Genomic DNA, 46,386 nt, shown 5'->3' with positions numbered 1-46,386 from the left:
TCGGGTATCCGCAACGGGGCTGACATCGTCAAGGCTCTTGCGCTGGGTGCCACCGCGGTTGGGGTGGGCCGTCCGTATGCGTACGGGCTGGCGCTGGGCGGGGCGGAGGGCATCGTGCACGTGCTGCGGTCGTTGCTCGCCGAGGCTGATCTGATCATGGGCGTCGACGGGTACCCGACGCGCGCCGATCTCACACCCGACGCGCTGCGGCGAGTCGACTGATTTCCCCAGCCTGCCTGCCGCCTGCGTTCACTGCGCGGCGCGCCAGACCTCACGCTCCAACCCGCGTCCTAATACGTCCCACGCTTGCCGGCTCGTTACGGGGCAGCGCCTGTCGACCTCGACGCCACAATTTCTCCGTGGCCCGACAGCTCATGGTCACTATCGCTGCACCGCCCGAAGATGATGAGCAGCGCCACGACCAGCAGCAACCACACCCACATCGGTGCGCGGTATTGAGCCATCAGGTGGGCCTCTCGATCTCGGGAGACCCCAGTTTGGCTTGGTGCGGTGGTACACCGAAAGGGCCACAAGACCCTAGATTCCAGCTACTCAATCTGTGCATGCAGGAACGTCTTTTCTGCCCCGAGGAATCCATGCGTCGGCGATGCGGAGCGGCGCGGTTGGCTTACTTCGGATTCCCAAATACGCAGCAACGTAGAGTCGTTCAGCGATCGGCCGCCGGTCGAAGGTCCCTGCCCGGGAGGGCTGGTTAGGTAGCGATACTGCTGAGTCCACCCAAGTAGGGTCAAGAGACCCTAGGACGGGGCAACCCATTGCGCCTAGCGTGGCTGTTGCTGCGGACGTGGCGAGTCACTTTGCTCACGTGGGCGTGCATCAAGGGCAGGCGCGCTACGTCCGCAGTTCGATCACCCAAGGCGCAGTCCAGCTGAGCGCCGCGTCGTGCTTCCCAGTCCAGCGAGGAGGGTCGCAGCAGGGTTACGGGAAGCCGGACTGGTCCTGCCGCAGAGGGACTTTCGGCAACTCGTTGTGCCCGGTGCAATCTTGCGCCGGTGGCGATCGCCCTTGCCCCGTTCTTCCTCCTCGTCAGTCCACGTAGCGCCACGTCTGTCGGCGAACAACTTTGGATACGCTGGCTTGTGTTACACCGAATCTGGCGGCCAACTCGTGCTGACTCATTCCCGATGCTGACAAGCGGCGGATTTCGCGGACCTCGTCGGGAGTGAGAACGTGGTAAGTCGGCAGCGTGCGCTGACTGCAGATGTAGTGCGACTTGTTGTAGTGCGATACACAAAGGCCCCTCGCCTTCGGCGGCCGGTCACAGTGATGGCAGCGGCCTTCGACGATGTGATGGTCGTCGCACCCGTCGACGGAACACTTCATCGGTCTCATCGCTCGACTACACGGCAGTAGCGGTTTCGGGTATGGATGGAGTCGGCAGCACCGACTTTCGCAACGAAGCACAGCATGGGGTGAACTCCTCTTTGAGTGGGCCGTGTGGTGGGCCGATTCGTTCCACCACACGGCCTCAATCGATACGACGGGCGTCTCTTGTCTGCCGGCGGCTGATTCGACTGCGGGCGGCGCCGTCGGTACGACGTCCGAGCTAAACAGCATGGGATCTGTGCAAGCTAGTGGCGAATGACCTTTGTCTGCCTGTCGGCGGCATGAAATCCCTGACCCCTATACGGGGCTTTCGGCCCTAGCGTCAGTATACGAATTGTGAACTGGCACAGACCCGGATCGGCTCCACGGCGAAATCGGGACCACCTGGACACTTGCGGCGTATTGGCCCCTTGTGGAGCTGTAATCCCGTCTCCTGAAAGCGGACTGAACGCTGCCGTGAAAACTCGATGCGCGCGAGTGTCCCACAACGATGGCAGAGCCGAGTATGGGACTTTTGCCTCTATTGCCGAGGGACCTCATCGACGTAAACACAACAGGGCTGCGCGACCGACGGTTGCCAAGCCGCGACGGTGCAGACCAGGTAGACCGGAACCCAGGGAAGGTCAGGAGATGACGAGTAGGCCAGACCCGGCAACCAACGGCAGTCGGCCAACGTCCAACTGCACAATCACAGAGCAACGCCGAGGTCATATCTGCTTGATCGCAGTAGCGGGAACTCTCGACGCGCTGACACTTCACCAGCTGGAAGCCGCGATGACCTGGCTCGCGACCAACACACCCAAAGCCGTGGTCGTGGATCTGAGCGCAGTGGATTTTCTCGCATCAGCCGCGATGGGGCTGCTTGTGTCCGCACATAACGCCCTCACCCCGGCTGCTCGGTTCGCTGTTGTCGCAAGCGGGCCGGCCACCGGTCGCCCGCTCGCACTCGTTGGCATCACCAACATTGTTGACGTGTATGCCACGCTTGGTGAGGCGTTAGCCGCCCTGGCGGAGCAAGCAAATTGACCGGGGTGAGCGGACGGATAGACACCGCGGGCGCCGTTGGGTCCGCACGGTTTCGTAGGCTCGGCGTCCCCGCGACACTGACGCACGTTGCACAACTACGCTTTGAGTTCTCGGATTGGCTGCACAGGAGTTTCACGTTGGCTCCGCACAAGTCCAGCGACATCGTGCTTGCGGTCCACGAAGCCTTGGCCAACGCTGCTGAGTTCGCATACATCACCAGAGCCCAACACGGGGTGATGCATCTACGGGCCGATTATAAGGAGCCGGAGACTCTCACCGTCACAGTCGCCGACGAAGGGCGTTGGCGTATAAGAGATCCCGCTACTGAGCAGGATCCGGCCCGCGGTCGTGGGATCCACCTCATGCGCGCGCTTGCCGACCGTGCAGCGGTTGAGTCCGCACCAGCTGGCACGCAGGTTCGGTTGCAGTGGGGCAACATCCAGCCGGCGCCCCAGGAGCGCTCCAGTACCCCGAAACCCAGTGGTAGTCCCGGGCTCATTGATCTGCCGATCCGCACGTTCGAGTAGTCGAGCGCCAAGTCGTCTCGGTGTCCGCTTGACGCGGAGGGTCAGCAGTGAGCGGTCACGCTGGGTTACTTTCGGCGGGGAAATCGTGCGATTCGACGTCGAAGATCCATTCGTGACCGTCATCAAGCTCGATGACGGGCGGCATGTGCTGGCTACCGAGTGTCTCTACTCCCTGGAGCAGCCGCGGACCTGATCCGGATGGTGGCCTGCCAGTGCAGGGCCAAGGAGCGCCAGGCCTGGTCGGTGAACAATGTCCTCACCTCGACGCCGGTACCCCTATGGCAGGCACCACATCGGTCCGAGAAGAGGACCTTTGGCCCTAATGAACATCGGCCGAGGCGACTTAGTGTCAAGGTCAGGGCTAATCAGCGAGCCGCAGCTCAATTTAGGGGCGCACGATGATCGACAGCACAGACACGGCAAGGCTTTTCGTTGCAGTTGACGCCTCAGCCGGGTCGGATGCAGCCATCAGATGGGCGGCGCGCGAAGCCGTCTTGCGTTCGGCGTCTGTGACGTTGGTTCACGTTGTCACGCCGGACGCGGTCGGCTGGCCGACGCCTCGCTTGGACGGAAACATCACCCAGTGGCAGAAGGACAACGCCGAGCAAGTCCTCAAGCAGGCCGAGGAGACACTCCGCACCGACATCGGCAACTCTGCGACTCCTACCGTGCAGTCACAGGTGCTGTTTGGCAGCGTTGTCGGCGAGATTGTCGAAGCGACCAACCAATCAGAGCTTGTTGTCGTGGGAACTCGAGGGATGAACGCGGTAGGACGAGCGATCCTCGGTTCGGTGAGCAGCGGACTGGTCCATCATGCACGTTGCCCGGTCGCGGTGATCCACGCATTGGACACTGAGGCCGCCAGCCATACGTCTCCGATCCTGCTGGGCATCGACGGATCTCCCGCCTCCGAGAAGGCAGTCGCGCTGGCGTTCGACGAGGCCTCTCGTCGCGGTGTCGATATCGTGGCCTTGTACGCATGGTCGGACGTCGGTGCGTTTCAGGGACTCGGCCTTGACTGGCGTCAGTGCGAGGCCGAGGGACTTGAAATTCTGGACAAGCAGCTGGCAGCTTGGTGTGAGCGGTACCCCGAAGTACGGGTGTATCAGCGGGTCGTACGTGACCAGCCGGCCAGATCGCTTATCGATGAATCACGCCACGCGCAACTCGTCATCGTGGGCAGTCACGGCCGGGGCGGCTTCGCCGGAATGCTTCTTGGATCGGTCAGCTCCGCAGTGGCCCAGTCGGCCCAGGCGCCGGTGATCGTCGTTCGGAGCTAGCTGTCTTGTCCCTGTCTCACCCCCGTCGCAAGCTACGCTGACGGTCAAATGACACGCGGTGTCCACTTGGCGTGGTTCCCGCAGCCGATGAGTGGTGGATCATGGTTCTGGCAGCAGCGATCCAAACTCGAAGTGGCACTGGCCGATGTTCCGGTTACGCATATCGGGTATCACTGACGATTCGGTCGATGATCTCCCTGGCGGCAGCCATGTGCCTGTAGGCCTGGTTCATGTCGGTATCGAACTCGGCCCGATAGCTGATCATGGCACCGCCAATTGTCGACAGGCAGATATGCGCAGCGTCATGTGCGTCATCCGTCGCGGCAGTCAGTTCGGCGGTCAGTTCGGCGGTCAGCCGCGCATCAGGCGTCGGCATGCGGGCGGCAAGGTCAACGGCGGCCATGTCGTGCATGTTTTCGCATGCCGGTTTCAATGCCTCAACATCCCCCTGCTGCAACGCCTCCTGCGAGTCATCCAGGGCCGTCCGAAATGCGATGAAATCGGTGCGACCGTCGATCCACCACATTCGGATCGCCGCGTCCACTGACGCACTCTGGATCGAGTTCCGCTCCCCGCGTTGGTGCACCCATGCCGGGACTGTCATCACGAGCGCAACGGCGAGAACTCCTATAAGACTTAGAATCAACATATTTCGGCCAGAAAGCTGATGCGACCGAACGCCGCCGGGTTCCTTCGTCTCAGCCATTGATGACCCACACTGGTTGCACAAGCCCAGTTGTGCCGGGCTCTCATGCCCATTCGGGCTGGTCGCCATCGTGAGCTCCTTACCACTTATGGGAGCGCCGGTGTATCCCTGCCCCTTCATCCCGCTTGCGGTTCTCATACTCGCTCGCTCCAAGCGGTGCTACTGAGTGACAATGCCAGTCTCAGCGTGTGTGCAGACGTGCGTCAAGGGTCTTTTGGCCTACTTCGCAAGGACTTTCGGCAGGTGTTCAGCAGTACTCCCAAACATCTCGGGCTGGTGAACTATTCGCGCGGGACCAAAGTCCCTCACCCCTCGCAAAACCCCAACTGCCCCGCCGGTGTGGGATAGTTGCCGACTATTGCCCTGGCCGCCAAGGCGTTACGGGCAATCCGCCACGACCGGAAGGTTGACCTGGTGTCGAGTCCAAAAGTTGTTGCGACCGCGCGAGAGCGAATGCCAGCCATGGGCACTTCGAGTGTTGTCAGGCTCGCGCTAGTCGCTGCATCAGGAGAAACCCATTCAAATCACCTCGGTAAGAAGGTGATTCGCAGACCGGTGAAACCGCTCCCACAACCTGAGCACCGTCACTGCTTTTGGGGACGTTCTGCTGTCTGCTGGTCGCATTGACGCTTTCGGCCGGCCATTGAATCCGCGTAACGCGACGGTGCCAAGACAATTCGCTCCCCACGAGCCCGATACTTGAGGACTTTTGGCCGTAGCTGCGGCACTTGGCCGAGGGTAAATTCGTCTCGGCCTGCATCAACAGGCTTCAGAAGGGTTTTGCATGCGCATCAGACCGAATCGTCCGCCGCCTTTGTGGATTTGTGGGACTGATGGATGAGCCGCGCCGACCGATCCATGAGTAAGGACACAGCTGAGGCCGAGGTGGCAGAGACCGAGGAATCCCCCGAACTACCCGTCGGCAAGGCCAGTGCGGTCTATGTGCTGATCGCCGGAATCCTCGGCCTGGCAGCGGCGACGGCACTGACCGTCGAGAAGATCGAGCTGCTGATCGACCCGTCCTACGTGCCCTCGTGCAGCATCAACCCGGTGATCTCGTGTGGTTCCGTGATGGTCACCTGGCAGGCCTCGGTGCTCGGTTTCGCCAATTCGCTGATCGGGATGGTCGCCTTCACCATCACCCTGGTCACCGGCGTGCTGGCTGTCGGCGGCATTCGGTTGCCCCGCTGGTACTGGACGGGTTTGGCAGCAGGAACGCTCCTGGGTTCGGCGTTCGTGCACTGGTTGATCTTTGAGAGCCTGTACCGCATCGGCGCACTGTGTCCGTACTGCATCGTGGTGTGGGCGGTCACCATCCCGCTGCTGGTGGTGGTTGGCTCGATCGCGCTACAACCGCCGCGCCGGAATGCGGTCGCTCGAACGATTTATCAGTGGCGCTGGTCGATCGTGGCGCTCTGGTTCACCTCAGCGGTGCTGTTGATCATGGTGCGATTCTGGGAATACTGGTCAACGCTGCTGTGAAGCCCCGGGGACCTTCGATATCTCCTGTGCAGCCCCGCGTCTCACTGCGATCAGGGCACGCCACACTAGACGTGACGTCGACTAGTCGAAGAGTTGCTGCCCCGAACGCCTCACTTCCGGACAGGAAATGAGAATGGGAATCTCGCGCACCCACTGGCCATCCATTGCCTGACTTGGGTTCGTATCCGGCGCGGTCACATGATGTTGCCGACGCCGGGCGTATAGGACGGCGATATCACGCCGCTGGACGCGACCATCGTTGTGCACGTGACGGTGCCGCTGAAATTGGCCGTCGGTGCATGAAAGTTGACCACCGGAGCGGTAATCGTCAGGCTGCCATCGGATTCGAGGACAATCTCGGTTCCGTTGGGATGCAGCAGTCGCACTTCCTGCGCGGGGTTGTCGATCACCACCTGATGTCCGCTGCGCAACGTCAGCGACCGTACGGCAGGGGTCGGTGGATCTCGCCACAACGCGCCTACCACGTACGGCCGGGTGGGGTCGCCCGCCTCGAAGGCGACGAGAACCTCTGTGCCCACGGCCGGCACCTCCTGCGCGACGCACGTGACGGGCTGTGCGACTGGCGCCCACAGCGTCTGACCGCCCGCGTCGGCGGGCAGGATCACCGCTACTCGCCCCGCCAGTTCCGGATCGACAATGTCAGTGACGAGGCCCCGGTAGACCCCGAACACATGCTGATTCGTCATGTCATCGATGATCACTGCTAGCGATGCTGACATAGTGCGTCTTGCCCAGATTGGGCTCGGGTTCGGTCCAGACACCCGCCTTCGCACACGGTTACGTTCCGACGGGCTGGGCTCCCGGTTCGAGTAACCGCTTCGGGTGCATGCCGTCCACCTGGCCGATGAACGGCGGGTGGATGCTGTAGCCGAGCATGCGACGGATGTCCTCGGACACCGCCCGCACCGTGTCGCGGGTCATCGACAAGGTGAACGCCTCCTGCGGTCGCAGCCACGGCTCGCAGTACTGCGCCGTAACGGCCAGGCGTGCGTTGGCGGTTCGGTTGGCGCCTCCGCCGTGCCACAAGGTGCCGGGAAAGAACACGCACGACCCGGCGCTCATGACCACCGGTTCGCGTTCGGCGGGCTCGGGCAGCCGATCGCCCCACAGGTGGCTGCCGGCCACGATGTCGGTGGCACCGTTGTCGGCGGTGAAATCATCGATCGCCCAGATCGTGGCTGCGCCCAACGCTTTTCGCGGCCTGGGCAGCGGGTAGAAGCCATCGTCGGTATGCAACAGCTGCGCATGCTCCCCCGGCAGGATGTTGATCACCTGCAACATCGACAGCAGATAGTTGGGCATGAACAGCCGATCCAGCAGCGCCAGCACGCGCGGATGATCGGCGATCCGGTCGCAGCTCCGGGTCTTGTTGAACACGCTGTACACCCGCTGGGTGGTGTGTCCTTCGAATCCGTTGCGGCCCCGCCGATCCAACAGCGGCCCTACCGCCGCCCGGATCGCGTCGAGCTCGGCCGCATCGAGCAGATCAGGCAGGATCACATACCCGTCGCGAAGCATCGCGGCCAAATCTGCCTCGGCTACCTCCGGGTCGACCTGTTCACCACTGCTGCAGGTCCGCCGATACGTACCCGCCAGGTCACCGGCCAATTCGGTCAACGAGGTCACTTCAGTGCTCATTGCTGCCCCTACCCGAAACATAACTGATTTCTGTTATGGTTTGGACTATGGCACGGGCCCCGGTCGGACGTCAACAACTACTCGACGCGGCCCGCGATGAACTCGTACACGGAAACGGTGCCATCGAACTGAGCGGGTTGACCCGACGCGCCGGGCTCAGCACCGGCGCGCTCTACCACCACTTCGGATCGAAGAGTGGTCTGCTGGCGGCCATCTATGACGGCTTCTACGACGGGCTCCGGCACGCCATCGCCGACGCCCACTTGCCCAGCGGCGACTGGGCTACGCGTGAACGCGATCGGACCCACCGTTTCGTCGCCTATCACCTCGCCGACCCACTGGCGCCAATCCTGCTCAACCGCACCGCGAGCGACCCGCAACTCACCGAGCTCGAGGCCGCCTACATTCATGACCTCATCGACAACGCCGCCGCCAACATCCGCCACGGCCAGCAACTCGGTGAACTTCCAATGGACCTGGATTCCGACAGCGCGGGCGCTTACGTCATCGGCGGCCTGCGCCACGGCATCGCACAACAGCTCCGAGTCACCCCGACACCAAACGCCGACGAGGCTACTCAGACGCTCTGGCGCTTCACCGCTGCCGTCCTCGGCATCACCTAGACCGACGATGCCCTACCGCAGTCAGCCTCGGTCGTTTTGACCGCGGCCGGTAATCCGGTTCAGGGTGGAGACGCCCGGGAGGTTGGTCAACATCCGGAAGACGTCGTTGCCCGTGCTGATCAACGATTCGAGTTGCGGCAAGAGGCGGTCCAGCGTGCGGAACATCGGGTCCGCCATGGCCATATACCGCTCGGTCCGATCGATCGTGGTGTTGAGCCGTTCGGTCGCGACAGCAAGATTCTCCAGCAAATCGGGCAATTGAGCGGCGAGTTGAGCCGACGCCGGCGGAATACGCATCGCGCCGCTCGCCACCGCCTGTGCGGCTCCCACTGCGGACTGGGCCGTCTCGACAGCCGCCTGAGCGGCCGATTTGAGGTCGCTGGGTTTAGGTACCTTCTGGCTACTCATACCGATAACTGTCCCGCACACAGGCCGTCCCGTCAGCCATATCCTCGAGGCTGACCCGTACGAGAGGAACCCGCATGAGCACATCCCGTACACCGATCGACCCGGACGCTCCGGTACTCGTGACAGGCGCCAGCGGCTACATCGGCAGCTGGATCGTCCGCTACCTACTCGAAGCCGGGCACACCGTGCACGGCACGGTGCGCAACCCGCAGAAGCCCTCAGGGTTGGAGCATCTACACAAGCTGTCGGCCGACCATCCCGGCCGGCTGACACTGTTCAAGGCAGACCTCCTCGAGCCCGGCAGCTTCGACGAGGCGATGGAGGGTTGCGAGCTTGTCATGCATACCGCCTCGCCATTCCTGCTTTCGGGCTTCAAGGATGCGCAGGAAGCGTTGATCCGCCCCGCGCTGGAGGGCACCCGCAACGTGCTGGACTCGGTCAACCGCACCGAGAGCGTCAAACGCGTGGTCCTCACCAGTAGCGTGGTCGCGATCTACGGGGACACCTGTGAGTCACGGGACGTGCCGAGCGGCGTCTTCACCGACGAGCACTGGAACACCACCAGCACTGTCGACCACCAGCCGTACTCTTACTCCAAGACGGTGGCGGAGCAGGAGGCCTGGCGGTATCAGAAGGCGCAGGAACGCTGGGACATGGTCACCATCCACCCGGGCCTGGTGCTCGGCCCTGCCCTGACCAGTGCCAGCGACTCGGCCAGCCTGAGCACGATGAAGCAGTTCACCGACGGCAGCCTGCTGGCCGGAGCACCCGCGCTGACCATGGGCGTGGTGGACGTGCGGGACGTCGCCGATGCCCACCTGCGGGCCGGGTACACCCCCGAGGCGCATGGCCGTTACATCGTCAATGCCGATTCTCTGACGCTTTTGGAAATAGGCAAGGTCCTGCGCCGCCGGTTCGGTCCGTTCTACCCGTTCCCCAGGATGACCGCGCCCAAGGTGCTCGTGAAGGCCATCGCCCCGGCTGCCGGGCTCACACGAGAGTTCGTCGAGCGCAACGTGGGATATCCATTGGTGTTCGACAACAGTCGCAGCCGCAACGAGCTGGGGCTGGCCTACCGGCCCGCCGCCCAGACTGTCACCGATCATTTCCAGCAGATGCTCGACGACGGGCTGGTCCGCCGGATGCCCGGCAGCTAGTCCGTCGGTTCTGGCGGAAGCCCGTATTGCACCGCTATGCCGGTGAGCAGCATCGTCATTCGCTGTTGAAATGTGGCTTCGCTGAACGGGTCGTAACCGAACTGGGCGACGGCGCGCAACGTCGGATAGTCCGAAGCGGGACGTTTGGCGATGAATTTGAAGATCCGGGCCCGCCACGGCTGTCCGTTTTCGGCATGCAGGTGTTCGCGATGTGCCTCGGTGACACTGCCGATCGCCATCGCGCTCACCGCAGCCCACACTGCCATCGCGTCATCGGGCACCAGGCCGTGCCCCGCGAGCGCCTCGACCGCATCGCCGTTGCACTCCATCTCCATTTCGTCGCGCACCCCACCCGTGACGAACTTCTCCACCAGCGCCGGCTCCGACGCCAGCACTGTCCGGATGTAGGACGCATAGCTGCGCATCCAGGTCGCCCAGTGCTCGCCGGCGTACCGCGGCGGCGGCGACATGACCAGCGCGCTCTCGGCAGCGAGACGCAGCAGATCGTCCTGGTTCTTCACGTGGTGATAGAGCCCGGGAAGGCTGATTCCGAGATGCTCGGCAAGCCGGCGCATGGTGACGTTCTCACTGCCGATCTCGAGCACCGCCGCAACGATCGCACTCTGGTCGATGCGGGGCGGCCGACCGCGACGTGGCGTTAAGTCATTGGAGGTCATGGCATCCCGGTCGTTTCTCCCGCAGGCTCATCGGTGTCCTCCCGCCTGGCGAGACACTTTCAATCTGGGGCTTGACGGTAATCGATATGAGTTCTAAGAATCAATATGAAAATTCGGATGACCATCTCGATCTGTCACAGAAATGAGCAGCCACATGACTGACGCCGCGCACCGCCAGAACCGTCAGGTCCTGTTGCGCCGCCGCCCTGATGGGCTGGTCTCCCCCGACGACACGGAGATGGTGACCACGCCGGCGCCGGTACCCGCCGAGGGCGAGGCGCTGCTGCGGACGACGTATGTCGGTATCGACGCTGCCGCACGCACGTGGCTGGACGGCGAGCCCGGCTACCTTCCGCCCCTCGAGCTGGGCGAGGTCGTCCGCGTCGCCGGCATCGGCGAGGTTGTCGAATCACGTTGTGATGCTTACAAAGTAGGCGATCTTGTGACCACCCTGACCGGATTGCAGGACTACGCGATCATCCGCGACGACCTGTTCAGCACGCCGGTGGTCGGCTACACCGATCCACTGGCCGTGATGTCGATCTACGGACCGACGGGCGCGACGGCCTACTTCGGGATGAAGGGCGTCGGCAATCCGCAAGCCGGCGAGACCGTCGTCGTATCGGCGGCCGCCGGTGCCACCGGGTCGGTGGCCGGCCAGATCGCCAAGATCGCCGGCGCTCGGGTGGTCGGTATTGCCGGTGGCCCGGACAAGTGCCATGTCGCGGTCGAGGATTTCGGTTTCGATGCCTGCGTCGACTACAAGGCCGGCGACCTGACCGCCGCGCTCAAAGAAGCGTGCCCCAACGGGATCAACGTCTATTTCGACAACGTCGGCGGCGACGTCCTCAATGCAGTGCTGGCCAACCTCGCGCACAAGGCGCGCGTGGTGATGTGCGGCATCATTTCCAGCTATCTCAACGGCGGGCACCCCGGGCCGTCCAATTACGTGAACCTGCTCGCCACAGCCTCGACGATGCAGGGCTTCATCGCACTGGAAGAGTGGGCGCGTTTCGACGAGGCGTTCGCCGCGCTGCAGGGTTGGGAGCAGCAGGGCCTGCTGGTGCATCGCGAAACCGTGTACGAGGGGCTGGAGTCCAGCATCGAAGCCCTCAACGGCCTGTTCAACGGGGCCAACATCGGCAAGATGCTGGTGAAGATCAACGAGCCCGGCGGAGCGTGACAGCCGCTAGGCAGGTGACGAGGAGCTGACGCGATGCTGACGCCGTTCGACGACTACCCCATCCACTCGTCGGGAGATCCGGTCGCGACACCGGCCAGTGCCGACCCCAACCACTACGACCGCTACTGGTTCAACGGTCACCAGCGTGACGGCGAGTTCTACTTCGGTGCGGCGATGGGCCACTACCCCGTTCGCGGGGTCATCGACGCCGCCTTCAGTCTGGTGAAAGACGGGGTGGAACATTCGATCTTCGCCTCGGGGGCCATGCCGCTGGATCGGTCAGCGACCATCGGCCCGTTCCATATCGAGGTCGTCGAACCACTGCGCACCATCCGGTACATCGTCGATTCCAACGAGCACGGCATCGCCTGCGATCTGACCTTTCGCGCGACCACCGTCGCCATCGAGGAGCCCCGCCAACAGCGGCGTACCGGTGAGGGCATCGTGCTGACCGATCACACCCGGCTCACCCAGTGGGGGTCCTGGGATGGGACGGTCTGTGTGGACGGCGAGGATCTAACGGTCGTGGCCGGTGCGGTACCCGGGACCCGGGACCGATCCTGGGGCGTTCGACCCATCGGTGAGCAGGTACCGGTCCTCCGTCAACCGATGCCGTTCCAGGTGTTCTGGCTCTGGGCACCATTGCATTTCGGAGACCGCTTCACGCACTACGCCTTCCACGAACGCGAGGACGGCCGCCGGTGGTTGGAGACGGCACAGATTCTGGATCCGATACCGACGGGCGCTTCCCCGTGCAGCCTTGTGGGTGTGCGCGAGTGCTACGATATCGGGTACGAACTCGAGTGGGAGCCGGGACGGCGGGAGATCCGACGGGCCCATCTGTGGTTCACCGATCCCGTCGAAGGTGAGACCCATATCGAGGTCGAGAAGCTCTACACCTTCCGGATGCGCGGGATCGGCTACTGGCATCCGCACTGGGGACACGGCACCAATCACGGGCAATTCGAGATCGGCCGGGAATCCATAAATCTCGATGACTTCGACCCGACCGACTTTTCCTCGATTCACCTGCAGAACGTCGTCAAGGCCACCATGGGTGAGCGCACCGGGATCGGTGTCGTCGAACAGATCGCGATCGGACCGCACGCGCCATCGGGGCTCACCGGATTCATCGACGGCTACCAATCCTGAGGCCGCTGGTCACTGCGACGTATCATGTTGCAATGGAGCTGATTTCGCAGCCGCCAACAGTTTCATGACGCGCAGGGTCTTCGGTTCGTCGGTATCGTCCAGAGCCAGCCCGCGTGCCGTCACTTCGTCAGTCAGCGCCTGTTGCCCGGCACCAGCCTGATCGACTTCCGTGACACGAATGGAGAGTTCCAGGAAATCTGCTCCGGCGACCGTCCATCGCTCTGCGGAAACATGGTCGACCGCGCCGACGGTCGCGTTCTTCCACTGGGTCGCAGCGATGGGGCCCAACGCCGTCAGCCCACCAAACGCAACGCGAATCTCGCCGCAGTCGGCCAGGAAGTCGAGTTGGGGCTTTGTGAATGCCTTGGCGAGACGGCCATCCCCGTCGAGGGCCGACTTGATGCTTCCCTCATCGAGATCAGCCTTGCATGATGCGGCCAGCACGTGCTTTGAACGCGACCAATCGCCCTCGACCGTCAAGGCGGTGTCGCTGCTGGCGACATCTCCCCACTGGCCGACCAGTTGTGACCACCGGCACGGACGCAGCTTGACCGTCGAGTCTTCGCCACCATCCTTGTTTCTGCGCAATCGCAGCACGATGCCGGCGCTCAGTAACGGCAGGGACGGCCGCGCACCCTCGGTCAGATCATCGAGGAACCAGACTTTGCGCGGCTTACCGGCGTTCAGCCCCAACACCGACAGCGCACGGTCGACGTCACCTTTGACATTCACTTTGATCTCGACCGCACTTGGCTCAGGCATCTCGGCCTCCCTGCAGTTCGCGCCCCCCGGATCGGGTGCCTTCCTGTGACCGTATTCGGGTCACACGTCGGGGAAACGAGTACCGCTCTACCCCAATTCGGCCGTAATAGCGCCGGTTAGCAGCTGTTGTGCGCGTTCGAGCGTGATAGATCCGCTCAACCAACGTTCGCTGAGGCCCTCGACGAGCGCAGTGAGACGTTCGGCTGCGTCACCCGAATTGATTCTCGGATCGGCCTTTTCAGAATCCTGCGCTGCCTTGATGAGCTTCTCCAGATCAGCCGACCAGGCCCGTGTGGCATCGCGAAGTGGCAAGCGAAGATCCTCGTTGAACACCGCACTGGCCCGCAGTTCGCCCCAGGCGATGCTGTTCTCGCGGACGGTCGGGCTGCCCTGGATCTCGAGGAGCAGCATCTGCTCGATCTGCGTTCGCGGATCCGTCGATTCCAGCGCTTGGTCCGTGTAGCGCGCGGCGCGATCGTTGACATACTCCAGAGCACGCCGGATCAGCCCGGCACGATTGCCGAAGTGGTAGTAGATCAATGCGGTCGAGATGCCCGCCTCGGCGGCGAGGGTTTCGACGCGCAGCCCGCGCACGCCGCTCTGGGCGATCACCCGGACCGCGGCCTCCAGGATCATTGTCTGGCGATCGGACACACGACCTCCGTTTGACGTCAAGCCGGTTCTTGTTGGGTGGTGCAGTGAATGCCGCCGCCTCCGGCTGCGATGGCATCGATGTTGATCTGCACCACACGGCGGCCCAGGAAGAGCCGTGTCAGCTCCTGTTTGGCGATCTGATCTGTCTCAGGGTCGCCGAATTCGGGCGCGATCACGGCGCCGTTGCAAACGTAGAAGTTGATGTACCCGGCGGCGAAATCCTCCGATTCGAACTCCGGCCGAACTCGCTCGGGCGCTTCGAGCACGACGACCTCCAGTGAGCGGCCCTTGGCGTCGGTCGCCGTTCTGAGAATGTCGAGATGCTCCGCGGTGACGTCGTAGTCGAAGGATTCGGGATCGGGATCCAGACCGGCGACAACCACGCCGGGGCGGGCGAAGCGGGCGTAGAAGTCAGTGTGGCCGTCGGTGATGTCCTTGCCGGCGATGCCCGGTAGCCAGATGATCTTCTCCAGACCCAGCAGGCGCGCCAACTCGTCCTCGACATCGGTTTTCGACCAGCCCGGATTTCGGTTGTCGTTGAGGACGCAACTCTCGGTGATGAGTGCGGTTCCGTCACCGTCCACCTCGATGCCGCCGCCCTCTAGAACCAGGTCAGTAGACAGGGATTCGACGCCCGCCTGGCCGCTGACGAAGTCAGCCACAGCCGCGTCGCGATCAAAGTCCTGCTTCTCACCCCACCCGTTGAAGTTGAAGTTGACGCCGGCTTTCGTGCCGCTCCCCGTCACGAACACCGGTCCGGTATCGCGCATCCAGAGGTCGTCGAGAGGCGCCTCGATGAGTTCGACGGACGGCCCGACGAGGTCGCGGGCCTGGTCGAGGTCTTCCGACCGGACCAGCATCGACACCGGCTCGAACCGCGCAATCGTCTGCGCGATGGTCGCCAGATTGCGACGCACTTCGGGAAGCAGCGCAGCACCCCAGATCGCCTCGCTCGCACCGAATGCCATCCAGGTCCGCTTGTGCGGGTCCCCCTCTTCGGGCATCCGCCACTCGCGCTCGTCGCCGCCGCGGTCCTCCCCCGTAGCTGACGGTGCGCGGTCTGTACACCCCGCCGTCAGCAGCGCACCGATCGTAACCACGCCCGACTCGAGGAACGTTCGCCTCATCATCACGGTTCTCTCCTTCACCGTTACGCCGCAGGCGACGACAACCGACCTTGCCCGGCGGCCTCGATCGTCATCGACCGCGGGCAAAACACAGTCTACACATGTCCCTGACTGAATTTTCAGTCAGGGCCGACGGAGTGAGAATCACCAGGTCCGCAACGTTTGCGATTCGTGCGCGACGATCCCGGGTTGATTCCGCGCCGAGTGGTGAACTACCCGATGAGTGGATCGGTCGCCTCGTCGACCAGTTCGTTCGTCGAGGGGTCGAGCCGCTGAAGACGTGACACATGTTCGGCGTCTGTCGTCACCTTCATGATCAGCTCGGCCGGGTCCAGGCCTAGCGATTTCATTGTCGCCGTGGCCGTCTCGACGGCTTCGTGCTCGCTGATGTCACGCCCTCCGGCATACACCTTGGTGGTGTGGGCGTAGGCGGTTGTCCCGTTGGAGCGGTGAAACGACACTCTCCGAACGCTGATCGGTTCCTGTGGCGGGCCGCTGAAGGTGCCCGTCGTGTCGAACTGATTGACGACCGACACCGAAGCTCCGTTGTCTGTCAGGAGTTCGAAATGCAATTCCGTGACGCCGGTCGCGACAAGCGAAGGTCCGTTCAGAGTGATGGTCGATCCATCGACAACGGCGGTACGAAAGAACCCGAAGCTGCGAAATATCGGTTTGGGCGGGAGATCTACGTTGAATTCCATGTGCAACGCCAGCGTCGATTGAGCGACGACCGCGCGCGGGGCGTGGGAGTAGTGGATGGTGGCCGAGTGGCCCCAGGTTTTCACGGTGTCCGTCAAGACGATCATCTCCAGCATCCCCTTCTGCAGCCTGACGTCTACCAACGTATGGAGCGGCAGAACGTGTGCCATGAGTAATCCGCTACCTGTTCTGGCGCGACGCGTCAGACCTGCCCGCCTACCCCCGATGCATCAGGAACGCGGCGGGTTCGAGTTCGGTCCTCATTCAGCAGTTCGATCCAGCCGAGGAAGTCCGCGTCGGTGCCCGATCGGTACAAAACAGTGCGGTAGCCAGTGACGGGATTGACCTGCCTGATGGGATATTCAGCGTCCTCGTCACTCAGCCGACGATCATCCCGCAGATCCTCGGGCAATAGTTCGGGATTCATCGCTCCCCCTGATGCTGTGGCGGCTCACCGGCAATTCTGACTGGTCAATGATGCGGTGTACCGAGTAGTCGGCTACGCCATTCGATGGCATCGGCCGCAACTTCCGCGGACCCATGTCCGATACCAAAACGCAACCTCTGCAAGGAATTACACCGCTGCAATTCCGCAACTGGTGAGACAGACGTGAATATTGTGATGTATGGTACGTACGTACGTAGTTGCTACGTAGTCACGAATCGACCGATATCGGATCGGCTACGACTGGCGCGGGGCGGAAAGGAACTGCGGGACCATGCCTTTCATTCCGCGCGCAGATCAGCCGTCCTGGGATCGTCGAACACTTTTGCGCACAGGGGTTTTGGCCGCGGCATCGCTGGTTGTGATGGGAGCACCGCTCGCACATGCAGAGCCGACCACCGGCCAGTGGGATCCCATGCTGCCCAATCTGCTGAGCGCGGGTGCGCCGGGCGATCCGGTGGCCATCGCCAATGCCTCGTTGCAGGCGAGCGCCTTTGCCGCGCAGACGACGTTCGACATGGGCCGAAAGTTCCTCGGCAGCCTGGGTCTTGCGCCGCCTGACACCGGCGCCGCGGCCCCCGTCCTCCGCGGCAACCGCGTCTATGGCAGACAGGCGGTCGAGTACGTGATCCGGCGGGCCGGCACCCAAATGGGCGTTCCCTATTCATGGGGAGGCGGCAGCCTGACCGGGCCCAGTCGCGGAGTGGATTCCGGTGCCGGCACCGTCGGTTTTGACTGCTCCGGACTCACCCGTTACGCATTCGCCGGCGTCGGCGTCCTGCTCCCCCGCTATTCGGGCGATCAGTACACGGCGGGTCGCCAACTGCCGCCGTCACAGGCCAAGCGGGGCGACCTCCTGTTCTGGGGTCCCGGTGGCGGGCAGCACGAAGCGCTCTACCTCGGCGGCGGTCAGATGATCGAGGCGCAGCAGACGGGCGTTCCGATCAAGATTTCGCCGGTCCGTACTTCCGGTATGACGCCGTATGTCACCCGCATCATCGAGTATTGACTCCGACAGCAGCCGCGATCGTTTCGATCCGACAGTGAAGGTGCGACGATGCGCAACCAAACACCGGCCAACAGGCCTCGGGTCCGGCTATGGGTGCTGGCCTGTGCGCTCATTCTGGGCGTCGTCGTTGTGGTCGCCGTGAAAACACACGGCTTTGGTCTCGTGAATGCGGCGGAACGCACAGCGGAACGTGCGGCCGAGGAGCGCTGCGCAACCGACGTCCGAGGCAAGCTGGTGTCCCCCGCGACCGCGGAGCTCTCCGACGTGAAATCGGAGCTCGGCGACCTCGAGGCCGATAGTCGGGACTTGTTCCCGCTGACCACCGACCAACCGCTCAAGGGCGTCGAGCATTCGCGGATCACCGTATGGAACGTCTCCGGAATCGTTGACGCACAGACCGAAGCCGGCAGCACGATTCATGACCCCTTCACCTGCCGGGCATATTTCGTCGACGGCAACCTCGCAGACACCCTCGTCGTGTTCGAACGCGAGCACTGACATCAGCGACAGAGCACGCCCGATGCCCCCAGCACGAACGTCGCGACCGGAACCACCGCAATCACCGTCATCGCCCCGAACAGGCCGGCTCCGGCACCGACCCGGATCCAGGGCGCGGGTGGAAGAGCAAGGCGCTCAGCACGGTTCAGCAACGCGACATCAGCGGCGCCGAGTGTCTGCGCCGGCGTGGCTCCGGCAAGTGCCATCAGCCCGGCGAGGAGCGTGTGCTGCCCATGACGGCGCACCGCAACATCGTCAGCACACATTTCCAGCAGCCGACCGACATCGGCAGCGCCCCGGGTCATCAGCCGCACCCGTGGAAAGACCATCGCCAACCCGCGCAACGCGGTCACGATCTTCGGATGGTGCCCGTCCAGATGCGCCCGTTCATGAGCCAGGACGGCCTGCAACTCGTCGCGGCCGAGCGCGGCAATCGCCCCGCTGGTGACCACGATTGCCGGCGGCTCCCCCGCCACGCAGTATGCGGTCCGCTCACCGGTGTCGACGATGAACACATCGCGCTGGCCTGCCGGACGCCCCACCAGGCGGACCGCTTGGGCGTGACTGTGAGAGTGGGCGCGCAGCCGCCGAATCGTCCGTACGGCTTTGATCCCGACACCAACCACCGCCACGATCAGCGCTACCGCTACGACCATGACGGCCGCTTGCGCCGCAACACCCGCGCGCCCCGCCGCGATGTCGCAGAGGAACTGCACACACGAAGCCAACAACGACGCGCGTCGGCCGCCGTGAAAGACCACGTCAGCGACCACCAATATCGGAATGACGATCCAGGTGGCCAATACGCTGACGACAGCGGTCAACCAGGCCGCCACACCGAATCTCGGAGCAGACCCGCCGCGGGTGAGGGCGCTGAGGAGCGTCGGCGCCAGCACCATCATCGCCACGCTGTAGATCAGCAGGCCCGCGGCGACATTCACCGCTTTTTCGCCCTCGTCGACCGTCTGGCCAACGTACGTAGCGCGGCGCGCAATCGATCGGAATCCTGCGGGTCGATCTGCTCGATGAAATAGCTGAGCACCAGATCCGAACGGCCGCCACCGTCGAGCGCCTCGCGCATCAACTGCGCGGTGTGCTGCTCGCGGTTCAACCTCGGCCAGTACCGGTAGGCCCGGCCGTCGCGGTCGCGTTCCAGCCAGCCCTTCGTGTGGAGATTGTCCATCGTCGACATGACGGTGGTGTAGGCGATCCGGCGCTCACCGGCGAGCTCATCGAACACCTCGCGCACGGTGACCGCCGCGGGACCGCGATTCCAGATGCGATCCATGATGTCGGCTTCGAGTTCGCCGAATCCTCGTACGCGCACAGCACCCCTCCAAAATCGGTGATATGAGCCTACCGCGCACCGAAGCGTCCCACGCGTCTCGACGCGGCCGCCGTATCTACTACATAGGCTAGTACGTAGTACTGGCCTATGGTCAGGCGACGTAGTCAAGACTCGTCATCATCCCGGCATCCTGGTGATATGTGTTGTGGCAGTGAAGCATCCATGCGCCAGGATTGTCAGCGGCAAATACCACCCGCACCTGCTGCATCGGCAACACGATCAGAGTGTCCTTGCGAGCGCCGGGTCGCCCGTCGTCACCCATCACCTGAAAGGTGTGGCCATGCAGGTGCATCGGGTGCCACATCATCGACGAGTTCCGGAATGTCATTGCGACGCGTTGCCCTTCGCGCACGGTCAACGGCTGTGCATCGGCGAACGTGCGGCCATTGATCGTCCACTCGTAGTTCGCCATCGAGCCGCCCAGTTCGACGGGCAGTTCCGCGTCTACGGGCTTGGAATCCAAAGTGGCCTCCGGAGCCGCGGTGAACGCGCTGACCGTGCCGAGCCGCCCCCGCAGCTCGGGAGGCACGTAGTCGGGCGGGGGCGTCGAGCCGTCTGAGGTCACCAGCAGAGCCCGTGTCGACGCATTCTTACCCTCCGCGGACGCGACGAGCGGGAACACCCCGTCCCGCACGGTGACCACCACGTCATAACGCTCGCCCATCCCGAGCAACACCGCATCCACCTCGGTGGGGACGACGGGGAACCCGTCGGTATGCGTGACGGTCATCCGGTGCTCGGCCAATGCGACCCGGAATGCCGTATCGGAACCGGCGTTGATGAACCGGATCCGCACCCGCTGGCCAGGTCGCGCCCGGAAGCTGTTGGGGTTCTGGGCGTTACGACCGTTCACGACATACATCGGGTAGTCGACGTCGCCGGCGTCGCCCCCGAGTGCCGAACTTCCGCCACCGCCCATCGACCCCATCCCGCCGTGGCCGTTCATGCCAGGCATACCGCCCATGCCGCGGCCGCCGCCCGACGACCTGCGCAGGCCGGCGTAAATCTGCGCAGGACTTTCGCCGACGCCGTCGGTCCAATCGTCGAGCATCACCACCCATTCAGCGTCATATCTGCCCGGGTCATCGGGGTCGTCGATGATCACCGGGAAGTACAAGCCGGTGTCCGCATCCAGACCGGTGTGTGGGTGGGCCCAATAGGTTCCGGGATGGGGTGCCGAGAACCGGTACGTGAAATCAGCACCGTCGGGGATGTCCGGGGTGGCAGGCGCCGCCCCGTCCATGTCATTGCGGAGCGCCAGGCCGTGCCAATGGACCGAGGTCGCATGGCCGAGCCTGTTGCGCAGCGTGACCTCCAGCTCGTCGCCGACCGACGCCCGCAACAGGGGCCCCGGCACGATGTCGTTGTAGGCGATCGTCTCGGCGACCCTGCCACCCAGATCAACTTGGCTGCGCTGTGCGGTCAGGGTGGTCGACACGGTGCGGCCGGTGTGAGGGCGGCGGGCCTCGGCCGCGGCGATGGCATCCGGGGAAGTCGCACGGGTGGAGGTGGCGCCGGACTCGCGCTGGCACGCCGCGATGGTCGTAGCGCTCAGAGCGGCCGTGGCCACGAGGAATCCTCGACGGCTGAGACGCGGCAAACGGGCGGTGTCGGGCATGGCGGGCTCTCCAGTGGTCTTACGTGAAAGATCGAGGTGCATGGCGCTTCGCCTCCACCTGACCACCGAAGAACAGTGAATCGGTATGGGTTATGTGAAGGTTTGTTGAAGAACTTTGTTGAAGAACTACGCCTCAGCGGTGACATACCAGGTCGACATAGACGGTGGGAGCCACGGTCTGCTGCGGGCGGGTTCTGACACCGATCAACGGATTCTGCGATTGCGAGGCCTTGCGCCCCGGGCGTACGGCGTTGACCGTGCACTTGTTGAGCGGTGCATCGCCCACTCTGCTGACGAGAACTCGGAATCCTTCGGCCTGAAGCATGCCGATCGTCGACTGGGCATCCGACGTTCCGGTAGGAGCCGCCCCCGCAGCGCCCGGGAACGTCATCATCGCGGCGGCGGTCGCAATCGCGAGAACCACCGATACTGAACGGGTTAGAGACATCAACGATCTCCTTCGATAGATGATCTCGTGCGCTGAGCGTAAATTCGCACCGACACCGGAAACCGAAACTCATATCGAACGCAAAGCGAGTCTGCCGTTTCTACGTATATATCCCGTATGTGACAACTACGTACGGGCGTATTCCGCAGGTCAAGTCACTCATCAGCCTCGGGCTGCCCTTTACGGATTCTTCACGAAAGTAATGGCAAATCAGTACTTTCGGCGGGTACGCCCGATGGCGAACAACCGCGCGTCACTGGCGCGATCTACTATCCCCGTACGTAGCTAGTAGACTGGTCGCACAACCATGAATCCGCCCGAGCGGGCGTGGTCATCAAGGACATCTCGTCGATGGAGGCCTCGTGCAGCACCGCACCAGACACCTATGGCTCACCGCGATCGCGGCGACCGTCATGGTCACCGCATCCAGCGTTACCGGTACTACCGCCCTGGCCGAGCCCGCAGGGCCGCCGCCGCCCGTCGAACCGGCACCAGACCTCGCCCCACCACAGATGCCGTGGCCGGCCCCGTTCGGTCAGGCCGCCGATGTCGGTATCCCGGCAGGACAGAACCCACTGCCGTTCACCGGCGAAGCGCCGTTCCTGCCACCCGCATTCAACCCGGCCAACGGCTCTATGGTCGGCGTCGCCAAGCCGGTCTACATCACGTTCCAGCGGCCGATCGCAGACCGTCAGATGGCCGAGGACGCCATTCACATCTCGTCCAACCCTCCGGTGCCCGGCAAGTTCTACTGGATGAGCGACACTCAGGTGCGCTGGCGTCCGATCGACTTCTGGCCGGCCGGTACCGTGGTCAATATCGATGCCGCCGGCACTAAATCCAGTTTCCGCGTGGGTGATTCACTCGTGGCCACCATCGACGACGACACCCATCAGATGCAGATCCACCGTAACGGCAAACTGGAGAAGACCTTCCCGGTCTCCCTGGGCAAGCCTGGCTACGAAACCCCCAACGGCACGTACTACGTGCTGGAAAAGTTCTCCGACATCATCATGGATTCGTCAACGTATGGGGTTCCGGTGAACTCGGCCGAGGGCTACAAGCTCAAGGTCCAAAATGCCGTCCGCCTCAGCAACACCGGGATTTTCGCGCACAGCGCTCCCTGGTCAGTCGGCGATCAGGGCAAACGCAACGTCAGCCACGGCTGCCCCAATCTCAGCCCTGCGAACGCACAGTGGTTCTTCGACCACTTCGGCAGCGGAGACCCCGTCGTCGTCAAGAACTCCGTCGGCCTCTACAACCAGTCCGACGGGGCGCAAGACTGGCAGATCTGATCAATGTGCCGGCGCCGAGCCCGGCACATTGATTTCATGACCACTTCGGCGTTTTCTGCCGTGATGAATTGGTGCCGCGAATTGTCTGAACTAAAGCCAAGGAATTAATTGCCAACGTGGGCTGGCGTTCAGCGATTACACATGAGATCGACGTATGCGGTGGTATAGCGCACGAGGTTGTTCACGTTGCCCGTAGGACCCCGCTGCACCCACGAATGCTTGACATCGGTGCCCTGACGCACCGCCGTCACGGTGCATTGATCCATGGGGGCATTACCTACTTTATTGAGGATCACGCGAAATCCCTGAGCTTCGAGGTCGCTGATGGTCGCCTGGGCCGATGTCTGACCACTAGGTGCAGCATGTGCCGGCGCAGCTGAGGCAAACCCGAGTGCTACTGCAAACGAGGCAACGGCGACGGTATTCACGAGCAGATCGTTCGTCATCCAATTCCCTTTCCGGCCAGTCGCTACGCCGGCCTCGTATTCCTGAGGCGTCTACATCGAGCCTAGATGCGAATACGAATACAGGGCGAAACTCATATACGACGCATAATTAGCCGCATAGGATTTTCATGGTGAATTCAGGTCGTTTTCAGACCTGCCGGCTGGCACCGGATCATCAGCGCTCGTTGTCGTGCGGTCACAGACCCCGACGCGTCAGTGTCAGAAATTCCCGTCCAGGAACTCCGCGTACGCCGGCAGATCGAGTTGGCCGTGACCTGACAGCCCGATCACGACCACCTGTTCGGCCGGATCGTCGGCGACGTGCCGGGCAGCGGCCGCGATCGCGTGGGTGGATTCCGGTGCCGGGACGATGCCCTGGGTCCGCGCGAACAGCACTCCCGCAGAGAACGCGTCGTGCTGCCCGATGGCGATGCCCTCGACCAGTCCCAGTTCGACCGTGTGGCTGAGTGCGGGCGCCATCCCGTGGTAGCGCAGTCCACCGGCATGGATCGGGTCGGGCACGAAATCCATTCCGAGCGTGTGCATCTTGAGTAGCGGGGTCAGGCCTGCCACATCTCCGTGGTCGTAGCGGTACTCCCCCTGCGTGATCGACGGGCACGCGACCGGCTCGGCGGCCACGACCTTGGGATTCGACCGTCCGTGGATCTTCTCGCGCAGGAACGGGAATGCCAGCCCGGCAAGGTTGGATCCACCACCGGCACAACCGAAGACGATGTCAGCACCGTTCGGCTCGACGGCGGCGAGCTGCGCCACGGCCTCCTGACCGATCACGCTCTGGTGCAACACCACATGGTTCAGCACACTGCCCAGCGCGTAGCGGGTGTCGGGATCACCGGCCGCAACCTCGACTGCCTCGCTGACCGCCATCCCCAGGCTGCCGGTGGTGTCGGGCGTCGATGCCAGGATCGCGCGCCCCGACGCGGTGAGATTCGATGGGCTTGAGTGCACGGTGCCGCCGTACGTCCGGATCAGATGACCGCGGTACGGCTTCGACTCGTAGGACGCGCGGACCTGCCAGACCTCGATCGCGAGGCCGAACTGGGCTCCGGCGAAAGCCAGTGCGCTCCCCCACTGCCCGGCGCCGGTCTCGGTGGTCAGCTTCCGAACCCCGTCGATGCTGTTGTAATAGGCTTGCGCCACAGCGGAATTCGTCTTGTGGCTGCCGACCGGGCTGACACCCTCGTACTTGATATAGATGTGTGCACCGGTATTGAGTGCCTGCTCGAACCGCCGGGCCCGGATCAACGGGGACGGTCGCCACATCGTGTAGATCTCGCGCACTGCATCCGGGATCGCGATGTAGGGCTCTGTGGACACTTCCTGCGCGATCAGGCCGCTCGGGAACAGCGCCGCGAGGTCGTCCGGGCCGACCGGCTCCATGGTTCCCGGGTGCAGATGCGGCGGGATCGGCTGATCGAGTTCGGCCGGCAGGTTGTACCAGTGCGTCGGCACCTCGACCGTGACCAGATCGGGATGGGCGGCGTCGGCGTGCAGCGTCATGCGGACACTGTAGTCAGGCTCGCCGTGCTGCACTTCGACCCGGCAACCCAACGCCGCCGGCCCCACGTGGCAATCATTGCGACCGCCAAACCCGCAGGCAGCGCAATCGGCGCCGCATCTGGCGATACGCCGACGAGCAGCAGGAGTCCAAACCCGATGCCGATGGCCAGCAAGGACCGCCGGGCCGGCGTCCAGTTCGACTCAGAGCGGAACCGGATCGACAACAGCATCCCGAGTATCAACGCAATGGCGTGGCCAATGGCAGTGAAATCTGTCCCCACCACCGCGACAACCAGGGCAATTGTCGCCCAACCGCCGATCCATGCCGGGCGCCACCGCGTCGGTATCGCCGCGGTCAGGGTGCCGAGGACTGCGAGGGCGCCATAGCTCAGCCCCACATCTTTGGCGTGCGCAACCGAGATGGGCAGCCATCCGAGTTTGATCGCCGCAGCCAGTCCGGCGGCCACGATCAAGGTGGCCCCGACGTGGCCGACGGCGAATGCCTGGATCAACCGGCTGCTGCGCCAGTGCAGCTCTGCCAGCGCGAGCAGGCACACCAGGCCCGGCAGGAGCAGATATGTATATCCCTCGGCGGTGATGAAGGCACTACCGAGGAGTGTGCCCAGATTGCCCCGACCAAGGTTCTCCAGATTGGTGCTCAGATGGCCGACCACACGGTCCTGCACCTGGGGCCCCAAGATCAGCAGCAGCGACGCGATCACGAACAGAGCCGTCGCGTACGTCAGGGTGACACGGACCCGGACCAGACTGGAGAAAACTCGCGAAAACATCTCGATCCAGCATACCGACGTTGCGATTACCGAAACGCGCTGGTCAATTGGGTCGGACGATGTGGAGCGAGTTCCAAAGTCAGCAACGCAGCCGCCGCTGGAACGACATCGACCAGTGGCAGTAACACGTACCGCCGCTCCGCCAACGCGTCGAACTTCCGGACGTAGCGATACAGCGACTCCAGCTTGATGAGCCGGTCGCCGACGTGTGCAAGAGTCCGCAGTGCGCGGACGGTGACCTCATCGCGGCGGCCGCCCCCGAAGAGATCGGGAAACGGCGCAAAAGCCAGCGAGACGCGCTCTCCCCCGTGCGCCTGGGCCCAGGTGATCATGTCGACGGCGAGCCGCTCGTCGATCCCGTTCGGCGCGCCCGACCGGCGCCATGGGAGGTCGAGGCTCAGCTCGGTGCCACCACCGGCGCTGGCATAACGCTGGAATGCCTGAAGCCGTCCATCACGATCACGGGCGTAGATCAGCCACACCCCCGGGTAGCGGCCGGACAAGGTGCCACCGAGCATCATCGAAAACCCTCGTTCGGAACCGACCGCCTTGCCCGACTGCCGCATCACGTCGAGAAGTTCGGCCCGCAACGCACCATCGATGTCGGATTCGGCGACCACCTCCGTCGCGACGCCGGCATTGCGGGTCCGTTGAACCGCCTGCCGCAGATTGCGCATGCGCCGGCCGACGAGGTCAAAACCATTGACTTCCACCACGACGTCACGCCCGATCGGAATGGCCCGCAATCTGCCACCGATCACGGCGCGGTCGCGCCACAAAATCAATCGACGCTCCGAGGCGGCAAGCACCACAATTCGCCAACCCCGCGCCCGGCACAGCCCTGCAAAGGTGGCGACCACCTCCGGATAGCGGGCCCGGTTCCCAATCGGATCGCCGCTGACCACCGCCAACCCGGCCAGGGCGCGGTAGGCCAGGGCGGCCGTACCGTCCGCCGAGAACACGTAGCTCTTGCCCGCAGCCATCGCAAACGGCGCCAGCGGATCGCCCGTTGTTTCGTTGACCAGCGATGACACCGCAGCTAAGGCATCCGGTTGCGCTGTCGATCCCCTCGGCCTGACCAACATCGCCGCCGCGAGAACCAGGCAGATCCACCCGTCCGCCGGGTGACCGATCACCACGGCAAACGCCCCGAGCAACACGGCTGCTGCCGCGGTGGCGCCGTGCGCCACGGTCATCGGGCGCCCAAGAAGCAGACCGTGCAGCAGAACCGTCGCGGCCAACGACACCGCGAGCAGACTCATCAGCGCCGACTCGTGACCGATCCGGCCCGTGCCGTGATCAACAACCAGTGCCGTCGTACTGCCCGCGAGGGTCAGTACCACCACGGCCCGCAGAAAGTGCAGCCGTAGCCTGCGGTGCGTGTCGACACCGACAGCGTCCGCCGTCACGCCGGTAGGTGGGCGTGAGGCCGGTGCCGGTGACGGAGTCACATCGATGGTCTCCCAGTGCTGCCCGAAGGTACGGATCATGCCGTCTATCACCAATATACGAACCGGAACTGAATTGCGCCGACAGACGTGCCCCGATCGGCCGCTGATGGGCGAACCCGATCGGAAACAGTACGTCAGACGCGCTAATGATATGACCGAGTGCCTCCACGGAATACGTTGCGCAAGGGCAGGTTTCAGCGACGCGCCGAAGTTCGCGCGGACCCGGCTCGGTGCCGCCTTACGGCGTCACGGTTCGCGCAGCCGTGACGGCAGTATTTCTGTGTGCCGGGCCGGGTGAAGTCCACGAATGCCATGGTGCAGCCATCCAGGGCGCACCGCCGGATACGTTGCATCCCGCGTTCAGTGAGAAAGTGGGCAGCCGCAGCGCTTGTGGAGCCGGCCAGGGTGGCCGCGAAGCCCGCGTCAGCGTCGCGGTAGTGCAGATGCCAACCACTGCCGTCGTGGTTGGTGATCGACGGACTGGTGGCGAACCGAGCCAGCAACCGGTTGAGGATGAAGACCCTGTGCTCTTCGGTGTCGGCATCGACGACGTCCGTCCAGACTTCGAGGAAATCGCCCACCCGCCGGAGGTCGACGTCCGTGACTCGGCAGTGGATTGGCATGCCCAGACTCGTCCAGCGCCGTTCCAGATCGCCCGGCGTCGTCGCCGGCTGATTGACCAGATCGGTCACGTTCCGCAGCAGTGGCTCGATGTAATGGTTTACATGCACAACACCATTACACCAGGGTCGGACCATGCCGTCGAACTCCCCCAACTTCATGCCCGTTCGCGATCTAGCAGGCGATCAAGATACGGATTGGCGCCCATTGGTGACCTGCTGTCTCGCGACTTTCCTACTGCTGGCGTTCACCACCGTCCTGACTGTCAGCGCCGAGCCCATCGCAGGCCGGCTCGGTGCGGGATTCGCGGTAGCCCAATGGATCATCGACGCCTACACCCTCGCGCTGGCGGCGCTGGTGGTAGTCATGGGCACACTCGGAGATCGGCTGGGACATCGGCGGCTGTTCTTGATCGGGCTGATCATCTTCGGGTTGGCATCGGCGGGATCCGCGACTGCATCCAGCGGCGGAGTTCTGGTCGCGGCGCGTGCCATCCAGGGCGTCGGCGGTGCCGCGATCTTCGGCACTGTCGTCCCGTTGTTGACCCAGCACTACCATGCCCGGACGCGTGGGGTCGCATTCGCTGTCTGGGGTGCAGTGGCCGGGATCGGCAGCACCGTGGGCACCATTGCCGGCGGAGCGGCAACCCAATTCATCACGTGGCGTTGGTTGTTTCTGGCAGCGCTGCCGATATGCGTGGTCGCGGTGATCACCGGAGTGCGGTCGTTGTCGCGTCACCGCTACGCGCCCGTACGACTTGATGTCGCGGGAGCAGCACTCGTGACCACGATGATGACCGGCACCACTTACGGCGTGATCAATGCCGGCGAGTCCGGGTGGGCCTCGCCGGGAACGATAGGTGCGGCGGTGGTGAGCCTCGCCGCGGTCTGGGTTCTCGTCCTGGCCCAACGCCGCGCCACAAACCCGTTATTGCCCCCGGACCTTTTCGCCACCCGCGGCTTCATCGCCGTTCTCATCGCCGGATTCACTTACTACTTCGCCGCTTTCGCCGCACTGCCGGTGCTGTCGCGGTGGTTACAGTCCAGCTCCGGCATGCCGCCACTGCAGGCCGCTCTGGTATTGACAGTGCAGCTTGCCGCGTTCGTCCTGGTGTCGCTGGTATTCAGCGCGCGATTGCACCATGCACCGCGCAGCTGGGTGCTCGGTGGTGGGACAGTACTCACCGGCCTGGCCTGCCTGCCCGGTGCCGCACTCCTGCTGCGGCCGGATTGGACGTCCCTGATCGCGATGCTCCTCGTCACCGGTATCGGGGCTGCGATCGTATCCCCCGTGCTCCCCGCAGTTGCGGTGATGTCGGTCCCGCCGGCACGGGCCGGAGTAGCCGCCGCGGCGGCCAATGCCGCGCGTCAACTCGGTCTGACCATCGGTGTCGCATTGTGCGGCACCATCAGCCAGGCCGGGCAGGCGCGTGGCGGTCCGTCCACAGGTGCGATAGTGGCAGTGCTCCTCACCTCTGGCGTGGTCGCGATCTGCGGCGGGGCGATAAGTGCAGCGTTGCTCCGCGGCGAATGATCGTGCACTGCCCCGATATAGCGGTGGCGCTGCGCTCACTGCCCCCGACGCACAGCAGCGACGTGGCCCACCTCGGAATCCTCAACCGCGACAACGCGATCAAGCGTGGCCACAGTGTCGTTCCAACTGTGAAACTCGGTGTCCCAACCAAGGCCGTCGAGCCACTCGCGGACATCGCCGATGGTTTCACGTGGGGCGTCACCTGCCGCGCTGGTGCCGACCAGGTCTCGCAGTCCGGAGTAGGGCCGGCTGTTGGAATCCACCGAGTACCGACTGACGCCGAATCGGCTACCAGGAGCCGATAATTCGGTCAGTGCCGCGACCACGTCACGACGCGAGCCGTCGGGCAGATAGGGCAGTGCGCCTTCATCGACCCACAGGGTCGGCGATTCCGAGTGAAATCCGCTCTCACGCAGGGGCGTCGTCCAATCCCCTCGCAAGTCGGTCGCGATGACGCGGCGATGACAGGTGGGTGCGACCCCTTCGTTGGCCAGAACGGGCTCTTTGAACCCGAAGAGTTCAGGTAGGTCGATCTCGAAGACAGTCACCTCGGCTGGCAAATCCATCCGAAAAGCCCGGGTATCCAATCCGGCTCCGAGCATGACGATCTGTGCGATACCTCCATCTACCGCATCCTGGACCCGGTCATCGACCAATCGGACGGCCACCGAGCGTCCCTCATAGAACTGGTCGGCAAGCTCCTCCAGCGACGCCCACCGCTGCGCCGAAAACCCCTCACGCGCTGCGTCGACGAACGCCTGCGCCAATGGATCGCGATACAACCGATCTGGACGTCGGCTCTCACGCACTCGGATTACAGCTACCCCGATGGCCGTCATGGCAACACCGGCGACCGGCACCGCAGAACTGGCTTCCCCCACTATTACCCCACAGACATTTGACATGGCGTCGGTCATGCACGTGTGACGTGCAGGACGCTAGGCCGCCTCCGTTCCGGTCGTCAAGCAACAGGCATCGCGGGCGCCGACCGGCAATCACGCAGGTCGTGTTCCATCGGATGGGACTGCCGACCGACAGGCCGGCCGCCACCCGTAGGTTGGTCGGCATGACCGAGCTGGAACTGAAGCAGATCGAGACATCCGCCGGAGTGCTGCGGTATTACGACACTGGCGACGGACCGACGGTGCTGTTCCTGCACGGCTCGGGCCCAGGGGTCACCGGTTGGCGCAATTTCCAGGGAATCCTGCCCACCTTCGCCCAGCAATTCCGTTGTCTAATACTGGAATTCCCGGGATTCGGCGTCACCGATGACATCGGCGGCCACCCCATGGTCGCCGCACAGGGCGTGGTCGGTCCCTTCGTGGACGCCCTCGGCATCGACCGCGTCCACATCGTCGGTAACTCGATGGGCGGCGGCGTCGGAATCAACTTCGCGATCCGGCAGCCCGACCGCATCGGCAAGCTCGTCACCATCGGTGGGATCGGAACCAACCTGTTCAGCCCGGGCCCCAGCGAGGGCATCCGGCTACTGCAGGAGTTCACCGAAGACCCGACCCGCCAACGCCTGATCGATTGGCTGAACTCGATGGTCTACGACCCGGCGCTGGTGACCGACGAACTGATCGAACAGCGCTGGGAGCTGGCGACCGATCCCAAGACACTTGCCGCCGCCAAGCGGATGTACGGCAAAGCGGCTTTCGCGGGAATGATGGCCGCCATGCGGTCTTCTGATGCCCCGATGCCCTGGGCGCAGATGCACAAGGTGGCGGCGCCGACGCTGCTGACCTGGGGCCGGGATGACCGGGTCAGCCCGCTCGATATGGCCCTGATCCCCATGCGGACGATCCCGAACGCCGAACTGCACGTGTTCCCCAACTGCGGGCACTGGGCCATGATCGAGGCCAAAGAGGCCTTCGAGCAGACCGTCCTGGGATTTTTGACCCGAAGCTAGGGTGTCTCGCGCTGGTCGTCGGATTCCACATGGGCCATGACCATTTCCAGAAACGGCCGGTACAAGTCCTCGGAATCGATGTGGCTGCCCAGCGTGATTCCCTCGTTGGCGGCGATCAGCACTTTGGCCAGCAGGTCGGAGCGCACCCGTAAGCGTCCCCCGATCTTCTCGAGGTGGGCGTCGATGTAATCGGCCAGCGAACGCACAGTCTGCTGGCGCTGCTTCGCCACACGTTCCCGCGCTTCGGGATTGCGCAGTAGGAACAAGGTGAACTCGTAGCCGAGCGCCGCACGTTCGGGTGCGCCGATGCTCAGTTCCCGCCAGCGCTCGGCCAGCTTGTCGGCGTCGAAATCACTGACGGTGTGAAACGACTCCACGATATCGGTGAACCCGTCGAGAAAGCGTTGCAGCTGGCGCTCCATGACGGCCAGGAACAGCTCTTCCTTGGTGCCGAAGTGGGAGTAGATCGCGCCGCGGGTGTAGCCGGCGGCGTCGGCAATGACCTCGAGGGCGGCCGCGCCGAAACCCTGCCGCGCCACCACCTCCTCGGCCGCGTCGAGCAGCAACGTGCGGGTGTGCTCGACCCGCCGCTGCCTGGTCCACCGCTCAGCCACCGCGCCATCCTCCCAGCACCTGCACAAAACCTGGGCTCCTCGCCCCGCCGCTGAAATTCATCGTTGAATCTACGATACAGATATGTATATTAATTGTGTGCGCCACGCCACATGAGCCCTTGGCCTGGCCCTACCGCTCCCCCAATGGATAAGGACCGCAATGGATCTGGTCGATCGAATTGCCAAGCACCGGCGCATGGCCGAGAGCTACCGCGACAAGTACGTGCTGCGGAAGGTGCAGGACGGCGAGTCCTATGACGAGTGGGAGTTCACCGACGACGCCGTGTACACCTCGCCCTATTTCGTCGCCGGCCAGGAACTCGTCCTCAAAGACGTGGCGACGTCATTCGACGTCGCGGCCACCGTCGAGGCCAAGGCCTACTCCGTCGTCTTCCCCGACTGGAAACCCGTCGACCACAAGTTCTGGCCCGCCGACAACGGCTTGGTGATGCGCTACCGCTGGGAGGGCACGACAGCCGACGGCGAGACGATGGGGTTCTACTCGATCAGTTTCATCGACACCAACGAAGACGCCCAGATCACCCACTGGTCGACCTATGTCAACGACGAGGAGTACGGGCCCTTCCTGGAGAAGGCCATCGGCGCTCGGGGGCCCTTCCACGGCGACGAGTACATGGAGGCCTTGGCCCGTCACTTCGAAAAGCACAACCTGACCTGGTGAGGGTGGGCCACCGGCCCGAATCTGAGAATCGGCTGTCAGAGATCAATCATCTTGACACCGTGCTGATTTCAATACGTTACGGATCGCACAGCCCGTCCCCACAATCAGCACAGGGCAAACACATCGCCTCGAAATAGCGTTGCTCTCCGTGCGGCACCGTCGTCGCACTGGTCAGAAACGGAGTAGAGCAATGCGTTTCAGGAAATCCGTTGGCATTTCAGCGATGGCGGCAGGTATCGGTGTAGCCGGGTTGTTGGGCCTCGGTATCGGTACGGCCAGTGCCGATCCGGGCTGCGACCGCCCGGGTACGCCGCCGTGTGGTCGTCATGACGACCGTGGCGCGCGGCCCGATGACTGGCACGGACGCGATATCGACGCGGGGCGTCGCGATCATCAACCCTTCGAGTGGAATGGCCAGCGGGTGACCCCTATGCCCTCCGGCGATGGCCGCGGCTGGGGCTTCTGGTTCCTCGATCGTTGGATTCCGATGTAACCGAACCGATTCTGGTGGGGCACTCATCCCCTAGTGCCCCACCAGAATCCGGAATGCGAACGGTCAACGTGGCGTGGAGCAAACCGCTTTCACCGCGCCGTCCATCGCGATGGCCGCAGTCCAGTTCGCATGATCTGCGGATTCGAACTTCGGCAGCTTGGCGGCGTAGTTGTCCACGTACCGGGACTGTGCACGCAGCAGCCCAGCCAGCAGCGGATCCGTGGCCTTGTCTGCCAACCCGCGCAGTTCGGCAGCCTCCTGACGCATGATCGGGATGACGGACATCGTCACCGACCGTTGTTTGGGCGACCAACGCGCGGCCGCAACACGATGATCGGTCTTGACCCAGGCCTGCTGCCGGCCGTCGTACCCGGCGCTCGCCCGCTGCCACTGAGCGCAGACCGGATCCAGCCTCGGTGCGGCGAATGCCTGAGCGGGCTTGCTGCCCGGCTCATCCATCGCCGCCGGCGCAACCACTTCAGCAGGAACGGGTTTCGCACTCGACGATGCCGGCCCGGCAGTCGTCTGCTCTTCCTCGGGTCCCGACACCGTGACCGCAACCACGCCGCCGACGAGCAATGCGGCGGCCGTGGTCACACCGACCGTTTTCCACGCCCGGGTGCGGGTACCGATCTGCTTGGTGCCCAGCGGCCGGCGACTGCCGCCACCCCGAAGCGCCACGTTGAAAGCCGCATCCGGACGAGCCCTCAGTTCGGCAACTGCCACTTCGACTGCAGCCGTCGGCGTCCCGAGATCGGTGAGCGCCTTGACGAATCGGGCCACCGACACCAGATCGCGGCCGTAGAGATTCTCCTGCGGCGGTAGGGCCGGCAGGAACCGCTCGACCAGATCCTCGCGCAGCTCCGATGCCCGCGCCACTTCCGCTGCGGTCAGCCAGTGCCCTGGAACCTCTTCTGCCCCAAACCCGGTCATCCGGTCGTCCTTCCCGCGCACACCAGATGATTGGTACAACATCCTGTGCATACGCTGCAACCGGGAACGCACCTCAACGACGCCACGTTGCGATCACAAGTTGGCTACCGGGCCGTTACGAACCCCTTTGCCACCAGCCCCGTGGGATCGACTGGCAAACAACCACTCTCGACCACCGAGGTGCGTTCACGACGGAAAGTACACCGCCTGATTAGAGAACAGGGTGTGCGGGCGGCTGATGTAGTTGGCCGCGGCGGCAACTGCCGCCCGGGTGCTCACGTCGTGGTCGCCGTACTCCTCGACGCACAGTGATTCGAGGGTGTCACCGGCGATGTGTCGACGACGGTTGAGCCCAGGAACGATCAGGACCTGGCCCGGCGTCGGATCGATGGACGGGTCGAGGTTGTTGGCGTTGGCGACAACGGCCGCGAGGTGATCATCGCCGTACCACCGGCCCGCCAATCCCGCAAAAGTCTCCCCATCGACAACCGTGTGGTGCCCGACGTTGGTGAGGTCCGGCAGCAGCAACCAGGCGCCACGATGGATCTCGCGCTGCGCCACACCGTTGACCACTTCCCAGATCAACTGGATGGCCGGGCTCTGCGTCCCGTAGAACGACTGCGTGAGCTGCTGGCGGGCGGCGGTGCCGTCATCGACGGTGAACAGGTACCGGTAGGTGACGTACGGGATCGATATCTCCTGCCCGATGTTGATCAGGCCCGGGTTAATGAGGTGATTCTGCTCGGCGATGACGGGATAGAGACCGCCGTCGCCGTATTCACGCTGGGCGATCCCGAACAGGGTGTCCCCGAGCGCCACGGTGTAGTTCTTCATCTGGCCTTGCCTTTCTGATCGCGTGCGGCGTCGATCGGCTCAGTGTCGGAGCCATGGCCGGAGACGGTCGCGCGTAGCCGGCTACCTGAAATCGCGGCATCAGATTTGAGGTAGCGCGCTACGCGTGCCCATGCCCGCCGACCTGGCCATGCTGTGAATGCTCGACCTGTCAGTTCAGATGCCGGACGGTGATGACGATGACGTATGGGATGCGGACATGACCGCGCTGACCACACCACACTCCGCGGCAGGCGACCGCCCGACGCTCACCCTTGCCGCGGCCGGGTCGACGTCAGCCGGCGACAAACCCACCGGTTCCACACTCGGCGACAAGCTGCGCCACCGGCCGCTGTCGGTATGGCGCGAGGTCGCCCGGGGCCGGCTCGCCGATCTGCATGCCGATCTCGACGGACTCCCGGTCGACTGCCGGGACGACCCGCGCCACCTCGATGCGCGGCGCCGGCTCAGGGAGGCCATCGAGATCGTCGATGCGCCGCGCAGCCTGCGTGGCCTGCTCAGCGGAGCGGCTGTGGAAGCCACCTGGCTTCGAATTCACGCCGTGGACGTCACCGTCATCCGACTGGCGACACCCGGAGTGGTCCGGGCGCGGCTACCCGAAATCGTCTCCACCGGAAAGGAATTGCTCGGCGACAGCCATGAATCGGTCGTGGCGATCCGGGATATTCTGGGGCACTCGAAGTGGACCGAACACGACCGGGAAGCCCTGGCGCACAGTGCCAGGGCGGTACATGCCGCCTCCGACAGCGAGAGCATGCGGCTACGCAGTTTCCGCAACATCCTGCTGGGCGCCACCGCGGTGTTGGCGCTGTTGGCGATATGTTTCGGGGTTGTCGGCGCCTTTCGCCCCGACACATTCGGTCTCGTCACAACCGGTACAACAGCACCCCGAGCGGATATCGCGATCGCCGAGCTCCTGGGCCTGGTGAGCGCCAGCCTTGTCGGCGCGGTGGCGATCCGCCGGATGAAGGGGACGTCCACGGCGTACGCGGTGCCGATGGCCTCGCTGTTGCTGAAACTTCCCACCGGCGCGTTGACCGCTGTCGCCGGGTTGCTGATGGTCAAGGCAGGTATCGCCGGGGACGGGGTCAGCGTCACCACCAACGCCCACGTAGTCGGCTACTCGTTGCTGTTCGGAGCGTCGCAGCAGGGCATCACCGGAATGGTGGACCGCCAGGCACAAAGCCTGCTCAACAACATCTCATCGAAGGACAACGCCTGATCGACGGGCCTGCTTGGCATGATGCTGGGTATGGATCAATACCGCCGCGAGGAGTTCGTATTCGACGTCACCGACAGCGGACCCGCTGACGGGCCGGTGGTTGTGCTGCTGCACGGCTTCCCACAGCAGAACAGCAGCTGGGGAGAGATCATCCCGCTGCTCACCGCCAACGGCTTCCGGTGTCTGGCACCCAACCAGCGCGGGTACTCACCCGGCGCCCGGCCGACTAGGCGCCGCGACTACCGCGCGACGGAATTGGTGAAGGACATCCTCGCGCTGATCGACGCCAGCGGTGCCGACCGAGTGCATCTGGTCGGCCACGACTGGGGCGCCGCGGTGGCCTGGGGCGTGGCCGGGAGCGCGCCCGAGAGACTGGCCTCGCTGTCTGCCCTGTCGGTGCCCCACCCGATGGCCTTCCTACGGTCCATGCTCACCAGCCGGCAGGGACTGGCGTCCTGGTACATGTACGTCAACCAACTGCCCTGGGTGGCCGAACGCTTCCTGCTCGGGCGCGACGGCAAGGGAAAGACCATGGCCAAGGTTCTGACCCGTAGTGGGCTGCCGCCGGAGGCGGCGGCACGTGACGTCCGGGCCATGGCGGAAACAGGGGCCCTGACCTCGGCACTGAACTGGTATCGCGCCATGCCGCTGAGCCGACTGGGCCCAGGCGCAGCGGACAAGATCACCGTGCCGACGCTGTACGTCTGGAGTGACGGCGACATCGCGATCACCGCCAAGCCGGCGCGCGACACCGCGAAGTACGTGAGTGGCCCGTACCGTTTCGAAACGCTCGCCGGTGCCTCACACTGGCTTCCGGAAGAGAAGCCTGCGGAGATCGCGGAAATGTTGTTGCAGTGGTTCGCGGCCCATCCGATCTGAACGGAGATGAGCGGGTGCTGACCCTGGGAGTGCTTCTCGGCGACGGTATCGGGCCGGAAATCGTGGACTCGGCCACCAGGGTCGCCGAACGGGCCTTGGCCGGGGTGTCTGTCGATGTGCATTGGCGCGAACTGCCATTCGGCCTCGAGGCCATCGGTGAGCTCGGAACTCCGCTGCCAGAACCGACGCTGGCCGAACTCGACGGGCTGGCCGGATGGATCCTCGGCCCGCACGACAACGCCGGATACCCCGAGCAGTTCCGCGGGACGCTTTCACCCGGTGGAGCAATCCGCAAGCGCTTCAACCTGTTCGCCAACATCCGCCCTGCCCGCGCCCTGAGTGCAGCCGTCAACGCAGTATGTCCCGATCTCGATGTCGTCATCGTCAGGGAGAACACCGAAGGGTTTTACGCCGACCGCAACATGTACGACGGCGCAGGCGAATTCATGCCCACACCCGATGTCGCGCTGGCGGTCGCAGTCTTCACCCGCACCGCCTGTGAGCGGATCGCCCACCAGGCATTCCAGTTGGCGGCGGTCCGGCGTCAGTCGGTCACCATCGCTCACAAGGCGAACGTCCTGACCAAAACCACCGGATTGTTCCTCGATGCGTGCCTGGCGGTCGCCGAGCATTACCCCGATGTCGCAGTCCGGGGCGAACACATCGACGCACTCGCGGCTCGGCTGGTGAGTCATCCCCGCGATTTCGATGTGATCGTGGCGGAGAACATGTTCGGCGACATCTTGTCCGACCTGGCCGGGCAGTTGAGCGGCTCGCTCGGGATGGCGCCCTCCATCAACGCCTCGCACACTCACGCGATGGCGCAGGCCGCACACGGATCGGCGCCCGACATCGCCGGACGCGACATCGCCAACCCGGTGGCGATGATCCTGTCCACCGCGATGTTGCTGCGCTGGCTCGCCGGCCGCGCAGGTGGCACACCTGCACTCGGCGGCGCCGCCGACCGTATCGAGGACGCCGTCCGACGCGTCCTCGATGCCGGTGTCGGTACACCCGACATCGGCGGCAGCGCGTCGACCTCGTCCTTCATCGAGCACGTCCTGGCCGCGCTGCCCGAGGTGTAGACCTCTGACCGCTACGGTCGGCGAGCCCGCTGCGCCAGCAACCGATATCCACCGTAAAGCATCAGCGCCACAACGAAATTGACAAAGTACGCGATGTCGGCGCCGTGCCATGCGGTCGCTACCGCACCCTGGATCAGGGTGGTGTTCATGAATGGCACGGCCACCACGTACGCCAGTACGAACGCGATCAGGGCGGCCACCGCGTCACGGCGAACTGTGGGTTCGGCACTCGGATCGATGCTGGTGCGGCCCCGGGTCCGGTACATCCAATCCACCACGACCACCGCGACGAACGCCGGAATCCAGTAGCTGACCAACAGGAGGACATCGGTGAACCGGGTCGCGGTATCGGCAGCGTGCAGCCACAGGATCAAGCCGAACGCCAGCACCGTCACGATGACCGCCGACACCGGTCGGCGCACGCGCACGCCGATGGTCTGCAACGCCAATGAGCCGCTGTAGTCGTTCATCACCCCCGACCCGATCGCCGCGAGGGCGATCACCAGCAGGGCCAGCCCGCCGAGCACGCCCCCGCCCATGACGGCGTGAACACCGTCGGCGGTGTGCTCACCGATGACCGACGCGGCCGCGATCCCGATGCCCTGAACGAAGATGTAGCCCAACACGATTCCGGCGAACGAGTATCCGAACACCTGCCACCGCGACGAATCCGTCGGGAGATAGCGACTGAAATCGGCGGCATAACTGGCCCACGAGATCGCCAGACTCAGGGCGATCGTGACCTCGAAAACGAATGCCCCGGCCAGATCCGCGCCGGCAACCGACGGCGCCACCACGATGTCATGGCCGCTGACCAGTTTGACCGTGAAGACCGCGAACGTGAGAAACAGGATGACGGTCAGCACCGCCTGCAGGCGGTGGATCAACTCGTAGCCGAAAAACCCCACGACGCCCTGGACTGCCAGCACGATCAACACCGCGCTCCAGAACGGGATGCCCAGCAGCGCCGCGAGCGCCTCCCCGCCGAACAAGCCGACCAGGGCGTCCCAGGCGATCGACGATCCCCACTGCAGGACGCCTGGTACCACGACCAGGCCGCCAAATGCCATGCGCGCGTTGGGAAGTTGACCAGCACCAGTGCGCGGGCCCCACGTCGACAGGTAGGCGACCACGGCTGAACCCAGGACGGTGCCGATCACCATGGCCAGCAGGCCCAGCCAGAACCCCAGCCCGAGCGTGATCGCCAATGTGCCGGTGAAAACTCCGGTCATATTGACCTGCGGCGCGAACCACACCGTGAACAGCCGGGCCGGATGTCCGTAGCGCTGGTCGGCAGCCAGCGGCGCGATCCCATGGGTCTCGACCGTCAGGTCACCGGAACCGGTCGGGCGACGTCCACTGAACGTGGACGCGTTGAGCGCGCTGACTCCGAAAGCCATCCGTCTATTCGACCACGCACCCGGTGTGGGGGCACGCGCCGGACCAAGGCCATAATCGACCAAACACAAAGATTAGCTATGGATCGGAGCGGAAGTGGCCAGGACCGAAACTGACCGGTCCGCCTCCCCCGCGCTTCCAGCTCCACGACGTGCCGGTGTCCTGATCGCCGGCCTCAGTCTGATCGCCCTCACCGTCGCCGTCCTGCAGACCGCGGTGGTTCCGATCCTGGGCATCATCGCCCGGCAGCTCAACACCACTTCGGTGGCGGTCAGCTGGGCCGTCACCGCCAACTTGCTCGCCGCGGCCGCCTCGACCCCACTGATCGGGCGACTCGCCGACCTCTACAGCAAGAAGCGTGTCCTGCTGGGCGTGCTGATAGTCGTGCTGACGGGTTCCGTGCTGGCCGCGGTCACCGCGTCGGTACCTCTGCTGGTGGCGGCACGCATCCTGCAGGGCGCCTCCTACGCGCTCTACCCGATCAGCATCGCGATCCTGCGTGAGGAACTCCCCGAGGATCGATTGGTCGGTGCGATGTCGGTGCTGTCGGGGACGCTGGGTTTCGGCGGCGGCGTCGGCCTCGTCGTCACCGGCCTACTGATGTCCGGCGATGCCGGGTACCACCGGGTCTTCTGGCTCACCACCGTATTCACCGCGGTCGTCATCGTGGTGGCGGTCGTGGTCGTGCCCAACCGCCGGCCGGACACGGGCGGGGCGATCGACTGGCTGGGCGCCGCCGGCCTGGCGATCGGATTGTCGTCGGTGCTGTTGGCGATCACCCAGGGCAATTCGTGGGGATGGAGTCATCCGGGCACGATCGGTTTCCTGCTCGGCGGCGTCGGCGTGCTGACCGGCTGGTGGTGGTGGGAGCGACGGGCCGCCGACCCCCTGGTCTCGACCGCGATGCTGGCCCGGCGACCCATTCTGCTCACCAACTTGGCCACGGTCCTGGTCGGGATGGGTCTGTACTTCGCCTTTCTCGGCCTCACCCAGTTCGTGCAGATGTCGCGCCAGGCCGCCGGCTACGGATTCGGGGCAACGGTGCTGCAGGCGAGCGTCTACTTCCTACTTCCCGGAGCGCTCACCGGTTTCCTGGTGGCGCTGGTCAGTGGCCGCTACATCGACCGGTACGGCGCCCGCCGGGTGCTGATGGTGGCCGCTGTGGCGGGCATCGCCGGATTCGTCATGCTCGCCGTCGCCCACGACCGCCCCTGGCAGGTCGTCCTGGCCGGCGTGCTTGCCAACGCGTACATCAGCCTCGGATACGGCGCGCTGCCCGCACTGGTGGTCAGTGAGGTGGATACCAGCGAGACGGGCATCGCCACGAGCATGAACGCCATCGCGCGAACCATCGGCAGTTCCGTGGCGGCCGCGGTCGTGGCCGTTCTGCTCGGGCATCGGCTCGTGCCCTCGGAAGTCAGCTTCGTGACGATCTTCGTCGCCGGTGCGGTCACCGCCGCGTTGGCGATGGCGCTCATCGCGGTGTCCCGGGCACCGGACCGCCACGGCGAGTCCGTGCACACCATGTCGGAGTCCCGCGCGATGAACCACGAGTGGGGCTGATTCCCTCAGTCGCCGGTTTCCTGCCGCGACAACCCGCTGAGCTGCGAAACTTGAGACCAGTCAGTCGCTGCTCCCTCGGACCATGGACCGACCACACCCGCCCGTGGCCGTTCGCCCGCCGCGCTATGGAATCACGCTGCCAAGACGGTTCAGACGAAGGATTCCATTGAAAAATTGTTAATTCATTGCGGAAACGGTTGCGAAGGTCGGCGCAATCCGCGATTGTTTACCGACAGCTTCCCGGCTGTACTGGAGGAGGATTCCGCTGACCGGCCCAGATATCACCGCCGTCGACAAGTCGACGGGACACGACGGCGCGCCACGCTCCGGCGCCCCAGTCATAGAGATCGACCATGTCACGAAACGGTTCGGCGACTACGTCGCCGTAGCCGAGGCGGACTTCTCGATCGCGTCGGGTGAGTTCTTCTCGATGCTCGGCCCCTCGGGCTGTGGGAAGACCACCACGCTGCGCATGATCGCCGGATTCGAAAGCCCGACCGAGGGCGCCATCCGACTGGAGGGTGTCGACGTCTCCCGCGTGCCACCACACAAGCGCAACGTCAACACGGTCTTTCAGCACTATGCGCTGTTCCCGCACATGACGGTGTGGGACAACGTCGCCTACGGGCCGCGCAGCATGAAGAAGGACAAAGCCGAGATCAATCGCAGCGTCGACGAGCTGCTGGAAATCGTTCGGCTCACCGACTTCGCCAAGCGCAAGCCCGGCCAGCTCTCAGGCGGGCAGCAGCAGCGGGTGGCGCTGGCCCGCGCCCTGGTCAACTACCCGAGCGCGCTCCTGCTCGATGAGCCGCTCGGCGCCCTGGATCTCAAGCTGCGGCACGCGATGCAATTCGAACTCAAGCGGATCCAGCGCGAAGTCGGCATCACGTTCATCTACGTCACCCACGATCAGGAAGAGGCGCTCACGATGAGCGACCGGATCGCGGTGATGAACAACGGAAACGTCGAGCAGATCGGCAGCCCCACCGAGATATACGACCGCCCGGCGACGGTGTTCGTCGCCAGCTTCATCGGGCAGGCCAACCTGTGGGCGGGTCGACAGACCGGACGCGCCAACCGCGACTTCGTCGAGGTGGAAGTGCTCGGCACCACGCTCAAGGCCAAGCCCGGCGACACGACCATCGAACCCGGCGGGCAGGCCACCCTGATGGTGCGCCCGGAACGGGTCCGCGTCTCGATGGATGTTCCCACCGGGGAGGTGGCCACCGTTCCCGCCACCGTCAAGGACCTGACCTTCCAAGGTCCGGTGCTTCGGCTTTCCCTTGCCGCACCTGATGATTCGACGATCATCGCCCACGTCGGCCCTGAGCAGGAGCTTCCCCTGCTGCGTCCGGGCGATCAGGTCCACGCGGGTTGGTCGCCCGACGCGTCGCGGGTACTTCCGGCCGCGGACATCCCCACCACCGAAGATCTCGAAGAGATGCTCGACGACACGTAGGCCTCGGCAGCAGCCGCCGCCCCACCCTTCATCGACCAAAGCGCCCGAATTCAGAAAGGTCGCCCATGCCCGCTCAATTCGATCCCCAACTTCTTGCTCGGCTCACCGCGAACCGCACCTCGCGGCGTCGCTTCCTCGGTGGCGGCGCCGCGGCCGCCGCCGCGCTCGCACTGGGCCCGTCCGTGCTGGCCGCATGTGGGACGGGGGGCGAGGGTGGCTCCACTGCGTCGTCGTCGGCCGCCCCCGACGACGGTTCACCGGCCACCGGCAAAGTTCGCATCTCGAACTGGCCGTTGTACATGGCCGACGGATTCGTCGCCGCGTTCCAGACCAAGACGGGTCTGACGGTGGACTACAAGGAGGATTTCAACGACAACGAACAGTGGTTCGCCAAGGTCAAGGAACCGTTGTCCCGTAAGCAGGACATCGGGTCCGACCTCGTGGTGCCCACCGAGTTCATGGCGGTCCGGCTTGCCGGTCTCAAGTGGCTCAATGAGATCCGTGACTCCCGTGTCCCCAACAAGAAGAACCTGCGCGAGGACCTCCTCCAGTCGAAGGCCGATCCGGGCCGCAAGTACACCGCGCCGTACATGACCGGCATGGTGGGCCTGGCCTACAACAAGGCCGCTACCGGACGCGACATCACCAAGATCGACGATCTGTGGGATCCCGCATTCAAGGGCCGGGTCAGCCTGTTGTCCGACGTCCAGGACGGCCTCGGCATGATCATGCAGTGGCAGGGCAATTCGGTCGAGGATCCGACCACCGAATCCATCACCAAGGCCGTCGATTTCATCCGCGACCAGAAGGACAAGGGCCAGATCCGCCGGTTTACCGGCAACGATTACGCCGATGACCTCGCAGCCGGCAATATCGCTGTCGCCCAGGCATATTCAGGCGACGTGGTGCAGCTGCAGGCGGACAATCCGGACCTGCAATTCATCGTGCCGGAGTCGGGTGGCGACTGGTTCATCGACACCATGGTGATCCCATACACCACGCAGAACGAGAAAGCGGCCGAGGCCTGGATCGACTACGTCTATGACCGGGCGAACTACGCCAAGCTCATCGCGTTCACCCAGTTCGTGCCGGTGCTGTCGGACATGACCGACGAGCTCGCCAAGATCGATCCCAAGTTGGCCGGCAACCCGCTGATCAACCCGCCCGCTGACATGGCCGCCAAGCTCAAGTCGTGGGCGGCCCTCACCGACGAGCAGACTCAAGAGTTCAACAGTCTCTACGCCGCAGTGACCGGAGGCTGACGCCGATGGCGGGCGTAGCCACCAGTAGCCGGCAGCGGAGCAAGATCGCCCCGTACCTGATGATCCTGCCGGCGTTGGTGTACCTCGGGATCTTCTTTGTGGTGCCGTTCATCTCGTTGGCACGTACCTCGTTGTCCACGTCGGGCGGATCGGTGTACCTGCCGACACTGGAGTTCGACTGGAACTTCGGCAACTACGCTCACGCGTTCAGTGAGTATCAGGACCAGATTCTGCGGACCTTCGGCTACGCACTGGTGGCGACCGTGCTGTGCGCGATGCTGGCATTCCCGTTGGCCTACGTGATCGCCTTCAAAGCCGGCCGCTACAAGAACCTCATCCTGGGCCTGGTGATCCTGCCGTTCTTCGTGACCTTCCTGATCCGCACGATCGCCTGGAAGACGATTCTCGCGGACGACGGGTTGGTGGTCAGTGCGCTCGGGTCGATCGGATTGTTGCCGAGCGAGGGGCGGCTGCTGTCGACGAGCTGGGCCGTGATCGGCGGCCTCACCTACAACTGGATCATCTTCATGATCCTGCCGCTGTATGTCAGCCTGGAGAAGATCGATCCCCGCCTGATCGAGGCCTCCAAGGACCTGTACTCGTCGAACACCCGCAGCTTCACCAAAGTCATTCTGCCGCTGTCGATGCCAGGCGTACTGGCCGGAAGCATGCTGGTGTTCATCCCGTCGGCAGGTGATTTCATCAATGCCGATTACCTCGGCAGCACGCAGACCACCATGATCGGCAACGTGATCCAGAAGCAGTTCCTGGTGGTCAAGGACTATCCGGCGGCGGCCGCGCTCAGCATGGTGCTCATGGCGATCATCCTGGTCGGCGTACTGCTCTACACGCGGGCGCTCGGTACGGAGGACCTCGTATGACGTTGACCGCGATGGCGGACGCCACGAGCCCGGCTACGCCGCAGGTTGTCAAAGGCTCACCGCGCTGGGGCGATTGGTCCCTGCGGATCGTCGCCGGCCTGGTGTTGCTGTACCTGTTCCTGCCGATCTTCGTGATCGTGTTGTTCTCGTTCAACAAGCCGGCAGGCAAGTTCAACTACACCTGGCAGGGGTTCACGCTCGACAACTGGGCACACCCGTTCAAGTACCCGGCGCTGACCGAGGCACTCAAGCTGAGCCTGAACGTCGCGGCGGTATCCACCGCAATCGCCCTGGTGCTCGGCACCCTGGTCGCCATCGCGCTTGTGCGCCAACGCTTCCGGGGCCAGAAGGCGGTCGACACGTTCCTGGTGTTACCGCTCACCGCACCTGAGGTGGTGATGGGCGCGTCCCTGCTGACCCTGTTCCTCGACCTCGGCTGGGCGGCGGGCTACACCACGATCCTCATCGCCCACATCGCGTTCGAGGTGAGTTTCATCGCCATGACGGTGCGAGCCAGGGTGCGCGGATTCGACTGGACGCTCGAAGACGCGTCCATGGACCTCGGTGCCGGCCCGACCCGGACATTCTTCAAAGTGACTCTGCCGCTGATCGTTCCGGGTATCGTCGCCGCGGCGATGCTGTCCTTCGCGCTCTCGCTCGACGACTTCATCATCACCTACTTCGTGAGCGGCTCCACGGTCACCTATCCGCTGTACGTCAATGCGGCGGTCAAGGCCGCGGTGCCACCGCAGATCAACGTGCTGGCCACGGCGATCCTGGTGATCAGCCTGCTGTTGCTCATGGTCGGAACGCTCTACCGGCGCAAGCGCGTCGACGTCTGAAGTCAGGGTGCGTCGAGCTGCACCGTGACGGCCACCTTGCCATGGCCGTCACGGTGGGCAACCGCGTGTCCCGTGCGGTCGCTACCCTCCAGGTTCAGCAAGGTGAGCGGACCGCCCTCGCCGAGGAAGTTGCGCCACCAGTTCTTACTGTCCGGCGTCATCACGTTGATGGTCACCTGATCACCGTCCCGCGTGACGGAAACGGGAGTCTCGAACGCGCGACCCGACCGGCGCCCCGTGTAACGGATGACCACCACACCGTTGCCAATCCACCGGCCGAGCACCGGAACGCGGGTGAGACCCACGGCGGCCGCATTGAACCAACGGCTGACCGGCGAATTGAAGATTCCACGTGCCATTTGCGCCAGCGTAGCCGGATCAGCCGATCTCGGCAGGGACCGGCGTGGCGCGCGCTCCGGTGCGAGCAGCACCTATTCCTGCCGCCACTACGAGGCAGATGCCGATCACCGCGGCCGGGGCCGGGACCTGGTGGAGCAGAACGAAACCGACCAGCATGGCAAAAGCCGGCTCCAAGGCCATCAGCGTGCCGAAGGCGGCGGTACTCAGGTACCGCAGCGCAGACATTTCCAGCGCGAAGGGGACCACAGGTAGCAGGATCGCCAGACCTATACCGATCAGGAGCAGCTGCGGCGTCAGCATCGGAAATACCGACGGCCCGACGACCGCGGTGCCGACCAGGCCGGCGACCGGCATGGACACCGCCAGACCCTTGATGCCGGCCACTTCGTCACCGACCCGTTGCGTCAGCAGGATGTAGCAGGCCCAGCACAATGCCGCGCTGAGCGCGTAGAGCAC

Annotated in this window: 51 protein-coding genes (1 of these 51 only partly in view); 24 read left to right on the top strand and 27 right to left on the bottom strand. The window is 64.2% G+C overall.

What is annotated here, in order from left to right; genetic code table 11:
* A partial coding sequence (locus AB0I14_RS08990) for an alpha-hydroxy-acid oxidizing protein (protein ID WP_358016832.1) occupies window positions 1-222 on the top strand: 222 nt, incomplete at its 5' end.
* Between the two features lie 825 nt (window positions 223-1,047).
* Here the strand turns inward: AB0I14_RS08990 and AB0I14_RS08985 are convergent.
* Window positions 1,048-1,344 (bottom strand): helix-turn-helix domain-containing protein, encoded by a 297-nt coding sequence (locus AB0I14_RS08985; protein WP_358018947.1) that lies wholly within the window; start codon window positions 1,342-1,344, stop codon window positions 1,048-1,050.
* A 633-nt stretch (window positions 1,345-1,977) separates the two neighbouring features.
* Between AB0I14_RS08985 and AB0I14_RS08980 the strand changes: the two genes are divergently transcribed.
* From AB0I14_RS08980 to AB0I14_RS08970, 3 genes are all read left to right on the top strand, one after another.
* A complete protein-coding gene (locus tag AB0I14_RS08980) occupies window positions 1,978-2,373 on the top strand; it encodes an STAS domain-containing protein (protein WP_358018944.1) in 396 nt (131 codons plus the stop codon).
* 5 nt (window positions 2,374-2,378) lie between these two features.
* Window positions 2,379-2,900 carry an ATP-binding protein gene (locus AB0I14_RS08975; protein ID WP_358019109.1) on the top strand — a complete coding sequence of 174 codons (522 nt, stop codon included), beginning with the start codon at window positions 2,379-2,381 and terminating at the stop codon, window positions 2,898-2,900.
* Window positions 2,901-3,298: 398 nt separating this feature from the next.
* On the top strand, window positions 3,299-4,180 hold the full coding sequence (locus tag AB0I14_RS08970) for a universal stress protein (RefSeq protein ID WP_358018941.1): 882 nt from the start codon (window positions 3,299-3,301) through the stop codon (window positions 4,178-4,180).
* A 154-nt stretch (window positions 4,181-4,334) separates the two neighbouring features.
* On the opposite strand, the gene AB0I14_RS08965 is transcribed toward AB0I14_RS08970, so the two are convergent.
* The gene (locus AB0I14_RS08965) at window positions 4,335-4,724 is read right to left on the bottom strand and encodes a hypothetical protein (RefSeq protein ID WP_358018938.1); all 390 of its coding nucleotides are present in this window, start codon (window positions 4,722-4,724) and stop codon (window positions 4,335-4,337) included.
* Window positions 4,725-5,744: 1,020 nt separating this feature from the next.
* On the opposite strand from AB0I14_RS08965, the gene AB0I14_RS08960 reads away from it, so the two are divergent.
* Entirely contained in the window at window positions 5,745-6,368 is a 624-nt protein-coding gene (locus tag AB0I14_RS08960) for a vitamin K epoxide reductase family protein (RefSeq protein ID WP_358018935.1), read from the top strand.
* A 194-nt stretch (window positions 6,369-6,562) separates the two neighbouring features.
* On the opposite strand, the gene AB0I14_RS08955 is transcribed toward AB0I14_RS08960, so the two are convergent.
* Window positions 6,563-7,075, bottom strand: coding sequence for a phage baseplate assembly protein V (locus AB0I14_RS08955; RefSeq protein WP_358018932.1), 513 nt, complete (start codon window positions 7,073-7,075; stop codon window positions 6,563-6,565).
* Between the two features lie 91 nt (window positions 7,076-7,166).
* A complete protein-coding gene (locus AB0I14_RS08950; protein WP_358018929.1) occupies window positions 7,167-8,027 on the bottom strand; it encodes a phytanoyl-CoA dioxygenase family protein in 861 nt (286 codons plus the stop codon).
* A 47-nt stretch (window positions 8,028-8,074) separates the two neighbouring features.
* On the opposite strand from AB0I14_RS08950, the gene AB0I14_RS08945 reads away from it, so the two are divergent.
* On the top strand, window positions 8,075-8,650 hold the full coding sequence (locus tag AB0I14_RS08945; RefSeq protein WP_358018926.1) for a TetR/AcrR family transcriptional regulator: 576 nt from the start codon (window positions 8,075-8,077) through the stop codon (window positions 8,648-8,650).
* 21 nt (window positions 8,651-8,671) lie between these two features.
* On the opposite strand, the gene AB0I14_RS08940 is transcribed toward AB0I14_RS08945, so the two are convergent.
* Window positions 8,672-9,058 carry a hypothetical protein gene (locus tag AB0I14_RS08940; RefSeq protein ID WP_358018924.1) on the bottom strand — a complete coding sequence of 129 codons (387 nt, stop codon included), beginning with the start codon at window positions 9,056-9,058 and terminating at the stop codon, window positions 8,672-8,674.
* A gap of 74 nt (window positions 9,059-9,132) precedes the next feature.
* On the opposite strand from AB0I14_RS08940, the gene AB0I14_RS08935 reads away from it, so the two are divergent.
* A complete protein-coding gene (locus tag AB0I14_RS08935) occupies window positions 9,133-10,215 on the top strand; it encodes an aldehyde reductase (protein ID WP_358018921.1) in 1,083 nt (360 codons plus the stop codon).
* Here the strand turns inward: AB0I14_RS08935 and AB0I14_RS08930 are convergent.
* Window positions 10,212-10,892 (bottom strand): TetR/AcrR family transcriptional regulator C-terminal domain-containing protein, encoded by a 681-nt coding sequence (locus AB0I14_RS08930; protein WP_358018918.1) that lies wholly within the window; start codon window positions 10,890-10,892, stop codon window positions 10,212-10,214. The two genes, AB0I14_RS08935 and AB0I14_RS08930, sit on opposite strands and share 4 nt — an antisense overlap.
* A gap of 154 nt (window positions 10,893-11,046) precedes the next feature.
* Between AB0I14_RS08930 and AB0I14_RS08925 the strand changes: the two genes are divergently transcribed.
* Both AB0I14_RS08925 and AB0I14_RS08920 read left to right on the top strand, forming a co-directional pair.
* Entirely contained in the window at window positions 11,047-12,075 is a 1,029-nt protein-coding gene (locus AB0I14_RS08925; RefSeq protein ID WP_358018915.1) for an NADP-dependent oxidoreductase, read from the top strand.
* A gap of 33 nt (window positions 12,076-12,108) precedes the next feature.
* On the top strand, window positions 12,109-13,227 hold the full coding sequence (locus AB0I14_RS08920) for a hypothetical protein (RefSeq protein WP_358018912.1): 1,119 nt from the start codon (window positions 12,109-12,111) through the stop codon (window positions 13,225-13,227).
* A gap of 9 nt (window positions 13,228-13,236) precedes the next feature.
* Here AB0I14_RS08920 and AB0I14_RS08915 read toward each other — a convergent pair whose 3' ends face one another.
* The 5 genes from AB0I14_RS08915 to AB0I14_RS08895 all read right to left on the bottom strand — a co-directional run bounded on the left by AB0I14_RS08915 (window position 13,237) and on the right by AB0I14_RS08895 (window position 16,896).
* Entirely contained in the window at window positions 13,237-13,989 is a 753-nt protein-coding gene (locus AB0I14_RS08915) for a hypothetical protein (protein WP_358018909.1), read from the bottom strand.
* Between the two features lie 87 nt (window positions 13,990-14,076).
* Window positions 14,077-14,625 carry a TetR/AcrR family transcriptional regulator gene (locus AB0I14_RS08910; protein ID WP_358018906.1) on the bottom strand — a complete coding sequence of 183 codons (549 nt, stop codon included), beginning with the start codon at window positions 14,623-14,625 and terminating at the stop codon, window positions 14,077-14,079.
* 35 nt (window positions 14,626-14,660) lie between these two features.
* A complete protein-coding gene (locus tag AB0I14_RS08905; RefSeq protein ID WP_358019106.1) occupies window positions 14,661-15,773 on the bottom strand; it encodes an agmatine deiminase family protein in 1,113 nt (370 codons plus the stop codon).
* A gap of 209 nt (window positions 15,774-15,982) precedes the next feature.
* Window positions 15,983-16,639 (bottom strand): hypothetical protein, encoded by a 657-nt coding sequence (locus AB0I14_RS08900; RefSeq protein ID WP_358018903.1) that lies wholly within the window; start codon window positions 16,637-16,639, stop codon window positions 15,983-15,985.
* Window positions 16,640-16,671: 32 nt separating this feature from the next.
* Window positions 16,672-16,896 (bottom strand): hypothetical protein, encoded by a 225-nt coding sequence (locus AB0I14_RS08895; protein ID WP_358018900.1) that lies wholly within the window; start codon window positions 16,894-16,896, stop codon window positions 16,672-16,674.
* A gap of 382 nt (window positions 16,897-17,278) precedes the next feature.
* Between AB0I14_RS08895 and ripB the strand changes: the two genes are divergently transcribed.
* Together ripB and AB0I14_RS08885 are read left to right on the top strand one after the other, a co-directional pair.
* Complete coding sequence (gene ripB, locus AB0I14_RS08890; protein WP_358018897.1) at window positions 17,279-17,923, top strand: NlpC/P60 family peptidoglycan endopeptidase RipB; 645 nt, start codon at window positions 17,279-17,281, stop codon at window positions 17,921-17,923.
* 48 nt (window positions 17,924-17,971) lie between these two features.
* Window positions 17,972-18,421, top strand: a complete 450-nt coding sequence (locus AB0I14_RS08885) for a hypothetical protein (protein ID WP_358018894.1) — start codon at window positions 17,972-17,974, stop codon at window positions 18,419-18,421.
* A gap of 2 nt (window positions 18,422-18,423) precedes the next feature.
* Here AB0I14_RS08885 and AB0I14_RS08880 read toward each other — a convergent pair whose 3' ends face one another.
* The 4 genes from AB0I14_RS08880 to AB0I14_RS08865 all read right to left on the bottom strand — a co-directional run bounded on the left by AB0I14_RS08880 (window position 18,424) and on the right by AB0I14_RS08865 (window position 21,835).
* On the bottom strand, window positions 18,424-19,362 hold the full coding sequence (locus AB0I14_RS08880) for a M56 family metallopeptidase (RefSeq protein WP_358018891.1): 939 nt from the start codon (window positions 19,360-19,362) through the stop codon (window positions 18,424-18,426).
* Window positions 19,359-19,748 (bottom strand): BlaI/MecI/CopY family transcriptional regulator, encoded by a 390-nt coding sequence (locus AB0I14_RS08875; RefSeq protein ID WP_358018888.1) that lies wholly within the window; start codon window positions 19,746-19,748, stop codon window positions 19,359-19,361. Before AB0I14_RS08875 ends, AB0I14_RS08880 begins: the two co-directional genes overlap by 4 nt.
* A gap of 112 nt (window positions 19,749-19,860) precedes the next feature.
* Window positions 19,861-21,387: a multicopper oxidase family protein gene (locus tag AB0I14_RS08870; RefSeq protein WP_358018885.1), complete on the bottom strand. Its 1,527-nt coding sequence runs from the start codon at window positions 21,385-21,387 to the stop codon at window positions 19,861-19,863.
* Between the two features lie 133 nt (window positions 21,388-21,520).
* Entirely contained in the window at window positions 21,521-21,835 is a 315-nt protein-coding gene (locus AB0I14_RS08865) for a hypothetical protein (RefSeq protein WP_358018882.1), read from the bottom strand.
* Between the two features lie 413 nt (window positions 21,836-22,248).
* Between AB0I14_RS08865 and AB0I14_RS08860 the strand changes: the two genes are divergently transcribed.
* Entirely contained in the window at window positions 22,249-23,130 is an 882-nt protein-coding gene (locus AB0I14_RS08860) for a L,D-transpeptidase (protein WP_358019103.1), read from the top strand.
* A 128-nt stretch (window positions 23,131-23,258) separates the two neighbouring features.
* Here AB0I14_RS08860 and AB0I14_RS08855 read toward each other — a convergent pair whose 3' ends face one another.
* From AB0I14_RS08855 to AB0I14_RS08835, 5 genes are all read right to left on the bottom strand, one after another.
* Window positions 23,259-23,576: a hypothetical protein gene (locus AB0I14_RS08855; RefSeq protein WP_358018879.1), complete on the bottom strand. Its 318-nt coding sequence runs from the start codon at window positions 23,574-23,576 to the stop codon at window positions 23,259-23,261.
* Between the two features lie 219 nt (window positions 23,577-23,795).
* The gene (locus tag AB0I14_RS08850) at window positions 23,796-25,097 is read right to left on the bottom strand and encodes a TrpB-like pyridoxal phosphate-dependent enzyme (protein WP_358018876.1); all 1,302 of its coding nucleotides are present in this window, start codon (window positions 25,095-25,097) and stop codon (window positions 23,796-23,798) included.
* The gene (locus AB0I14_RS08845; RefSeq protein WP_358018873.1) at window positions 25,094-25,888 is read right to left on the bottom strand and encodes a rhomboid-like protein; all 795 of its coding nucleotides are present in this window, start codon (window positions 25,886-25,888) and stop codon (window positions 25,094-25,096) included. Before AB0I14_RS08845 ends, AB0I14_RS08850 begins: the two co-directional genes overlap by 4 nt.
* 26 nt (window positions 25,889-25,914) lie before the next feature.
* Entirely contained in the window at window positions 25,915-27,378 is a 1,464-nt protein-coding gene (locus tag AB0I14_RS08840; protein WP_358018871.1) for a phosphatidylglycerol lysyltransferase domain-containing protein, read from the bottom strand.
* Window positions 27,379-27,533: 155 nt separating this feature from the next.
* Window positions 27,534-28,070, bottom strand: a complete 537-nt coding sequence (locus AB0I14_RS08835; protein ID WP_358018869.1) for a CGNR zinc finger domain-containing protein — start codon at window positions 28,068-28,070, stop codon at window positions 27,534-27,536.
* A gap of 25 nt (window positions 28,071-28,095) precedes the next feature.
* Here AB0I14_RS08835 and AB0I14_RS08830 point away from each other — a divergent pair, with 25 nt between their 5' ends.
* A complete protein-coding gene (locus AB0I14_RS08830) occupies window positions 28,096-29,493 on the top strand; it encodes an MFS transporter (RefSeq protein ID WP_358018867.1) in 1,398 nt (465 codons plus the stop codon).
* 35 nt (window positions 29,494-29,528) lie between these two features.
* Here the strand turns inward: AB0I14_RS08830 and AB0I14_RS08825 are convergent, their stop codons facing one another.
* A complete protein-coding gene (locus tag AB0I14_RS08825) occupies window positions 29,529-30,332 on the bottom strand; it encodes an SAM-dependent methyltransferase (protein WP_358018864.1) in 804 nt (267 codons plus the stop codon).
* Between the two features lie 227 nt (window positions 30,333-30,559).
* Between AB0I14_RS08825 and AB0I14_RS08820 the strand changes: the two genes are divergently transcribed.
* Window positions 30,560-31,405, top strand: coding sequence for an alpha/beta fold hydrolase (locus AB0I14_RS08820; RefSeq protein ID WP_358018860.1), 846 nt, complete (start codon window positions 30,560-30,562; stop codon window positions 31,403-31,405).
* Here AB0I14_RS08820 and AB0I14_RS08815 read toward each other — a convergent pair.
* Complete coding sequence (locus AB0I14_RS08815) at window positions 31,402-32,019, bottom strand: helix-turn-helix domain-containing protein (RefSeq protein WP_358018857.1); 618 nt, start codon at window positions 32,017-32,019, stop codon at window positions 31,402-31,404. The two genes, AB0I14_RS08820 and AB0I14_RS08815, sit on opposite strands and share 4 nt — an antisense overlap.
* A gap of 160 nt (window positions 32,020-32,179) precedes the next feature.
* On the opposite strand from AB0I14_RS08815, the gene AB0I14_RS08810 reads away from it, so the two are divergent.
* Both AB0I14_RS08810 and AB0I14_RS08805 read left to right on the top strand, forming a co-directional pair.
* Window positions 32,180-32,701, top strand: a complete 522-nt coding sequence (locus AB0I14_RS08810) for a hypothetical protein (protein WP_358018854.1) — start codon at window positions 32,180-32,182, stop codon at window positions 32,699-32,701.
* 190 nt (window positions 32,702-32,891) lie between these two features.
* Window positions 32,892-33,194 (top strand): hypothetical protein, encoded by a 303-nt coding sequence (locus tag AB0I14_RS08805; RefSeq protein ID WP_358018851.1) that lies wholly within the window; start codon window positions 32,892-32,894, stop codon window positions 33,192-33,194.
* A gap of 63 nt (window positions 33,195-33,257) precedes the next feature.
* On the opposite strand, the gene AB0I14_RS08800 is transcribed toward AB0I14_RS08805, so the two are convergent.
* A complete protein-coding gene (locus tag AB0I14_RS08800; protein WP_358018848.1) occupies window positions 33,258-34,127 on the bottom strand; it encodes a hypothetical protein in 870 nt (289 codons plus the stop codon).
* Window positions 34,128-34,313: 186 nt separating this feature from the next.
* Window positions 34,314-34,961, bottom strand: coding sequence for a LysM peptidoglycan-binding domain-containing protein (locus AB0I14_RS08795; protein WP_358018845.1), 648 nt, complete (start codon window positions 34,959-34,961; stop codon window positions 34,314-34,316).
* A gap of 157 nt (window positions 34,962-35,118) precedes the next feature.
* Here AB0I14_RS08795 and AB0I14_RS08790 point away from each other — a divergent pair, with 157 nt between their 5' ends.
* The 3 genes from AB0I14_RS08790 to AB0I14_RS08780 are packed head-to-tail and all read left to right on the top strand — an operon-like array spanning window position 35,119 to window position 38,165.
* Window positions 35,119-36,201, top strand: a complete 1,083-nt coding sequence (locus tag AB0I14_RS08790) for a hypothetical protein (protein ID WP_358018842.1) — start codon at window positions 35,119-35,121, stop codon at window positions 36,199-36,201.
* Window positions 36,202-36,231: 30 nt separating this feature from the next.
* Window positions 36,232-37,080, top strand: a complete 849-nt coding sequence (locus tag AB0I14_RS08785) for an alpha/beta fold hydrolase (protein WP_358018839.1) — start codon at window positions 36,232-36,234, stop codon at window positions 37,078-37,080.
* 14 nt (window positions 37,081-37,094) lie between these two features.
* On the top strand, window positions 37,095-38,165 hold the full coding sequence (locus AB0I14_RS08780) for an isocitrate/isopropylmalate dehydrogenase family protein (protein WP_358018836.1): 1,071 nt from the start codon (window positions 37,095-37,097) through the stop codon (window positions 38,163-38,165).
* 11 nt (window positions 38,166-38,176) lie between these two features.
* Here the strand turns inward: AB0I14_RS08780 and AB0I14_RS08775 are convergent, their stop codons facing one another.
* Window positions 38,177-39,565 carry a cytosine permease gene (locus AB0I14_RS08775; RefSeq protein ID WP_358018833.1) on the bottom strand — a complete coding sequence of 463 codons (1,389 nt, stop codon included), beginning with the start codon at window positions 39,563-39,565 and terminating at the stop codon, window positions 38,177-38,179.
* A gap of 94 nt (window positions 39,566-39,659) precedes the next feature.
* On the opposite strand from AB0I14_RS08775, the gene AB0I14_RS08770 reads away from it, so the two are divergent.
* From AB0I14_RS08770 to AB0I14_RS08750, 5 genes are all read left to right on the top strand, one after another.
* Window positions 39,660-41,126, top strand: coding sequence for an MFS transporter (locus tag AB0I14_RS08770; protein WP_358018830.1), 1,467 nt, complete (start codon window positions 39,660-39,662; stop codon window positions 41,124-41,126).
* A 430-nt stretch (window positions 41,127-41,556) separates the two neighbouring features.
* A complete protein-coding gene (locus AB0I14_RS08765; RefSeq protein ID WP_358018827.1) occupies window positions 41,557-42,585 on the top strand; it encodes an ABC transporter ATP-binding protein in 1,029 nt (342 codons plus the stop codon).
* Between the two features lie 65 nt (window positions 42,586-42,650).
* On the top strand, window positions 42,651-43,847 hold the full coding sequence (locus AB0I14_RS08760) for a spermidine/putrescine ABC transporter substrate-binding protein (protein ID WP_358018824.1): 1,197 nt from the start codon (window positions 42,651-42,653) through the stop codon (window positions 43,845-43,847).
* Window positions 43,848-43,852: 5 nt separating this feature from the next.
* Window positions 43,853-44,728: an ABC transporter permease gene (locus tag AB0I14_RS08755; protein ID WP_358018821.1), complete on the top strand. Its 876-nt coding sequence runs from the start codon at window positions 43,853-43,855 to the stop codon at window positions 44,726-44,728.
* On the top strand, window positions 44,725-45,570 hold the full coding sequence (locus AB0I14_RS08750) for an ABC transporter permease (RefSeq protein ID WP_358018818.1): 846 nt from the start codon (window positions 44,725-44,727) through the stop codon (window positions 45,568-45,570). The genes AB0I14_RS08755 and AB0I14_RS08750 overlap by 4 nt, the downstream gene beginning before the upstream one ends.
* Window positions 45,571-45,572: 2 nt before the next feature.
* Here the strand turns inward: AB0I14_RS08750 and AB0I14_RS08745 are convergent, their stop codons facing one another.
* On the bottom strand, window positions 45,573-45,929 hold the full coding sequence (locus AB0I14_RS08745) for a nitroreductase/quinone reductase family protein (RefSeq protein ID WP_358018815.1): 357 nt from the start codon (window positions 45,927-45,929) through the stop codon (window positions 45,573-45,575).
* Window positions 45,930-45,948: 19 nt separating this feature from the next.
* On the bottom strand, window positions 45,949-46,386 hold the 3' portion of the coding sequence (locus AB0I14_RS08740; protein ID WP_358019100.1) for an EamA family transporter. Its footprint extends 396 nt past the window's final position; the window shows 438 of its 834 coding nt (coding positions 397-834); its start codon lies beyond the right edge, outside the window; its stop codon occupies window positions 45,949-45,951.

The sequence above is a fragment of the Mycobacterium sp. NPDC050441 genome (assembly GCF_040655355.1).
Lineage (GTDB): Bacteria > Actinomycetota > Actinomycetes > Mycobacteriales > Mycobacteriaceae > Mycobacterium.
The sequence above is the reverse complement of the archived record's forward strand: the minus strand, read 5'-3'. Positions and strand labels throughout refer to the sequence as shown.

Excerpts from the sequence above, each read along its gene's own strand:
- AB0I14_RS08950 (WP_358018929.1), bottom strand. The coding sequence starts at position 8,027 with ATGAGCACTGAAGTGACCTCGTTGACCGAATTGGCCGGTGACCTGGCG.
- AB0I14_RS08865 (WP_358018882.1), bottom strand. The coding sequence starts at position 21,835 with ATGTCTCTAACCCGTTCAGTATCGGTGGTTCTCGCGATTGCGACCGCC.
- AB0I14_RS08755 (WP_358018821.1), top strand. The coding sequence starts at position 43,853 with ATGGCGGGCGTAGCCACCAGTAGCCGGCAGCGGAGCAAGATCGCCCCG.
- AB0I14_RS08900 (WP_358018903.1), bottom strand. The coding sequence starts at position 16,639 with ATGGCACACGTTCTGCCGCTCCATACGTTGGTAGACGTCAGGCTGCAG.
- AB0I14_RS08940 (WP_358018924.1), bottom strand. The coding sequence starts at position 9,058 with ATGAGTAGCCAGAAGGTACCTAAACCCAGCGACCTCAAATCGGCCGCT.
- AB0I14_RS08955 (WP_358018932.1), bottom strand. The coding sequence starts at position 7,075 with ATGACGAATCAGCATGTGTTCGGGGTCTACCGGGGCCTCGTCACTGAC.
- AB0I14_RS08760 (WP_358018824.1), top strand. The coding sequence starts at position 42,651 with ATGCCCGCTCAATTCGATCCCCAACTTCTTGCTCGGCTCACCGCGAAC.
- AB0I14_RS08885 (WP_358018894.1), top strand. The coding sequence starts at position 17,972 with ATGCGCAACCAAACACCGGCCAACAGGCCTCGGGTCCGGCTATGGGTG.
- AB0I14_RS08745 (WP_358018815.1), bottom strand. The coding sequence starts at position 45,929 with ATGGCACGTGGAATCTTCAATTCGCCGGTCAGCCGTTGGTTCAATGCG.
- AB0I14_RS08775 (WP_358018833.1), bottom strand. The coding sequence starts at position 39,565 with ATGGCTTTCGGAGTCAGCGCGCTCAACGCGTCCACGTTCAGTGGACGT.
- AB0I14_RS08915 (WP_358018909.1), bottom strand. The coding sequence starts at position 13,989 with ATGCCTGAGCCAAGTGCGGTCGAGATCAAAGTGAATGTCAAAGGTGAC.
- AB0I14_RS08970 (WP_358018941.1), top strand. The coding sequence starts at position 3,299 with ATGATCGACAGCACAGACACGGCAAGGCTTTTCGTTGCAGTTGACGCC.
- AB0I14_RS08910 (WP_358018906.1), bottom strand. The coding sequence starts at position 14,625 with ATGATCCTGGAGGCCGCGGTCCGGGTGATCGCCCAGAGCGGCGTGCGC.
- AB0I14_RS08845 (WP_358018873.1), bottom strand. The coding sequence starts at position 25,888 with ATGTTTTCGCGAGTTTTCTCCAGTCTGGTCCGGGTCCGTGTCACCCTG.
- AB0I14_RS08785 (WP_358018839.1), top strand. The coding sequence starts at position 36,232 with ATGGATCAATACCGCCGCGAGGAGTTCGTATTCGACGTCACCGACAGC.
- AB0I14_RS08870 (WP_358018885.1), bottom strand. The coding sequence starts at position 21,387 with ATGCCCGACACCGCCCGTTTGCCGCGTCTCAGCCGTCGAGGATTCCTC.
- AB0I14_RS08855 (WP_358018879.1), bottom strand. The coding sequence starts at position 23,576 with ATGACGAACGATCTGCTCGTGAATACCGTCGCCGTTGCCTCGTTTGCA.
- AB0I14_RS08930 (WP_358018918.1), bottom strand. The coding sequence starts at position 10,892 with ATGACCTCCAATGACTTAACGCCACGTCGCGGTCGGCCGCCCCGCATC.
- AB0I14_RS08960 (WP_358018935.1), top strand. The coding sequence starts at position 5,745 with ATGAGTAAGGACACAGCTGAGGCCGAGGTGGCAGAGACCGAGGAATCC.
- AB0I14_RS08790 (WP_358018842.1), top strand. The coding sequence starts at position 35,119 with ATGCTCGACCTGTCAGTTCAGATGCCGGACGGTGATGACGATGACGTA.
- AB0I14_RS08905 (WP_358019106.1), bottom strand. The coding sequence starts at position 15,773 with ATGATGAGGCGAACGTTCCTCGAGTCGGGCGTGGTTACGATCGGTGCG.
- AB0I14_RS08920 (WP_358018912.1), top strand. The coding sequence starts at position 12,109 with ATGCTGACGCCGTTCGACGACTACCCCATCCACTCGTCGGGAGATCCG.
- AB0I14_RS08805 (WP_358018851.1), top strand. The coding sequence starts at position 32,892 with ATGCGTTTCAGGAAATCCGTTGGCATTTCAGCGATGGCGGCAGGTATC.
- ripB (WP_358018897.1), top strand. The coding sequence starts at position 17,279 with ATGGGAGCACCGCTCGCACATGCAGAGCCGACCACCGGCCAGTGGGAT.
- AB0I14_RS08820 (WP_358018860.1), top strand. The coding sequence starts at position 30,560 with ATGACCGAGCTGGAACTGAAGCAGATCGAGACATCCGCCGGAGTGCTG.
- AB0I14_RS08980 (WP_358018944.1), top strand. The coding sequence starts at position 1,978 with ATGACGAGTAGGCCAGACCCGGCAACCAACGGCAGTCGGCCAACGTCC.
- AB0I14_RS08850 (WP_358018876.1), bottom strand. The coding sequence starts at position 25,097 with ATGACGCTGCACGCCGACGCCGCCCATCCCGATCTGGTCACGGTCGAG.
- AB0I14_RS08765 (WP_358018827.1), top strand. The coding sequence starts at position 41,557 with ATGCTCGGCCCCTCGGGCTGTGGGAAGACCACCACGCTGCGCATGATC.
- AB0I14_RS08825 (WP_358018864.1), bottom strand. The coding sequence starts at position 30,332 with ATGACGGCCATCGGGGTAGCTGTAATCCGAGTGCGTGAGAGCCGACGT.
- AB0I14_RS08935 (WP_358018921.1), top strand. The coding sequence starts at position 9,133 with ATGAGCACATCCCGTACACCGATCGACCCGGACGCTCCGGTACTCGTG.
- AB0I14_RS08895 (WP_358018900.1), bottom strand. The coding sequence starts at position 16,896 with ATGAATCCCGAACTATTGCCCGAGGATCTGCGGGATGATCGTCGGCTG.
- AB0I14_RS08795 (WP_358018845.1), bottom strand. The coding sequence starts at position 34,961 with ATGAAGAACTACACCGTGGCGCTCGGGGACACCCTGTTCGGGATCGCC.
- AB0I14_RS08985 (WP_358018947.1), bottom strand. The coding sequence starts at position 1,344 with ATGAAGTGTTCCGTCGACGGGTGCGACGACCATCACATCGTCGAAGGC.
- AB0I14_RS08840 (WP_358018871.1), bottom strand. The coding sequence starts at position 27,378 with ATGATCCGTACCTTCGGGCAGCACTGGGAGACCATCGATGTGACTCCG.
- AB0I14_RS08945 (WP_358018926.1), top strand. The coding sequence starts at position 8,075 with ATGGCACGGGCCCCGGTCGGACGTCAACAACTACTCGACGCGGCCCGC.
- AB0I14_RS08800 (WP_358018848.1), bottom strand. The coding sequence starts at position 34,127 with ATGACCGGGTTTGGGGCAGAAGAGGTTCCAGGGCACTGGCTGACCGCA.
- AB0I14_RS08925 (WP_358018915.1), top strand. The coding sequence starts at position 11,047 with ATGACTGACGCCGCGCACCGCCAGAACCGTCAGGTCCTGTTGCGCCGC.
- AB0I14_RS08750 (WP_358018818.1), top strand. The coding sequence starts at position 44,725 with ATGACGTTGACCGCGATGGCGGACGCCACGAGCCCGGCTACGCCGCAG.
- AB0I14_RS08860 (WP_358019103.1), top strand. The coding sequence starts at position 22,249 with ATGGTCACCGCATCCAGCGTTACCGGTACTACCGCCCTGGCCGAGCCC.
- AB0I14_RS08830 (WP_358018867.1), top strand. The coding sequence starts at position 28,096 with ATGCCGTCGAACTCCCCCAACTTCATGCCCGTTCGCGATCTAGCAGGC.
- AB0I14_RS08810 (WP_358018854.1), top strand. The coding sequence starts at position 32,180 with ATGGATCTGGTCGATCGAATTGCCAAGCACCGGCGCATGGCCGAGAGC.